The 54,933-nt window shown below is 70.3% G+C and carries 53 protein-coding genes and 1 pseudogene (2 of these 54 running past the window's edge); 30 read left to right on the top strand and 24 right to left on the bottom strand.

The window, feature by feature from the left end; all coding sequences use genetic code 11:
* On the top strand, window positions 1-192 hold the end of the coding sequence (locus KY572_RS00515) for a DODA-type extradiol aromatic ring-opening family dioxygenase (protein WP_224240148.1). It extends 741 nt beyond the left edge of the window; 192 of the gene's 933 nt are visible here — the last part of the coding sequence; the start codon falls outside the window, past its left edge; the stop codon is at window positions 190-192.
* Between the two features lie 44 nt (window positions 193-236).
* On the opposite strand, the gene KY572_RS00520 is transcribed toward KY572_RS00515, so the two are convergent.
* Complete coding sequence (locus KY572_RS00520) at window positions 237-434, bottom strand: hypothetical protein (RefSeq protein WP_224240149.1); 198 nt, start codon at window positions 432-434, stop codon at window positions 237-239.
* Window positions 435-544: 110 nt separating this feature from the next.
* Here KY572_RS00520 and KY572_RS00525 point away from each other — a divergent pair, with 110 nt between their 5' ends.
* Window positions 545-1,495, top strand: coding sequence for an ATP-grasp domain-containing protein (locus tag KY572_RS00525; RefSeq protein ID WP_224240150.1), 951 nt, complete (start codon window positions 545-547; stop codon window positions 1,493-1,495).
* Window positions 1,496-1,894: 399 nt separating this feature from the next.
* Here the strand turns inward: KY572_RS00525 and KY572_RS00530 are convergent, their stop codons facing one another.
* From KY572_RS00530 to KY572_RS00540, 3 genes are all read right to left on the bottom strand, one after another.
* Window positions 1,895-2,146, bottom strand: coding sequence for a hypothetical protein (locus KY572_RS00530; protein WP_407659856.1), 252 nt, complete (start codon window positions 2,144-2,146; stop codon window positions 1,895-1,897).
* A 149-nt stretch (window positions 2,147-2,295) separates the two neighbouring features.
* Window positions 2,296-2,958, bottom strand: a complete 663-nt coding sequence (locus KY572_RS00535) for an HNH endonuclease family protein (protein WP_224240151.1) — start codon at window positions 2,956-2,958, stop codon at window positions 2,296-2,298.
* A gap of 28 nt (window positions 2,959-2,986) precedes the next feature.
* A complete protein-coding gene (locus tag KY572_RS00540) occupies window positions 2,987-4,909 on the bottom strand; it encodes a potassium transporter Kup (RefSeq protein ID WP_224240152.1) in 1,923 nt (640 codons plus the stop codon).
* A gap of 304 nt (window positions 4,910-5,213) precedes the next feature.
* On the opposite strand from KY572_RS00540, the gene KY572_RS00545 reads away from it, so the two are divergent.
* Both KY572_RS00545 and KY572_RS00550 read left to right on the top strand, forming a co-directional pair.
* Entirely contained in the window at window positions 5,214-8,282 is a 3,069-nt protein-coding gene (locus tag KY572_RS00545) for a GAF domain-containing protein (RefSeq protein WP_224240153.1), read from the top strand.
* Window positions 8,283-8,445: 163 nt separating this feature from the next.
* Complete coding sequence (locus KY572_RS00550) at window positions 8,446-8,736, top strand: DUF378 domain-containing protein (protein WP_263451262.1); 291 nt, start codon at window positions 8,446-8,448, stop codon at window positions 8,734-8,736.
* 25 nt (window positions 8,737-8,761) lie between these two features.
* On the opposite strand, the gene KY572_RS00555 is transcribed toward KY572_RS00550, so the two are convergent.
* Window positions 8,762-9,205 carry a hypothetical protein gene (locus KY572_RS00555; RefSeq protein ID WP_224240154.1) on the bottom strand — a complete coding sequence of 148 codons (444 nt, stop codon included), beginning with the start codon at window positions 9,203-9,205 and terminating at the stop codon, window positions 8,762-8,764.
* A 330-nt stretch (window positions 9,206-9,535) separates the two neighbouring features.
* On the opposite strand from KY572_RS00555, the gene KY572_RS00560 reads away from it, so the two are divergent.
* The 3 genes from KY572_RS00560 (at window position 9,536) to KY572_RS00570 (ending at window position 12,688) form a co-directional block, all read left to right on the top strand.
* Window positions 9,536-10,540, top strand: a complete 1,005-nt coding sequence (locus tag KY572_RS00560; protein WP_224240155.1) for an acyl-CoA desaturase — start codon at window positions 9,536-9,538, stop codon at window positions 10,538-10,540.
* A 27-nt stretch (window positions 10,541-10,567) separates the two neighbouring features.
* Window positions 10,568-11,587 carry a hypothetical protein gene (locus KY572_RS00565; RefSeq protein WP_224240156.1) on the top strand — a complete coding sequence of 340 codons (1,020 nt, stop codon included), beginning with the start codon at window positions 10,568-10,570 and terminating at the stop codon, window positions 11,585-11,587.
* A 63-nt stretch (window positions 11,588-11,650) separates the two neighbouring features.
* Window positions 11,651-12,688: a hypothetical protein gene (locus tag KY572_RS00570; RefSeq protein WP_224240157.1), complete on the top strand. Its 1,038-nt coding sequence runs from the start codon at window positions 11,651-11,653 to the stop codon at window positions 12,686-12,688.
* A gap of 159 nt (window positions 12,689-12,847) precedes the next feature.
* On the opposite strand, the gene KY572_RS00575 is transcribed toward KY572_RS00570, so the two are convergent.
* Window positions 12,848-13,804 carry a hypothetical protein gene (locus KY572_RS00575; protein WP_224240158.1) on the bottom strand — a complete coding sequence of 319 codons (957 nt, stop codon included), beginning with the start codon at window positions 13,802-13,804 and terminating at the stop codon, window positions 12,848-12,850.
* Window positions 13,805-13,992: 188 nt separating this feature from the next.
* Between KY572_RS00575 and KY572_RS00580 the strand changes: the two genes are divergently transcribed.
* The 5 genes and pseudogenes from KY572_RS00580 to KY572_RS48010 all read left to right on the top strand — a co-directional run.
* A complete protein-coding gene (locus KY572_RS00580) occupies window positions 13,993-14,961 on the top strand; it encodes a mechanosensitive ion channel family protein (protein ID WP_224240159.1) in 969 nt (322 codons plus the stop codon).
* The gene (locus KY572_RS00585) at window positions 14,948-15,478 is read left to right on the top strand and encodes a DUF421 domain-containing protein (RefSeq protein ID WP_224240160.1); all 531 of its coding nucleotides are present in this window, start codon (window positions 14,948-14,950) and stop codon (window positions 15,476-15,478) included. The genes KY572_RS00580 and KY572_RS00585 overlap by 14 nt, the downstream gene beginning before the upstream one ends.
* A 63-nt stretch (window positions 15,479-15,541) precedes the next feature.
* Window positions 15,542-17,257 (top strand): DUF389 domain-containing protein, encoded by a 1,716-nt coding sequence (locus KY572_RS00590; RefSeq protein ID WP_224240161.1) that lies wholly within the window; start codon window positions 15,542-15,544, stop codon window positions 17,255-17,257.
* A gap of 131 nt (window positions 17,258-17,388) precedes the next feature.
* The gene (locus KY572_RS00595; RefSeq protein WP_224240162.1) at window positions 17,389-18,684 is read left to right on the top strand and encodes a DUF2254 domain-containing protein; all 1,296 of its coding nucleotides are present in this window, start codon (window positions 17,389-17,391) and stop codon (window positions 18,682-18,684) included.
* Between the two features lie 393 nt (window positions 18,685-19,077).
* Window positions 19,078-19,341 (top strand): annotated as a pseudogene (locus tag KY572_RS48010) (PAS domain S-box protein); the annotation flags it as partial.
* 412 nt (window positions 19,342-19,753) lie between these two features.
* Here the strand turns inward: KY572_RS48010 and KY572_RS00605 are convergent.
* Entirely contained in the window at window positions 19,754-20,152 is a 399-nt protein-coding gene (locus KY572_RS00605) for a four-helix bundle copper-binding protein (protein WP_224240163.1), read from the bottom strand.
* A 443-nt stretch (window positions 20,153-20,595) separates the two neighbouring features.
* Here KY572_RS00605 and KY572_RS00610 point away from each other — a divergent pair, with 443 nt between their 5' ends.
* Complete coding sequence (locus tag KY572_RS00610; protein ID WP_224240164.1) at window positions 20,596-22,017, top strand: DUF3943 domain-containing protein; 1,422 nt, start codon at window positions 20,596-20,598, stop codon at window positions 22,015-22,017.
* Window positions 22,018-22,235: 218 nt separating this feature from the next.
* On the opposite strand, the gene KY572_RS00615 is transcribed toward KY572_RS00610, so the two are convergent.
* Complete coding sequence (locus KY572_RS00615) at window positions 22,236-23,357, bottom strand: AI-2E family transporter (protein ID WP_224240165.1); 1,122 nt, start codon at window positions 23,355-23,357, stop codon at window positions 22,236-22,238.
* Window positions 23,358-23,524: 167 nt separating this feature from the next.
* On the opposite strand from KY572_RS00615, the gene KY572_RS00620 reads away from it, so the two are divergent.
* Window positions 23,525-23,701 carry a hypothetical protein gene (locus tag KY572_RS00620; protein WP_224240166.1) on the top strand — a complete coding sequence of 59 codons (177 nt, stop codon included), beginning with the start codon at window positions 23,525-23,527 and terminating at the stop codon, window positions 23,699-23,701.
* A gap of 15 nt (window positions 23,702-23,716) precedes the next feature.
* On the opposite strand, the gene KY572_RS00625 is transcribed toward KY572_RS00620, so the two are convergent.
* Window positions 23,717-24,637 carry an alpha/beta hydrolase gene (locus KY572_RS00625; protein ID WP_224240167.1) on the bottom strand — a complete coding sequence of 307 codons (921 nt, stop codon included), beginning with the start codon at window positions 24,635-24,637 and terminating at the stop codon, window positions 23,717-23,719.
* Between the two features lie 40 nt (window positions 24,638-24,677).
* A complete protein-coding gene (locus tag KY572_RS00630; protein WP_224240168.1) occupies window positions 24,678-25,277 on the bottom strand; it encodes a TetR/AcrR family transcriptional regulator in 600 nt (199 codons plus the stop codon).
* A gap of 165 nt (window positions 25,278-25,442) precedes the next feature.
* Here KY572_RS00630 and KY572_RS00635 point away from each other — a divergent pair, with 165 nt between their 5' ends.
* On the top strand, window positions 25,443-26,237 hold the full coding sequence (locus tag KY572_RS00635; RefSeq protein ID WP_224240169.1) for a response regulator: 795 nt from the start codon (window positions 25,443-25,445) through the stop codon (window positions 26,235-26,237).
* Window positions 26,234-27,652 carry a circadian clock protein KaiC gene (kaiC, locus tag KY572_RS00640; RefSeq protein WP_224240170.1) on the top strand — a complete coding sequence of 473 codons (1,419 nt, stop codon included), beginning with the start codon at window positions 26,234-26,236 and terminating at the stop codon, window positions 27,650-27,652. The genes KY572_RS00635 and kaiC overlap by 4 nt, the downstream gene beginning before the upstream one ends.
* A gap of 30 nt (window positions 27,653-27,682) precedes the next feature.
* Here kaiC and KY572_RS00645 read toward each other — a convergent pair whose 3' ends face one another.
* Genes KY572_RS00645 through KY572_RS00665 form a run of 5 tightly spaced genes read right to left on the bottom strand, consistent with a single transcriptional unit; the run spans window position 27,683 to window position 31,013 of the window.
* Window positions 27,683-28,120 carry a group II truncated hemoglobin gene (locus KY572_RS00645; protein WP_224240171.1) on the bottom strand — a complete coding sequence of 146 codons (438 nt, stop codon included), beginning with the start codon at window positions 28,118-28,120 and terminating at the stop codon, window positions 27,683-27,685.
* A 37-nt stretch (window positions 28,121-28,157) separates the two neighbouring features.
* Window positions 28,158-29,048: a 5'-3' exonuclease gene (locus KY572_RS00650; protein ID WP_224240172.1), complete on the bottom strand. Its 891-nt coding sequence runs from the start codon at window positions 29,046-29,048 to the stop codon at window positions 28,158-28,160.
* Window positions 29,049-29,107: 59 nt separating this feature from the next.
* Window positions 29,108-29,641, bottom strand: a complete 534-nt coding sequence (gene lspA / locus KY572_RS00655) for a signal peptidase II (protein ID WP_224240173.1) — start codon at window positions 29,639-29,641, stop codon at window positions 29,108-29,110.
* 22 nt (window positions 29,642-29,663) lie between these two features.
* The gene (locus KY572_RS00660; RefSeq protein WP_224240174.1) at window positions 29,664-30,392 is read right to left on the bottom strand and encodes a hypothetical protein; all 729 of its coding nucleotides are present in this window, start codon (window positions 30,390-30,392) and stop codon (window positions 29,664-29,666) included.
* A 51-nt stretch (window positions 30,393-30,443) separates the two neighbouring features.
* Entirely contained in the window at window positions 30,444-31,013 is a 570-nt protein-coding gene (locus tag KY572_RS00665; RefSeq protein WP_224240175.1) for a hypothetical protein, read from the bottom strand.
* 363 nt (window positions 31,014-31,376) lie between these two features.
* Here KY572_RS00665 and KY572_RS00670 point away from each other — a divergent pair, with 363 nt between their 5' ends.
* From KY572_RS00670 to KY572_RS00685, 4 genes are all read left to right on the top strand, one after another.
* Window positions 31,377-31,742 (top strand): DUF4398 domain-containing protein, encoded by a 366-nt coding sequence (locus tag KY572_RS00670; protein ID WP_224240176.1) that lies wholly within the window; start codon window positions 31,377-31,379, stop codon window positions 31,740-31,742.
* Window positions 31,743-31,761: 19 nt separating this feature from the next.
* On the top strand, window positions 31,762-32,916 hold the full coding sequence (locus KY572_RS00675) for an OmpA family protein (protein WP_317987783.1): 1,155 nt from the start codon (window positions 31,762-31,764) through the stop codon (window positions 32,914-32,916).
* Window positions 32,917-33,025: 109 nt separating this feature from the next.
* The gene (locus tag KY572_RS00680) at window positions 33,026-33,622 is read left to right on the top strand and encodes a GNAT family N-acetyltransferase (protein ID WP_317987784.1); all 597 of its coding nucleotides are present in this window, start codon (window positions 33,026-33,028) and stop codon (window positions 33,620-33,622) included.
* Window positions 33,623-33,995: 373 nt separating this feature from the next.
* Window positions 33,996-36,470 (top strand): PAS domain S-box protein, encoded by a 2,475-nt coding sequence (locus tag KY572_RS00685; RefSeq protein WP_224240178.1) that lies wholly within the window; start codon window positions 33,996-33,998, stop codon window positions 36,468-36,470.
* Between the two features lie 12 nt (window positions 36,471-36,482).
* On the opposite strand, the gene KY572_RS00690 is transcribed toward KY572_RS00685, so the two are convergent.
* The 4 genes from KY572_RS00690 to KY572_RS00705 all read right to left on the bottom strand — a co-directional run bounded on the left by KY572_RS00690 (window position 36,483) and on the right by KY572_RS00705 (window position 41,013).
* The gene (locus KY572_RS00690) at window positions 36,483-36,977 is read right to left on the bottom strand and encodes an NADAR family protein (RefSeq protein ID WP_224240179.1); all 495 of its coding nucleotides are present in this window, start codon (window positions 36,975-36,977) and stop codon (window positions 36,483-36,485) included.
* Between the two features lie 84 nt (window positions 36,978-37,061).
* Window positions 37,062-40,280, bottom strand: coding sequence for a type 2 lanthipeptide synthetase LanM family protein (locus KY572_RS00695; protein ID WP_224240180.1), 3,219 nt, complete (start codon window positions 40,278-40,280; stop codon window positions 37,062-37,064).
* A gap of 53 nt (window positions 40,281-40,333) precedes the next feature.
* Complete coding sequence (locus tag KY572_RS00700; protein ID WP_224240181.1) at window positions 40,334-40,585, bottom strand: mersacidin/lichenicidin family type 2 lantibiotic; 252 nt, start codon at window positions 40,583-40,585, stop codon at window positions 40,334-40,336.
* Between the two features lie 134 nt (window positions 40,586-40,719).
* Complete coding sequence (locus KY572_RS00705; protein ID WP_224240182.1) at window positions 40,720-41,013, bottom strand: mersacidin/lichenicidin family type 2 lantibiotic; 294 nt, start codon at window positions 41,011-41,013, stop codon at window positions 40,720-40,722.
* 1 nt (window position 41,014) lies between these two features.
* On the opposite strand from KY572_RS00705, the gene KY572_RS48015 reads away from it, so the two are divergent.
* The gene (locus tag KY572_RS48015; protein ID WP_224240735.1) at window positions 41,015-41,293 is read left to right on the top strand and encodes a mersacidin/lichenicidin family type 2 lantibiotic; all 279 of its coding nucleotides are present in this window, start codon (window positions 41,015-41,017) and stop codon (window positions 41,291-41,293) included.
* Window positions 41,294-41,374: 81 nt separating this feature from the next.
* Here the strand turns inward: KY572_RS48015 and KY572_RS00715 are convergent, their stop codons facing one another.
* Complete coding sequence (locus KY572_RS00715) at window positions 41,375-42,130, bottom strand: DUF1338 domain-containing protein (protein ID WP_224240183.1); 756 nt, start codon at window positions 42,128-42,130, stop codon at window positions 41,375-41,377.
* Window positions 42,131-42,177: 47 nt separating this feature from the next.
* On the bottom strand, window positions 42,178-42,642 hold the full coding sequence (locus KY572_RS00720) for a macro domain-containing protein (protein ID WP_224240184.1): 465 nt from the start codon (window positions 42,640-42,642) through the stop codon (window positions 42,178-42,180).
* 88 nt (window positions 42,643-42,730) lie between these two features.
* Here KY572_RS00720 and KY572_RS00725 point away from each other — a divergent pair, with 88 nt between their 5' ends.
* A complete protein-coding gene (locus KY572_RS00725; protein WP_224240185.1) occupies window positions 42,731-43,447 on the top strand; it encodes an SDR family NAD(P)-dependent oxidoreductase in 717 nt (238 codons plus the stop codon).
* A gap of 12 nt (window positions 43,448-43,459) precedes the next feature.
* On the opposite strand, the gene KY572_RS00730 is transcribed toward KY572_RS00725, so the two are convergent.
* Window positions 43,460-43,957 carry a hypothetical protein gene (locus KY572_RS00730; protein ID WP_224240186.1) on the bottom strand — a complete coding sequence of 166 codons (498 nt, stop codon included), beginning with the start codon at window positions 43,955-43,957 and terminating at the stop codon, window positions 43,460-43,462.
* A 59-nt stretch (window positions 43,958-44,016) separates the two neighbouring features.
* Between KY572_RS00730 and KY572_RS00735 the strand changes: the two genes are divergently transcribed.
* From KY572_RS00735 to KY572_RS00750, 4 genes are all read left to right on the top strand, one after another.
* The gene (locus tag KY572_RS00735; protein WP_224240187.1) at window positions 44,017-45,426 is read left to right on the top strand and encodes a serine hydrolase domain-containing protein; all 1,410 of its coding nucleotides are present in this window, start codon (window positions 44,017-44,019) and stop codon (window positions 45,424-45,426) included.
* A gap of 62 nt (window positions 45,427-45,488) precedes the next feature.
* The gene (locus KY572_RS00740) at window positions 45,489-46,508 is read left to right on the top strand and encodes an SPFH domain-containing protein (protein WP_224240188.1); all 1,020 of its coding nucleotides are present in this window, start codon (window positions 45,489-45,491) and stop codon (window positions 46,506-46,508) included.
* Entirely contained in the window at window positions 46,501-47,430 is a 930-nt protein-coding gene (locus KY572_RS00745) for an SPFH domain-containing protein (RefSeq protein ID WP_224240189.1), read from the top strand. The genes KY572_RS00740 and KY572_RS00745 overlap by 8 nt, the downstream gene beginning before the upstream one ends.
* A 396-nt stretch (window positions 47,431-47,826) precedes the next feature.
* Window positions 47,827-48,351: a hypothetical protein gene (locus KY572_RS00750; protein ID WP_224240190.1), complete on the top strand. Its 525-nt coding sequence runs from the start codon at window positions 47,827-47,829 to the stop codon at window positions 48,349-48,351.
* Between the two features lie 62 nt (window positions 48,352-48,413).
* On the opposite strand, the gene KY572_RS00755 is transcribed toward KY572_RS00750, so the two are convergent.
* On the bottom strand, window positions 48,414-49,301 hold the full coding sequence (locus KY572_RS00755; RefSeq protein WP_224240191.1) for an EamA family transporter: 888 nt from the start codon (window positions 49,299-49,301) through the stop codon (window positions 48,414-48,416).
* 124 nt (window positions 49,302-49,425) lie between these two features.
* Here KY572_RS00755 and KY572_RS00760 point away from each other — a divergent pair, with 124 nt between their 5' ends.
* The 3 genes from KY572_RS00760 to KY572_RS00770 all read left to right on the top strand — a co-directional run bounded on the left by KY572_RS00760 (window position 49,426) and on the right by KY572_RS00770 (window position 53,838).
* Window positions 49,426-50,379, top strand: coding sequence for an MBL fold metallo-hydrolase (locus tag KY572_RS00760; protein ID WP_224240192.1), 954 nt, complete (start codon window positions 49,426-49,428; stop codon window positions 50,377-50,379).
* A 219-nt stretch (window positions 50,380-50,598) separates the two neighbouring features.
* The gene (locus KY572_RS46920) at window positions 50,599-51,810 is read left to right on the top strand and encodes a collagen-like triple helix repeat-containing protein (RefSeq protein ID WP_263451264.1); all 1,212 of its coding nucleotides are present in this window, start codon (window positions 50,599-50,601) and stop codon (window positions 51,808-51,810) included.
* Between the two features lie 96 nt (window positions 51,811-51,906).
* On the top strand, window positions 51,907-53,838 hold the full coding sequence (locus tag KY572_RS00770; protein ID WP_224240193.1) for a serine protease: 1,932 nt from the start codon (window positions 51,907-51,909) through the stop codon (window positions 53,836-53,838).
* Window positions 53,839-53,900: 62 nt separating this feature from the next.
* Here KY572_RS00770 and KY572_RS00775 read toward each other — a convergent pair whose 3' ends face one another.
* Window positions 53,901-54,107 (bottom strand): glutathione S-transferase family protein, encoded by a 207-nt coding sequence (locus KY572_RS00775; RefSeq protein WP_224240194.1) that lies wholly within the window; start codon window positions 54,105-54,107, stop codon window positions 53,901-53,903.
* Window positions 54,108-54,500: 393 nt separating this feature from the next.
* Here KY572_RS00775 and KY572_RS00780 point away from each other — a divergent pair, with 393 nt between their 5' ends.
* Window positions 54,501-54,933 carry the start of a sensor histidine kinase gene (locus KY572_RS00780; protein WP_224240195.1) on the top strand. The gene runs 677 nt beyond the window's last position, so 433 of the gene's 1,110 nt are visible here — the first part of the coding sequence; the start codon lies at window positions 54,501-54,503; the stop codon falls past the right edge of the window.

A 54,933-nucleotide genomic window follows, 5' to 3' on the forward strand; every position in this document is an offset into this window, starting at 1 on the left:
GACGCCCCGGAGCGCGACCGGCGGCTCACGCAGTGGTCTCGCGCCCCCGCGGCGCGGCTGGCCCACCCGCGCGAGGAGCACCTGCTGCCCCTGATGGTCATCGCCGGCGCGGCGGGGGCCGATCGGGGCACCACGGCCTACAGCGGGAAGTTCATGGGCGTGCGGCTCTCCGCGTACCACTTCGGCGCATAGAAGCGCGCCGCATGTAGGACACTCTCCTCCACCAGGAGCCCGGCTCAGCGGCCGTGCTTGCCGCCCTCTTCGGCCAGCCCCATCGTGGTGACGGCCTTCTTGGGGCCATGCGTCCCGCTCTCCTCGCCCACCGCCATGCTGGTGATGGGCTTGGGCTTGGGCTTGCCGTGCGCGGGCTTCTCCTCGAGCTCGACGGGCAGCTCGTACCGGATGAAGGACGAGCCTCTTCGGTGAGCCGTCATGTTTCCTCCAGAAGGGGTGGGGGCTGGGTTGCCACCCACCCATCTATACGCGGAAGGTGAGTCCTGCTTGCCTGCGAGGGAAGTCTTCATCCTCGAGGGGGGGAGGGACCATGCGAATCGGCATCTTCGGAGACAGCGGCGATCCACAGTGCGCCGCGGTGGCTCGCGAGGCGGCGGCGCTCGGCGCGGACACGCTGTACGTGGACAGCCGCGCGCTCGACGAGGGCCTCCCCCTCTCCATGCTGGACGGGCAGACCTTCTACCTGGGCAAGCCGGTGGATGACGTGAGGGGCTTCTACGTGCGCTCCGTCCCCGCGCCCTACGTGCCGGCGATGCGCAAGGACGACACGCTGGTGCTCTACGAGGACTGGTTCACCACCTTCACCCAGACGCGCGAGCGGGCGTCCTACTTCCTGGCGTGGCTGCTGCAGCTGTCGCACCGGGGCGCCACGCTGGTCAACGGCCCGCACGCGGCCAGCGTGATGCAGTTCAAGCCCTACCAGCTCCACGCGCTGCGCAGCCTGGGGGCCAAGGTGCCGCGCACGCTCATCTCGAATGATCCGGCGGCCATCCGCGCCTTCCACGCGGAGGTGAAGGACGTCATCTACAAGCCGGTGCTGGGCGGCGCCATCACCCGGGCGCTGGACGCCGAGGCGCTGGAGCGGCTGGACGCGGTGACGGCCTCGCCGGTCATCTTCCAGGAGCGCGTGCCGGGGGACGACTTGCGGGTGATGCTGGTGGGCGATGAGCTCGTCTCGTGCGTGGCCATCGAGACGCCCAGCCAGCACCTCGACTTCCGGGACGACCCCGTCTACAGCAGCGGCGAGGCGCAGTACCGCGAGGTGGTGCTGCCCGAGCCCGTCCAGCGCTTCTGCCGCGCGGCGGCCAAGGCGTGCGGGCTGGTGTTCGCGGGCATCGACCTCAAGCAGCGCGGCAAGGACTTCGTGTTCCTGGAGCTGAACAGCTCGCCCATCTACATGGACGTGGAGCAGAAGCTGGGCCACCGCATCAGCCGGGCCATCGCGCGCCGGGTGGTAGAGGGCGCGCGCGCCGTCCGGTAGGCCAACATGCTTCAGGGAGGAAGCCCGGGGTGCAGCGAGTGGTGCAGCCGTGACTGGAGGCACAGCTCGAGCGCCGCAGGCACGGAGCCACGGAACTGGGAGCCACAGGTCGCGGGTCCCTCGCTGCGGGGCGGGTCCCCCCGTTGGGACGGGTCCGCCCGCCCCGGCGTCCCGCTCTCCCCTGTTACCTTCCCCGTCTACCGCTGGCGATACGTCTCAACCTGAGCGGTGCCCTGAGCAGGTCCGGAACCCCGTGTCCAGTGCACTCTCCTGCCGGGCGCACTTTGCCCTTACTGGTCTGCTTGTCATACCAGTTGGTACCGGTCCGCGGACAGGGCGCCTCCCTGGCCAGACCGCTCCCCTGACGCAGGCGCCTCCCTCTCGTGTGCAGGAACTCCTTCAGACCTGATCACGCGGTCGCCGATGACGAGCCGAGCGCGAAGAGATCCGAGCGTGAATCCACCCGGCCGCCCAGGAGCATTTCCGGCCGATGAGATGGCTCAGGTCGATCGCCCGGTGGACGATGCCCAGCGGATTGCCCTTTTCCTCCTTCGCCGTGTGCGCGTGCTCAAGGGCGCTCGCGACCGCCGCGCCGACGTACAGCGTGAAGAAGGGCGAGAACCAGCGGTCGAGTCCGATAGCGAGCCCCATCAGGTCACCCAGATCCTGCCCCTGCGGAGGGCCCGCTCTGCCCGATGGCCTTCGCGGCAGCGGCAGACCAAGAGCCAGTGGCTCGTCGAGCCAACACAGGAGCCGGTAGCGGCAACACCTTCAACCCTTCCCGCTGAGGCCTGTCCCCTTCAGAGCCACGTCTTGATGTCGGCGTACTTGTCGAGGAGGTCGAGCATCTCCGCCTTGATGAATGTCGCCGCCGAGGCTCCAGTCGCCACCTCGATGAACCTCGCGAAGACACTCGCGAAGGGAGAGCGGCAGATGGTGCGCTGCACCTCGAGCGCACGCCGCCAGTCGCCTTCCTCGCACGCCTCGTCATAGTGGCGCAGCATCGCCGGAATCCGGATCCATGCGTCGCGGCGGCCTTTCTCCAGGATGTCGCGGTGAAGGCCGAAGACAGCGATGCTCTGTTCGCCCTTCGGCGTCCGAGCCACGTACTCACCGGTCCTCAGCGAGAGCGCGAGATGAGTCCTCGGGTCCTCCACGGTGGGATCGATGAGCAGCGGAGCCCCTGCCTCATCACGCGGGAACTTCTCTCGCTTGTGGTTGCTGTTACAGCCGCTGCATGCGAGCAGGTAGTTGGTCCAGGAGAACGCCTTCTCGGGGTACTCGGACTTGGGCCAGAAGTGTTCGATGTCCGTGCCCGCGCTGTCCTCGCAGTACATGTTGCGACCAGCGATAACCGTCCAGCCCGCGTAGCGTCCATCTGGCCGACGCATGTCCAGCTCGATGCCCAGGTCTCCCGAGCGGAACCCTCGGATGTTCTCGATCTGGATCCTGCTCAGGTACATGCACGCCTCATCTTGAATAAGCCCGCAGCTACAGCTCCACCTGCGTGCCCAGCTCCACCACGCGGTTGGGCGGAATCCGGAAGAACGCCGTGGCGCTGCGCGCGTTGCGGCTCATCCACGCGAACAGCGACTCACGCCACATCGCCATCCCCGGCTTCTTCGACGGAATCAGCGTCTCGCGCCCCAGGAAGAACGAGGTGCTCATCAGCTGGAACTGCAGCCCCTGCTCCCGTCCCCGCTTGAGGATGTCCGGGATGCTCGGGTTCTCCATGAAGCCGTAGCGCGCGATCAGCCGCACGAAGCCCAGCTCCAGCGGCTGCACCTCCACCCGCTCCTCTGGCGCCACGTGCGGCACGTCCTCCGACAGGATGGTCAGCAGCACCACCTGCTCGTGCAGCACCTTGTTGTGCTTCAGGTTGTGCAAGAGCGCCGGCGGCGAGCCCTCCGGGTTGCCCGTCATGAACACCGCCGTGCCCGGCACCCGCACCGGCGCGTGCTCTCCCTTGAAGCTCTCCAGCAGGTCCTTCAGGTCCATGCTGGCCGCGCGCAGCTTGGCCGCCAGAATCTCGCGCCCCCGCTTCCACGTCGTCATCAGCGTGAAGATGCTCACCGCCAGCACCAGCGGGAACCAGCCGCCCTCGGGGATCTTCACCGCGTTGGCGCTGAAGAACGCCAGCTCCACCCCCAGGAACAGCGACAGCACCGGGATGGCCACCGCCCGCCGCACGTTCCAGCGCTCGCGCGCCACCACGTACGCCATCATCGTCGTCATCAGCATGGCGGTGGACACCGCGATGCCGTACGCCCCCGCCAGCGCGCTCGAGTTGCGGAAACCCAGCACCAGCAGCACCACGCCCAGCAGCAGCAGCAGGTTGAGCCCCGGCAGGTAGATCTGCCCCTTCTCCTCCGCCGAGGTGTGCACCACCTCCATGCGCGGGCAGTAGCCCAGCTGCATCGCCTGCCGCGTGTTCGAGAACGCCCCCGAGATGACCGCCTGCGAGGCGATGCTCGCCGCGCCCGCCGCCAGCACCACCATCGGGTAGAGCGCCCACGACGGCGCCAGCAGGAAGAACGGGTTGCGCGCCGCCTCCGGCGCCCTCAAGAGCAGCGCCCCCTGCCCCAGGTAGTTGAGCATCAGCGAGGGCAGCACCAGCGCGAACCACGCCAGGCGGATGGGCCCCCGGCCGAAGTGGCCCATGTCCGTGTAGAGCGACTCGCCGCCCGTCACCACCAGGAACACCCCGCCCAGCACCAGGAAGCCATGCAGCCCGTTGCGCATGAAGAAGGACACGCCCTCCACCGGCGACAGCGCCCAAAGCACCGACGGGTTGTGCACCAGCTCCTTCACCCCCAGCACCGCCAGCGCCACGAACCACACGCACATGAAGGGGCCGAACACGCTGCCGATGCCCCCCGTGCCGTGCCGCTGCACCAGGAACAACCCCAGCAGGATGAGCAGCACGATGGGCAGGATGTAGGGCTCGAAGATGGGCGTGGCCACGCTCAGGCCCTCCACCGCGCTGAGCACCGAGATGGCCGGGGTGATGATGCCGTCGCCGTACAGCAGCGACGCCCCGAAGATGCCCATGATCATCAGCAGCGGCCGGGTCCTCGACGCCGGGCGGCTGCCCCGCGCGCGCTGCCCCACCAGGGCCATCAGCGCCAGCACGCCGCCCTCGCCCCGGTTGTCCGCCCTTAGTACGAACACCAAGTACTTCACGGAGACAGTGATGATGAGCGCCCAGAAGATGAGCGACAGCACCCCCAGCACGTTCTCATGCGAGGGGTGGATGCCGTGCGGCCCCGTGAAGCACTCGCGCAGCGCGTACAGGGGGCTGGTACCGATGTCGCCGTAGACGACGCCCACCGCTCCCAGCGCCAGCAGCGCCGTGCGTTTGTAGGGACTTGGCCCCTCGGCCGAGGGGGCAGGGGCTTCCGTGGTCGCGTTCACGGGCCCCGCTTTAGCTGAACCCCCAGCGGGAGCAACCCGTACCGCATGCCGCTGTCACTCACTTTCCAGCCCCAGCGGAAGTCTGACTGGGAACGCGTGCTGACAGGTAAGCCCATGTAGGTATGTCAACCGGTGCACTACTGGAGCTCAATCACCTTTGCTCATTCCGTTGTTCACATGTGCGATCGCCTTTTTGGGGGCCCACTTCGGAATGGTTTCAGCCAGTTCCAGTCCGACACAGCAATACGCATCCAGTCCACTCGGGCTCGAGGAGCGGCTGGCATGGCTCGCCGAGGCTTCGCGGGTGCTCGCGGACGCCAGCCTCGAGGCCTTCGCGGTCCTCGAGCGCATCTGCGCGCTGGTGGTGCCCCTGCTGGGCCAGGCCTGCGGCGTGCGCCTGCTCTCCGAGGACGGCCAGTGGCTCAACCCCGTGGCCATGGCCCACGCGGACCCGTCCTCCCGGGACGCCTTCCTGGCGCACACCTCCGACGCCCAGCGCGCGGACGAGGGCCTGTCCGGCATCGTCATGAAGAAGGGCGAGTCGCTGCTGCTGTCGGCCCTGCCTCCCGAGGTGCTGCGCCGCGCCGTGGCCCCCTCGCTGCGCGCGGCCGCCGAGCGCTTCCCCTTCAGCGACGTGCTCGTGCTGCCGCTGCGTGCCCGCGGGCGCACGCTCGGCACCCTCACCGTGGCCCGCGGCCTGGGCGTGCGCCCCTTCGAGGACACCGAGCGGCTGCTGCTCCAGGAGGTGGCGGACCGGGCGGCCGTGGTGCTGGACGTGGCGCGCGCCTATGCGGCCGAGCGTCAGGCCCGCCATGACGCCGAGGTGGCGGCCAACCGCATCCTGCGCATGCAGCGCGCCACCGCGGCGCTCTCCGAGGCGGTGACGCCCGCGGACGTGGCCGGCGTGGCGATGCGCGAGGCCATGGATGCGCTGAGCGCCGACCAGGGCGTCTTCGCCGTGGCCAGCGAGGATCCGTCCTGGCTGGAGCTGCTCGGCAGCCGCAACCTGCCCCCCGGCGGCCAGGAGCGCCTGGCCCGCTTCCCGAGCAGCGCGCCGCTGTCGACGGCGGAGGCCTACCGCACCGGCGAGGCCCTGTGGATGGAGACGCACGAGGAGTTCGCGGCGCGCTACCCCGCCACCGCCCAGCGGCCGGACATCCCCACCAAGGCGCTGATCAGCCTGCCGCTGCTGTCTCGGGGGCGGGCGCTGGGCGCGCTCACGCTGGGCTTCCTGGCGCCACGGCCCGTCTCCGAGAGCGAGCGCGCCTTCTTGAAGGACCTGGTGGGGCAGACGGCCCAGGCGCTGGAGCGGGCGCGGCTCTACGCCGCCGAGCAGCAGGCGCGCGCCGACGCCCAGCGCGCCGCCGAGCGCACCACCCGCCTCCAGGCCGTCACCGCCGAGCTGTCCCAGGCGCTCACCGCCACGCGGGTGTCGGAAATCGTCGTGGACCATGGCGTGGCGGCCGTGGGGGCGCGCAGCGGCGGGCTGTGGCTCATCGAGCCGGGCGGCGCCTACGCGCGGCTGGTGCGCACCTTCGGCTATCCGCAGGAGGTGGTGGAGCGCTTCCAGCGCCTGCCGCTGGTGATGGGCGCGCCGCTCATGGACGCGCTGCGCGAGGGCCGTCCGGTGTGGATGGAGACGCCCGAGGCGCAGGGCGCTCCGGGCTTCCCCCAGACGGCGTCCATGGCGTGCCTGCCGCTGAAGGCCGAGGGGCGCACGCTGGGGGCGCTGGTGCTGGGCTTCACCGAGCCCCGCCGCTTCGACGCGGACGAGCGCGCCTTCCTGGAGCTGCTCGTCCACCCCGCCGCGGAGGCGCTGGCGCGAGCGCGGCTGCTGGAGCAGCAGCAGCAGGCCCAGGCCGCGGTGCGCGAGGCCCACCAGACACTCTCCGCCGTCATCCAGGCCTCCCCCGCCGCCATCCTCCTCATGGACCGGGATGGCTCGGTGCGGCTGTGGAACTCCGCCGCCGAGCGCATCTTCGGGTGGACGGCGGAGGAGGCCATCGGCCGCCCGCTGGTGGCGGTGCCCGAGAGCAAGCAGGCGGAGTTCCGCGAGAACCTGGAGCGCGTGGTCCGGGGCGAGCCGCTCATGGGAGTGGAGACGCGGCGCCAGCGCAAGGACGGCACGCTCATCGACGTGGCGCTGTGGGCCTCCGCGGTGCGCCAGGCCAGCGGCCAGGTGCAGTGCGTCTACGTCGTCACGGACATCACCGAGCGCAAGCGCGCGGAGGACTCCCAGCGCTTCCTGGCGCGCGCGGGCAGCGAGCTGGCCAGCAGCCTGGATGACGAGGTGACGCTCGAGCGCGTGGCCCGCCTGGCCGTGCCGTCCTGGGCGGACACCTGCAGCGTCCATCTGCTGGAGGAGGGACGGCAGCTGCGGTGCGTGGCCTCGGCGCCCTCGGGGGCCGCGTCCCAGCCTCCCCTCGCGGAGGCCGAGGCGGAGGCCATCCACCGCATCATCGCCTCGTGCCTGCCGGAGCTGCGCAAGGAGTCCACGCCGCGCGCCCAGGCCACGCTGCGCGTGCCGCTGGTGGTGCGCGGCCAGGCGCTGGGCGTGCTGTCGCTCGCCACCACGCAGCGGCTCTATGACACGCGGGACCTGACGCTCGCGCAGGAGCTGGCGCGGCAGGCGGCGTTCGCCATCGACAACGCCCGGCTCTACCACGAGGCCCAGCAGGCCGTGCGGCTGCGCGAGGAGTTCCTCTCCATCGCCAGCCACGAGCTGAAGACGCCCATCAGCGCGCTCCAGCTCCAGGTGCAGAGCCTGCTGTCCACGCTGGCCCGCTCGCCCTCGGGGCCCTCTCCGGAGCGGCTGCGGCGCAGCCTGGAGACGGTGGACCGGCAGGTGCGGCGGCAGACGCAGCTCATCAACGACTTGCTGGACGTGTCGCGCATCTCGGCCGGGCGGCTGCAGCTGCAGCCGGAGCGCATGGAGCTGTCGGCGCTGGCGCGCGAGGTGGCCGAGCGCTTCGAGCCGGAGCTGGCCCGCGCGGGCTCGCCGCTGCTGCTCCAGCTGTCCGCGGAGACGATGGGGCAGTGGGACAAGCTGCGCCTGGATCAGGTGCTGACGAACCTGCTGTCCAACGCGGTGAAGTACGGCCGGGGCAACCCCATCCAGCTGGTGACGGAGACGACGAGCGACAGGGTGCGGCTGTCGGTGAGGGACGGCGGCATCGGCATCGCGGCGGAGGACCTGGCGCGCCTGTTCAACCGCTTCGAGCGGGCGGTGTCCGAGCGCAACTACGGCGGCTTCGGCCTGGGGCTGTGGATCTCCCGGCAGATCGTCGAGGCGATGGGCGGGCGCATCCAGGTGACGAGCCAGCCAGGCGTGGGCTCGACCTTCACGGTGGAGCTGCCTCGCCAGCGGGACTGAGGGCGCGCCGAGGGCCGCCCGCGCGCGCGGCGCAGCGGCGAGGCGGGCAAGCCAAGCCGTGGAACACTTCACATCCTGATCGTGTCAGGAGGCCTCCCGGCCTCCACCGTGGAGCGTCTCCTGACGGCGCTGCCGGATGTATCGGCGAACAGGAGGCATGATCATGGAACGCATCAACACGGACCGGATGAGCGGCTTCATCAAGTTCCTGGCCGTGGTGGCCATCATCGGCGCGGTGAACTGGGGCCTCATCGGCTTCTTCAACTGGAACCTGGTCGACGCCATCCTCGGCGGAGGAGCGCGGGAGCAGACCTCGGCCCTCGCCCGCCTCATCTACGCCCTGGTGGGGCTGGCGGGACTGGCGCTGGCGGTGGTCTTCCCATGGACGAGCCGGGTGACGGTGGGCACCCCGACAGGGCTGGGCCTCCACCGGCGAGCGGACGTGCGGCCGTAGCGGCCCCACGCCCGGCTGGCGGACCTCAGCTCAGGGAGAGCAGCAGCAGGGTGACCTGCTCGGCGGGAGACAGCTCCTGGAAGACCTCCGGGAGCGATACCGAGGTGTCCCCCAGGAAGGCTCGGTCACAGCTCCGGCGGCCCACGTAGGAGCCCTCGGAGTCGTTCTTCAGCCGCCAGGTGCAGTCGTTGATGTAGACGGTGAGCTCGCTGGGGCTGTAGCTCACCGTCACCGGGCGTCCCGCGAAGCCGCCCTCGGCCTTGACGGTGTCGCCCTCGGTCTTGATCTTCAGCTTCACCGCCAGGCCGCCGATGGTGCCGTTGGCCTCGCCGTCCTTGAACTCGATGTCCGTCGCGGCGTCATAGGCCCGGCCGCGGACTCCTCGCGGCGAGTGGCTGAGCTGGAGGCTCGGGGCGACGACATCCTTCCCGGTGAGCTGCACGTTGTAGGACGCCCGGGGCAGGCGCACGGAGATGGACGGCTCCTTGGGGGCCGCCAGGGCGACCCCACTCGCGAACAGTCCCAGACCCAGTGTGAATCGGACGAAGCGTGGAGTTTTCATGGGGTGAAGATAGGCACCGCCGGGGAGCGGACTCCATTCCTCTTCGAGACGCTCCCACCGCCGCCCCCTCACGCGGCAACCATTTCTTGCCAGCGCCAGAGCGTCTCCGGCGTTGACCGCGGACTGTCAACGCCGTGGACACCCGGGCCGCCCTGGGCCCGCAAGTGCCTGAAATGACGAGGGGAGCTGGCTGGCAGGGCGCTTGCGATGGCTTTGGCCCGAGAGGAGCCGGAGGCCATGGACGATGCCACACGCGGTGCCGGGGGTGAGACGAGGCTGAGCTGGATCAAGGTGCTCCGCTGGACACTGCTCCATGTAGGAGCGCTCGTGGGGGGCACGCTGTTCTTCTCGTGGAGCGCGGTGGCCGTGGCCGCGGGGCTGCTCGCGGTGACGATGTGCCTGGGCGTGTCGGTGGGCTTCCACCGCGGCCTCATCCACCGCGCCTTCCAGACGTCCCGCGCGGTGGAGGCGGTGCTCGCGGTGCTGGGCTCGCTGGCGGGCCTCGGGGGCATCCTCGGCATGACGCGCATGCACCACCGGCGTGACTACCACCAGAACCAGCCGGACTGCCCGGCCTACTTCGGCTACGCGGGCGGCTTCCTCGAGGCGATGGGCTACGCTCTCTTCTTCGACTACGAGGCGCGCGATGCTTCCGTGTACCCGCCCGTGGAGCCGAGCGTGGCCGAGCGTCCGCTCTTCCTCTTCCTGGAGCGCGCGGGGCTGTGGCTGCAGGTGCCGCTGGCGCTCGCGCTGTACGCCGCCGGTGGCGCCGCCTTCGTGGCGTGGGGCATCTTCGTCCGGCTGGCGCTCACGCAGGATGGCTTCTGGGCCGTCCACTACGTGAGCCACGTCTCGGGCGAGCAGCCCTATGAGCTGGCCGGCGCCGCGGAGCAGGGCCGCAACACGGGGTGGCTCGCGCTGCTGAGCATGGGCGAGTCCTGGCACAACACGCACCACGCGTACCCGAGCTCGGCGCAGATGGGCGTGGGCTGGAGCCAGCCGGACCCGGGCTTCTGGGCCGTGCGAGGGATGGAGTGGCTCGGGCTCGTGTGGGACGTGAAGACGGTGTCGAATCCAACCCTGCGTCCGGGTGCGAGGCTCACGCCCCCCCCCGCGCTCGCGACAGGCACGCCCCGCTGCTGTGCAGCGACGTGCACAGGCCGCCACGGCGCGCTGAGCCATCCTCCCGCGGAGGTGTCCCACCGGCTGGCGGTTCTTTGCTCGGCATCCAGCATGCAGTGAAGATGGGCGTACGCTTCCGAGGCTCCCATGCGCCCCTTCCTCCTCCTCCTCTGCCTCTGCTCGACGGTGGCTGGCGCCTGGGAGCCGACGCGCTCGTTCGCCCAGGCCGCGCCGTCCAGCTCCTCCTCGCCCGACGAGCCCGAGTGGGCCCGCACACCTCCCCCCAGCACCGGCCCCGCCGAGTCCCCCGGCGAGCGCGCGGCGCGCTACAGCCGCTTCTCCGCGGGCCCCGGTGGCCCCGCCGTGGTGGTCACCGAGGTCATCCTGGGACTCGTCGGCGGCTCCGTCCTGGGCTCGGCGTATGACACCGAGGGGAAGACCAACAACTTCTATACAGGGGCCATGATTGGCGGGCTCACGCTGGGCACCGCGGGCATCCTCTACCAGTACTTCCTCCCGGTGGAGCGCAGCGAGGCGCTGTTCGCCACCCTCCTCTCGCTGTCGAGCATGGTGGGAGGCATCGGCTTCGCCAACAGCAACGACCTGAGCGACCGGGACCGGGCGATCCTCTCCCTGGCCTGCTCGCAGGTGGGGCTGTTCGCCACGCTGGCGCTCACCTCCGGCGGCCAGGGCTTCAGCGGCGCGGACATGGGGCTCATCAGCCTCACGGCCTTCTACTCCTCCCTCATCGCCGGCCTCATCGAGTTCATCAACGACGCGGAGAACAGCGGCCGGGGCTACAACTTCGCGCCCATGCTGATGGCGCCCACGATTGGCATGGTCGTGGGCGGGCTGCTCTCCATCCCGCTGGAGCTGAACGGCCTGGGCTTCGCGCTCATCTCCTCGGTGCCGCTCATGGCGAGCGGAATGGCCATCGCCCTGTCCGCGCCGCTGTCCGGCAACGCCACCACTGGCCGGGTGGTGCTCATCACCCTGACCAGCAGCCTGGGCCTCACCGCGCTCATCACCGCCCTCACCTCCAACGTGCCGCCGCCGCAACGCGCCTCGGCCAGCGGCCCACGGCTCACCCCTGTCCCCGTGGTGCTTGCCGCGGGCCGTCACAACACCGGGCTCGCTGTAGGCCCGGGTATGTCGATCCAATTCTGACCCGAAGTGCAAAGAGTGTTGTTGGATACACCCTCGCATCCGTCCCCTTCGAGGAACCATCGAATGAGGTCCATCGCCCTGCTGCTGAGTCTCGTCGCCACGATCGCGAGCGCCCAGCAGCCCGACGCGCCCGTCACCGAGCCGTCGCCGCCGCCTCCGCCTCCCCTCACTCCGGCTCCGACCGAGCCCGCTCCCCCACCGATGCCGGCCGGCCCCACGGCCACCGGCCCAGCCGAGTCTCCGGGTGAGCGCGCGGTGCGCTACAGCCGCTTCTCCGCGGGCTCGGGCGGGCCGCTGCTCGCCTTCACCGAGGTGATGAGCGGCATCGTCAGCGGCGCCATGCTCGGGCACAGCTATGACGAGGAGCAGGAGGACGACAACGAGAACAACGCGTACACGGGCGCGGTGATTGGCGGCCTCACGCTGGGCACCATCTCCACGCTGTACCAGTACTACGTCCCCGTGCATCGCAACGAGTCGTTCCTGGTGTCGGGCGCGGCGGCCTCGTCCTTCGTGGCGGGCCTGGCCATCGGCCGGGACGCGGACCTGTCCCTGCGCGACACGGCGTGGCTGACGCTGGGCGCCACGCAGCTGGGCATCATCACCGTGCTCGCGGTCACGCACGGCGGGGGCGACGTGAGCACCGGGGATGCGGCGCTCGTGGGCATGGTGTCCCTCTACGCGCTGACCCTCACCGGACTCACCCAGGGCATCATCGACACCTCGGGCAGCGGCGACATGAGCTACATGCCCACCTTCGTGGCTCCCGCGGTGGGCATGGCCCTGGGCGGCCTGCTCACCATCCCGCTGGAGATGGACCCCGGGCGCGTGGTGAAGCTCACGCTGGTGCCCCTCGGCGTGGGCACGACGATGCTCTGGCTGGGCTCCATCCTCGCCGACGGCACCACGGTGCCGCTGACGTCCCTGGCGGGCGTGGTCACCTCGTTCGCGCTCACCTACCTGCTGACCTCGGATCCGGGCGTTCCGACGGAGAAGGACAGCCTGCGCCGCGCCGACTTCCAGGCCGCGCCCGTGCCGGTGGTGCTGGCCACGAAGGACGGCTCCCTCGCCGGAGGCGCGGGCCTCTTCGTGCGCTTCTAGGCAGGTCCGAGGAAGCACGTGCACTCGGCAGGAAGGCCCCTGTGCCAGGACAACGGCCTGGCCAGGGAGGTGCCCTGGGCGCGGACCGGTACCGAACTGGTATGACAAGCAGACCAGTTCGGCCCGCCTCAACCCGTCCTCCCCACCAGGTGAGCCGCCTCAGGCGCGGCGCCACCGCGCGGAGAACAGGGTGAGGGCCACGAGCACGCTGCCCGCGCCCGCGATGGCCAGCAGCGGTCGTCGCAGCCCCGCCCCGAGCGCCTCCAGCGTGCCGCCCGCGAGCTCCCGGCTCGCCCGCCGCAGCGTCCCGTCGCGCGCCAGGGTGTCTCGCCAGGAGCGCACCTGCTCCGTCAGCGCTCCGCCCGCGCCTCGGACTGTCGCGGCGGCGGAGCGCTCGGCGAGCGTCTCCAGGGACTTGCCCAGCGCCTGACCCGAGGCCAGCGGGCTGGAGGCCAGCTCCTCGCGAATGCCCGCGGCCAGGCCCCGCACCAGCCCCCGGCCGGCGCGCTCCAGCAGGCCCACCAGCACCTCCTCGTCCTCCCGGAGCTTCGACTCGATTCCTTCCACGAGCCCCCGGCCCACCTGCGAGGCAATCCCCGCCCCCAGGGGAGCCAGCGTCTTCATGTCCTCCGCGAAGGAGGGCACGGCCTCATGGAGCTCCCGCACGGCCGCCCTCACCACGCCCTCGGCCATGGCCTGGGCCCGCTCTCCGGGCGTGCGAATCTCGTCCGTGCGGGAGTGCGCGTAGTCGATGATTTCGTCGAAGAGCAGATTGATGCGCTCGACGAGGGAGTGGAGGGGCAGCCCGCCGTCCTGCCACTCCCGCTCCAGCACCTCCAGCACCCCCTTCATCGCCGACGCCGCCAGCGAGTGGGCCGCGGCGCCGGGATCCACCTCCTCGCGCTCGGCCGCTTCGTGCGCCATGCGCCCCAGCACCGTGAGCGCGTCCCGGAGGAGCGCGCGCAGCTGCCCGTCGATCTCCGGCAGCTCCTGACGCACCCCGTCGGCCGCGCCGCGCACCACGCTGCTCGCCGCCTCACGCGCCGCCATGCGCTCGAGTGACAGGGCGAGGTTGCGAAGCACCTCCACCGGGCCCGTGCGACGCTCCTTCGCCATGGCTCTCCACGTCCTTCCTGTCGGCGCGTCTGCCGCGGATGAAGGGCACTCTTCAAGGAGGGTACGAACGTGTCGTTGCGGCAGCAAACGGGGAGATAGCCGAGACCAGGGACGCTCGCTCGGTCGCTCGCGGGGCATCAGGTGGCGCGTGCCTTGTGGCTCGCGAGGTGCCAGCACAGCTTCCCGATATGGAGTTCTTCGGTGTCCGCATCCTCGGACTCAACCCCGAGACGCTGCGCAAGGTCGTCTTGTCCCTGGCCGTCCTCGTGGTGGTGATGGGCGTGCGGGCGCTGCTGGGGGTGGTGGTCGGGCTGGGCACCGGCGTGTCGCGCCGCTCCATCTGGGCGCGCAAGTACATCCGGCTCGCCTTTGGCGGGCTCGGGACGCTGCTGCTGCTGTCCATCTGGTTCGACAACCCCACCCGCCTGGCCACCTTCCTGGGGCTGCTGGCCGGTGGGCTCGCCTTCGCATCACAGAACGCGGTGCTGTCCGTGGCTGGCTACTTCGTCATCGTCTTCGGCAAGACGTTCGATCTGGGTGACCGCATCCAGATTGGAGACGTCCGGGGGGACGTGCTGGACATCGGCCTGCTCAAGACAACGGTGATGGAGATGGGCGTGCCGCCGCTGCTGCACCCCGACCCGCACCACTGGGTGGGAGCCCGGCAGTATACGGGGCGCGTCGTCACCATCACCAACGCGGAAGTCTTCAAGCAGCCAACTTACAACTACACGCGCAACTTCAACTTCCTCTGGGAGGAACTGCGGCTGCCGCTGCGCTACGACACGGATCCGCGGAAGGCCGAGGCCATCGTGCTGGCCGCCGTGCGCGAGGCCACCGCCGGCATCATCGAGGAAGGCCACCGGCAGCTGGCCAACATGCGCGAGCGCTACCTCATCCACTCAGGCGAGCTGGAGCCGCGCGCCTATCTGCGGCTGACGGACAACTGGGTGGAGCTGAGCGTGCGCTTCCTCGTGAACACGTACGGCGTGCGAGAGGTGAAGGACGTCATCGCTCGGCGCATCCTCGAGCGCTTCCGCGAAGAGGACCTCGAGCTGGCCTCCACCACCGTGGAGCTGGTGCACCCGCCTCGCACCCGGCCGCATACCTCTACCCCGAGCACATCCCCGCGGGAGGATCCCCATGTTCTTCGATAGCTGGCAGGCGCTGGGCCGCGTAGTCCTCGTCGGGGTGTGCGCCTACGCGGCGCTGGTGCTCATGCTCCGCCTCTCGGGCAACCGGACCCTCTCCAAGCTCAACGCCTTCGATCTCGTGGTGACGGTGTCGCTGGGCTCGACGCTGGCCACGGTGCTGCTCTCCAAGGACGTGTCGCTGGCCGAGGGGCTGCTGGCCTTCGCCGTCCTGATCGGGCTCCAGTTCCTCGTCACCTGGACCTCGGTGCGCTGGCCCGGGTTCAGCCGCATGGTGAAGTCCGAGCCCGTGCTGCTGGTCCACCAGGGGCGCTTCCTGCCCTCGGCCATGCGCCGCGCGCGCATCGTCGAGGCGGAGGTGCTGTCGGTGCTGCGGGACCAGGGCGTGGCACGGCTCGAAGCCGTCGAGGCCGTCGTGCTCGAGACCGACGGCTCGCTGACCGTCCTCCAGCAGCGCGATGAGCGCCCCGAGACCCTCTCCAACGTCCAAGCGCCCGAGCCCGAGGAGACCTTCCTTCACTGAGCCAGACGACTGCTCCGCCCCACCCTTTTGGTTTGAGCTCAAACTATATAGAGTGGTGCAGGCATGTCTACCTCCCTCCCGGTTCCCAGCGACGAAGCGCGCGCCAGCTCCCTCACCCGGCTCCAGGATCGGCTCGGGGCACTGCTGGAGTGCGGCCCCACGGCCCGGGAGCCCCTGGTCGCGTCGATGATGCGCCGGGATGCGCGCGAGTCGACCTCCTACTGGTTCCAGCTCATCGTGGCGGTGGGGATCGCGACGCTGGGGCTGGTGCTCGGCAGCACCGCGGTGGTCATCGGGGCCATGCTCGTCGCCCCGCTCATGGGGCCCATCGTGCACCTGGGGATGGGGCTGGCGACGGGCTCACCGTACCTGGTGCTCCGCTCGGGGTTCCGCGTGGCCATGAGCGTCGCCTTCGCCACCTGCAGCTCGGCGGTGCTCACGCTGCTGCTGCCCTTCCATGAGCTGAACGCGGAGATCCTCGCGCGCACCTCGCCCACCGCGTTGGATTTGCTGACCGCGGGGTTCTGCGCGCTGGCGGGCGTCTACTCCGCGCTCCGCCCCGCCTCGGAAACGGCGACCACGGCCGCGGGCACCTCGATTGGCATCTCGCTCGTGCCGCCGCTGTGCGCCAGCGGCTACGGCCTGGGCACGAGCGCCTGGCCGGTGGCGGGGGGCGCGGCGATGCTCTTCCTCACCAACATGGTCGCCATCGTCCTGGTCGCCACGGTGGCGTTCATCGCGGTGGGCTTCAACCGCGTGGACGTCGCCCAGCTCGAGCGGGCGGAGTTCCTCCGGAGCGAGGGGAGCCAGGGCCGCATCACCTGGGCCATCTCCCGGCGCCTCGAGCAGCTCTTCGAGGCCCGCTGGGGACACTGGCTGCGGGTGCTCATGCCCTTCATGCTGCTGGCCATCGTCTACGTGCCCCTGCGCCAGGCCCTGGATGAGGTGGCGTGGCAGATCCGCGTCCGCAACGCCGTGCAGGGGACGGTGGAGGGCCTGCCGCAGCGCGTGGTGGAGAGCCGTGTCCGCGTCGGACGGCGCGAGGTGGACGTGCTCGTCATCCTCCTGGGGAAGAACGCGGATGCCGAGGCCGCGCGCGCTCGCCTCGATGGGCAGATCCGACAGATCTCCGGGGTGACGCCGCGGGTAGACGTCCTGGCCGTGGCGGATGCCTCCGCCCTGGCCGGCATCGAGTCCCTGCTCTACAAGCCCCCGCCGCTGCCGCCTCCCGCCCCGCCCTCTCCGGCGAAGACGCTCGACAGCTCACGCGCCTTCGTGCGGAAGGCCCTCGAGCGCGCCTGGCCCGCGCGCTCCGCCGGAGCCCCGCTCGCCATCGACATCGGCTCGAGCGGGGACACGCTGGGGCTGCGGGTGATCCACCTGGGCCAGGGGCTGGATGCCCCCGGGCGCGAGGCGCTCGAGCGCTCCCTCACTGAGGAGCTGGGACAGCCCGTCTCGCTCTCGAGCGTCGCGCTCCCCACGGCCGAGCTCACCCGCGAGGAGGGGGACGTGCGCTTCATCGCCGAGCTCGCGCCAGCGCTGCGAGCCTCCGCGGAGCTCGCGCGGGTGTCGGTCTGCGCGGAGCAGCCTCCCGCCGCGACGGGCCGGCGCCGCGCGGAGGAAGAGACGTTCGCGAGCGCCATTCATGGGCTCCTGGCCGAGCACCCGCGAGTCACCCTGCGCCCAGGCACGGAGTGGCGGGTGCGCTTCTCGCTGGCGCCGTGTCCTCCCGCCGACGAGAGTGCCCCCGTGAAGGCGGCCACGCCCGCCCCTCCCTGAGGCCCGCCTGGATCGCTCGCTGGCCGACAGGTGGCCCGCCCCCGAAGGGTCACCACCGTACATCCCGGAACACCCGCCCTGCCATACCGCCCAGGCAAGGGGCAGCATTCCACCCCTCCAGAGGCCCTCTCATGAAGCCATGGCTCAGCCGCCTCGTCGGGCGCTTCGAATCCAACTACTGGCTCATCCCCGCGCTGTGCGTCGCGGCGGCGATCGGGCTCTCCTTTGGCTCGCAGGCGCTGGACGCGCGCCTGTCACACGATGAGCCCGCCTGGTACCTCTTCCGAGGCGGGCCCGAGGGCGCGCGCTCGGTGCTCTCCGCGGTGGTGTCCTCGATGCTGACGCTGGCGGGCCTGGTGTTCTCCGTCACCATCCTCGTGCTCCAGCTGGCCAGCAATCAGTTCTCGCCGCGCGTGCTGCGCACCTTCCTCAAGGATCATCCGAGCCAGCTCGCCCTGGGCATCTTCGTGGGGACGTTCGTCTACGCGCTGCTGGGGCTGCGCATCGTCCGAGGCACCTCGGAGGGCATCGAGCGCCATGTGCCCTCGCTGTCGGTGTGGCTCGCCGTCGTCCTCTCCGTGCTCAGCGTGGGCGCCTTCATCTACTACATCCACCACGTCGCCCAATCCATCCGCGCCGTGGTCATCCTCACCCGCATCGGCGAGGAGACGCGCGGCACGCTCGAGCAGATGTATCCGGAGAGCCTCGGCGAGGACGCGGAGGAGGCTGGCGAGGAGCGGCCCACGGGGATGCCCTCCCTGCTCATCCCCTCGCCCCGCTCCCCCGGAGTGCTCGTCGCCGTGGACCCGGAGCGGCTGATGTCCTGTGCCCGGGAGGCCCGCGTCACCCTGGCGCTGGTGCCCATGATGGGAGACTTCGTCCCTCATGGAGGCACGCTCTTCGAGGTGTGGGGTGACGCCGCGCGCCTCGACGTGAGCAGGCTGCTCGGAGCGCTCTCCTTCGGTGCGGAGCGCACGCTCCAGCAGGACACCGCCTTTGGCTTCCGTCAGCTCGTGGACATCGCCGAGCGGGCCCTCTCGCCCGGCATCAATGATCCCACCACGGCGGTGCAGGCCATCGATCAGCTCCACGATCTGCTGCGGCGCATGGTGCGCCGGCGCTTCCCCTCGGCTGCTCGCAGGGATGAGACGGGCGCGCTCCGAGTGATCTGCCCACGCCCCGACTGGGACTCCTACGTACGGCTCGCCCTGGATGAGGTGCGCCGGTACGGCGAGGGCTCCATCCAGATCACCCGCCGCCTGCGCTTCCTGCTGGAGGATCTCCTGCGAGTGGCTCCCGCCTTGCGGCGCGGCGAGCTGGAGCGGCAGCTGGAGCTGCTGGAGGCCAGCGTCGAGCGCTCCTTCGCCACCTCGCGAGAAGCCGCGCTGGCCATGCGTGCCAGCCCCCAGGGGCATGGCCCCGCTTGATCCTCTCGCGCTTTCGGGAACGCCCATGTCCAGTCGCTCGCACCGCCCTGGCCTCCCCCTCGTCCAGCTCCTGGTCTGGAGCGCGGCGGTGTGCGCTCCGCTCGTCGGGCTGACGGTCCTGCTGGGGTGGGCGTGGGACTTGCCCTCCGTGAAGTCCATCACGCCCGGCCTGCCCCGGATGGCTCCCAACACCGCGCTCGGCTTGATGCTCGGCGGTGTCGCCCTGGGGCTGCTCCACCCGGCGGCGCCAGGCCGCCCGCGCCGGGGGGTGGGACTGGTGGCCGCCTGGGGGCTCGTCCTCATTGGCGCCGGCACCCTGTTCCAGTACTTCAGCGGTCAGGACCTGGGGTGGGACGAGCTGCTCTTCCGGTGGGCGGAGATCCGGTCGTCACCGTGGACGGCGCCGGCCGCATCACCTTCATCAATGCCCAAGCGGAGCGGGTGTTCGGCTACGGGCGCGAGGAGCTGCTCGGCCAGCAGGTGGAGCGGCTCATCCCAGAGCGCCTGCGGGAGGTCCACCGCCGCCACCGCGAGGAGTACGTGGCGGCCCCCAACGTCCGAAAGATGGCCCAGGGGCTCGCGCTGCGGGGCCTGCGCAAGGACGGCACCGAGCTGCCGCTGGACATCAGCCTCAGCCCCCTGCTCTCGCCGGAGGGGTTGTCCATCACCACCATCATCCGGGATGTGACGGAGCGCGAGCAGTACCTGGAGCGGCTCAAGGCGGCCCGCGCCGAGGCGGAGCGGGAGCGGGCCCTGCTCCAGACGGTGGTGGACAGCGCCCCCGTGGGCATCCTCTTCGTGGAGCCCCCGACCAACGAGGTGCGCAGGCAGATCCCCGTGCTCGCGTCGGCGGCCCCCGTGCGCGAGGCCAGCGGCGCCGTGCGGGGCGTCGTCGTCTCCGTCAAGGACATCTCATCCACGTGGAGAGCATACCGGGGCAGGGCTCCACCTTCGCCTTCACCCTGCCACTTGCCTCCCGAGAGCAGGAGGCCCAGGAGGCCCGGAAGGAAGGCGAGGGCTCGCCCCTGGAGCCCTCCTGAAACCGCGGCCCCTCATGGACCCGTGGGCGCTACGCCGACGCACTCATCCTGCGGCAGGACTCCGCGCACCGGCGGCACGCCTCGGCGCACGCCTTCATCGCCGCGTCATCCCCCATCTGCTCGCAGCTGGCGGCGCACTTGTCGCAGACCTCGGCGCAGACCCCGCAGGTGCGCGCGTGCAGCGGCGAGCCGCGCAGCATGAAGTCCGCGCTCGTCTTGCAGATCTGCACGCAGTCCTCCAGCAGCCGGATGTGATCGGCCGCCGCGTGCTTCCCGCCCTGCTGGAGACAGTACGTCACCGTCTGCAGGCACACCGCGGAGCAGGACATGCAGTTGCTGATGCACGCCTTCAGCTCATCGGTGAGCTGGGCGTTTCCGGTGGGAAGGAAGGGTTGCAGCGAGGACTTCTGCGTCTCCATCTGTGCCATGACTGGCCTCCTGTGACGTTGAGGCGTGCCGTCGCGAACCCACGACGCTTCCGCCACTGTTGAGGTGGGACGCCGTGGAACGAGCCACAAGGCCTGTCACGCCGCCCGCTCCTCCGGCAGTGCGCCAGAGCCCGTCTTGCTCCCCTGCCTGGAGAGAGCCGTTGAGGCGCCTCCGCGCGTGAGCAGCCTGGCTCCGCTGCTCCTCACGGCCCCTGGAGGGAGGAGTCGTGCCGCGTGTCGAGCTCCTTGCGCGGGATGCCAGCGGCGGTCAGCGCGGCGACGACGCGCTCCATCTTCCGGGCATGCTCCTCTCCCGCGGCTCCGCCCGGGGCTCAGGCTCCCTGGCGAGCACTCCGCAGGGAACCCGGCACATCCCCTGTACCCGGGTGCACTGGGCCCGCCAGCCGGAGTCTCCAGCTTCAACGCTGGCACGGGTCAGCCTGATGAACTCTCACTGCCTCTCGATCGTCGCGCCCTGCATGGCGCTCCTGCTGGCGGGCCCGGAGACGGCCTCGGCCGAGGAGCGCCCGCTGCCAGCCGACGCGCCGCGCGTCCTGGACGAGAAGCCCGATGCCGTGCGAGAGCCCCTCCTGCCCGCCGAGCCCCCCGTCCGCCGGGAGCCCTGGATCGCGCTCGGCGAGCTCACCGCCTTCAACGTGGGGGTGTGGGCGGTGGACCGCTACCTGCTCGACCGGGAGTGGGCCCGCATCAGCCCGGACTCCATGAAGAGCAACCTGGTCTCGGGCTTCATCTGGGACACCGACGAGTTCGGCACCAATCAGTTCGCCCACCCCTACCACGGCGGCCTCTATTACAACGCCGCCCGGGACAATGGCTTCGGGTATGTCGGCGCCAGCCTCTTCACCCTCCTGGGCAGCCTCCAGTGGGAGCTGCTGGCCGAGACGCAGCGGCCCTCCTTCAATGATCTCATCAACACGAGCCTGGGAGGCATCGCGGTGGGAGAGGTGCTGTACCAGCTCTCGGGGCTCGCGCTGGACGAGCGCGCCACCGGCCTCGAGCGGTTCAGGCGGGAGCTCTCCGCGGCGACGCTGAGCCCCGCGCGAGGCCTCAACCGGCTCGTGCGCGGAGCGGCGTGGCGGACCCGCTCCAACCCACCGGCCACCTCCTCGCCTCGCCCCATCGTCCTGGGACAGTTCGGCTACCTGAAGCTGGCGGACACGCAGGCCCTGACGGAGGGCACCAACCAGCTCTTCGCTCAGCTCCACCTGCGCTCCGGGGATGCGGTGCACGGAGAGCTCCGCCGCCCGTTCGACGCCTTCTCGGTGGTCGCGCAGTTCGTCACCGGAGAGCGCCGCCTCGTCAGCCATGCCCGCATCCAGGGGCTGCTGGCCTCCACCTCGCTGCTGCGCACCGAGGACGCGCGGCTCGTGCTGGGGGCGATGCAGCACTTCGACTACACGCACGTCCATGCCTACGAGGTCGGCGGCCAGTCGCTCGGCGGCAGCCTCCTCTACGCGCGCGTCCTCTCCCCGGCGACGACGCTGCGCGCGGGCCTCCACATGAAGGGGCTGGTGCTCGGCGGCATCTCCAGCGAGTACGCCCAGGAGCAGGGCCGCACCTACGACTACGGCCCGGGCGTGGACCTCCAGTTCGAGGCCCAGTACCTCCACGAAGACTGGGAGATCGCCACGGCCTCGCTGGGGACGGCGTGGATCCACACACTCAACGGCTCGAGCGGCAACCACCTGTTCCACGCGGGCTCGGTCCAGGTGGATCTCCCCGTCTACCGCTCGCTGGGGATGGGCATGGGCGTCGTCCTCTTCCGGCGGGACAGCCTCTTCCACGACTACCCGGACACCACCCAGCACATCTCGCAGATCCGGGTGTTCCTCTCGGTGCACTGACGTCCGTCCGCCAGCCAACCGGGCCGGCCTCCGGTTACTTCGCGCTCACGTCGAGCCCACACCCGCGTCCTGTCCGCCCTCTGTCGGGCGCGCCCCGTGCGTACTGGTCTGCTTGTCATACCAGTTGGGGACCGGTCCGCGCCCAGGGCGCCTCCCTGGTCAGGCAGGTGCCTTGGCGCAGGCGGCTCCCGCCAGGGTGCAAGGACTTCTTCGCCCCCTCAGTGGTGCGCGGGCGGGTGGCCCTCCTGGCCGTCAGCCGGCTCTTCCGGTGTTTCCGAGGGCTCCGTGTCGCGCGTCCGCAGCTTCCGCCCCTCGGCCAGGAAGGCCTGCGTCCCTGCCGTCACCGCGGCCAGCAGGGGCACGGCGACGAACGCTCCGGCGATGCTCGCCACCAGGGCCCCCACCGTCACCGCCAGGAGCACCACCGCCGGGTGGAGGGGCAGGACGCGGCCCATGATCATGGGCTGCAGGACGTTGCCCTCGAGCTGTTGCACCGCGAGCACGATGCCCAGGGTGATGAGCGCGGCCTGGGTGCCGACGGTGGCCCACGCCACCAACACCGCCACCGCGCCGGCCAGCACCGCCCCGATGACGGGCACGAAGGCGCCCAGGAAGGTGAGCAGCGCCAGCGGCAGGACCAGCGGGACACCGAGGATGAGAAGTCCGATGCCGACACCGGCCCCGTCCATGAGCGCCACCAGCGCCGTGCCACGCACCCACCCACTCAGTGTCCGCCAGGCCTGACCCGCGGCGGCGCCGGCCAGCGCACGTCGCCGCGGCGACAGCAGGCGGAGGATCGCGCGCGCCATCCCGTGCCCATCACGCACGAAGAAGAAGGTGAGGACGAGCACCAGCAGGCCCCCGGTCACCACCGTCGTGAGTGCCGTCAGCCCGCTGGCCGCGCCCGTGGCCAGGACCTGTGCGTTCTGCCGCCCCCACTGCGTGGCCCGCCGCGCCAGCTCGTCCAGCGAGGCCTCCTGGCCTGGCAGGATGCGAGTGAGGGACAGCGCCAGGTGCTGCGCCCGCTGCGCCAGCATGTCCGCGTGCGCCGAGAGCTCGGCGACCGTCCTCGGGATGATGAAGGCGAGCAGCCCACCGACGAACGCGAGCCCGAGCAGCATGGCGGCCAGCGCCGCCAGCGTGGACGGAATGCGGTGCCGCCCGAGCCAGTCCGCCACGGGCTGGAGCAGGCTGGTCAGCAGCAGCGCGACGAACAGCGACAGGAAGACGAGCGGCAGGCTCCGGACGACGTAACCCACGACATAAAGGAAGGCCGCGATGAGCAGACACTGCCCACAGAAGCGCGCCATTCCTGCCAACGTGGGTTGGGCCCAGTTCACGCTCTCCTCACGCCCCTCGATAGGACTGCGGGGCACTCCCATGTCCCCGCAGTGATACTGGGCACACCCTCTCCGCGATGCAGGCGGTGTCACTGCCAGGGCATCCCCCGCGAACCTCCCTGGGTTGAAGGGAGCGAATGCGGCTGCCTGCACGGGGAGCGAGCGGCATGGCCTCCAGACGCGCGAAGCTTCGGGGAATGGGCGCCGCCCACCCTCGGCCCGACCTGCTGAACCTCGCCGAGCGGATGGAGCAGCTCGACGCGGGCCCTCGAGGTCACGGCGCCGGAGAGGTGCTGCTGCCGACGCGCACGGGGCTGGAGCAGCCCCTGCTCGAGTTCCCCTGAACGCGGCCGCGGCCCTCACACGCGAGGCTGCGAGCGGACGAGTTCCAGCGTCGGCCCCGCCACCCGGGGCCAGGCGTTGCGCGGGCGGCTCTCCGCGATGAAGCCCACCGCCTCGGAGAGGACGGCCGGCGTATAGAGGATGCGGTAGTGCCCCAGCCCCTGGGTGCGCACCAGCGTCGCTCCCGGCCAGGCACGGGCGATGGCCTCGCCCGCCTCCACCCGCACCTCCTCGTCCCGCGCGTCATGGAAGATGCGCACCGGCACCCTCAGCGAGGGCGCGAAGTCCGGCACCACGTAGTCCTCCAGCGGCCCCACGCGCTCCTCGAGCCGCTCCACCATCGCCTCCACCGCGCGCGCGGGCAGCGCCAGCTCCCGCGAGAAGAAGGCCACCGCCTTGCGCGGATCCGTGGGGGGCGCCAGGAAGACGGCCCGCTCCACGGCCATCCCCTCCCGCATCGCCAGGGCGCTGGCCGCCGCCCCGAGCGAGTGCGCCACGATGGCGTGCGGCCCGCCGGTGGCCTGCGCCACGGCCCGGATGACGCGCGCCATCTCCGGCAGCGACGAGTAGCGCCCGGACGAGACACCATGCGCCGGCGCATCGAACGTCACCACCGAGAAGCCCGCCTCCACCAGCGGCGCGACGAACGCCGTGAGCTGTCCGCCATACCCGCTCCAGCCGTGCACCAGCAGCACGCGCGGGCCCTCGCCCCAGCTCCACACGGCCACCTGCTCGCCGCACAAGTCGACGAAGCGCTGCTGCCCCTGCTCGAGCACCGCGCGCGCCGTGCGCGAGGGCGAGGTGCGCCGGGGCGTGCGGAACAGTCCCTCCGCCCAGCGACCTGCCTGGCGTGGCGCCACCGTGCCCAGCACCCGGGCCGTGGCGCGCAGCGCCAGCCGCGTCAATTGTGTCCGAACGTTCGTGCTATTTTTCGCCATGACGAGTCTCCAGGGAGACGACGGGGAAGCAGGGGGAAGCTCAGGCAGAGGGGGCGCGGTACGCGCTCAGCAGGGACTCGAAGGCGCGGCGGGCGCGCTCCTCGGCCTTCGGGTCTCTCATCAGCCGGGCCGCGTGGTGGTAGGCGAGCATGATGCCGTGCAGCTCGGTGGCGAACTGCTCGGGGTCCACGTCCGGGCGGAAGTGGCCCTCGTTGATGGCGGTGCGCGCCGTCTGGGCCACGCAGTCCAGCCAGTCCTTCTCGCTCTGCACCAGCTTGTCGCGAGCGGGGCCCGGCGCATCGTCCAGCTCCGCCGCGGCGGCCACGAAGATGCAGCCGCCCTCCAGCGAGGCGCTGCGAGCCCAGTCCATCCACCGCTCGAAGATGGCGCGCACGCGCGGCTCACCCCGAGGCCGGGCCAGCGCCGGGCGGATGACCACCTGCGTGAAGAGCGCGGTGGCCGCCTCCAGCACCTCCACCTCCAGCGAGGACTTGGAGCGGAAGTGCGCGAAGAGGCCACTCTTGGAGAGCTGCAGCTCCTCCGCCAGCCCACCGATGGTCAGCCCCTGCAGGCCCACGCGGCTGGCCAGGCGCACCGCGCGCTCCAGAATCGCCTGCCGTGTGAGCTCGCCCTTTCGCATCGTGGACCAACAATAGAACGGCCGTGCTTTTTACGCAACCCATCCTCGCCAGCGCTGCTCACCTTGGAGTGGAATGCAGCGAACGGACGCACTCCTGTGTGCCTGCCGTCATGAGGGCGCCTCCGTGCTATTGCCCCATCCGGATACGCGGTATGGGGTCGCCCAGTGGCCACTGATCCGAAAAAGCCCGAGGCCGGAGCGGCCCCTCTCGCTTCCGCCCCCGCTGGCAAGAGCAGCCTCGAAGCCTCGCTCGGGCTGCAGATCCTCTATGTGGAGGATGATCCCGACATCCAGGAGGCGCTCCAGGAGGTGCTGGAGGCGGCCGGCTACCGGGTGACGGTGGCCTCGACGGCGACGGAGGGCCTGGCCTTCCTGCGCTCGCAGAAGTTCCACCTGGTGATCAGCGACTACAACCTGCCGGACCTCAACGGCGGGCGCATGCTCTCGCAGGCGGCCGAGGCGGGCATCCTCAAGTGCGAGTCGCTCATCCTCACCGGCGCCTCGCGGCTGGATGACGTCACCGCCTACCGGGTCATCCGCAAGCCGGTGGACGTGGACAAGCTGCTGGCGAAGCTGAGCGAGATCCTCGCCCCCGTGCGCGACGAGGAGCTCGCCAAGGCCAAGGCGCACCTCGAAGTCACCCTCGACCGACACAGCCAGGTGGACAACCCGAAGCGCATCGCCTTCACGCTCTACATCAGCGAGGCGTCCACCGCCTCGCTCCGAGCCCTCCGCAACCTCCAGAAGCTGCTGGACGGGTATGACGCCTCGCAGATCGACCTGCGCGTCGTGGACCTGTCCAAGGAGCGGCCGGCCTCGTTCGACGAAGACCGCATCACCTTCACGCCCACGCTCGTGAAGCGCAGCCCCGAGCCGCGCGTGTACCTGCTGGGAACCCTGGAGCACATCCAGTCCGTGGCTGACCTGCTCAGCGACGCGAAAGTCGAGCACAAGAAATGAGTCCAGTGGTGAAGGTGCCCACCGGGGTGCCTGGGTTGGATCGAATCACTCACGGAGGGCTGCCCAAGGGACGCACCACCCTCATCACCGGCAAGAGCGGCGCGGCCAAGAGCATCCTCGCGTTGCAGCTGGCGTGTCACTTCGCCCGCTCGGGCCTCAAGACGGTGGTGTTCGCCATCGAGGAGGTGCCCGAGGACCTGATCGACTCGGGAGACAACCTGGGCTTCGGCACGTCGGCGCTGGTGGCCAACGGCTCGCTGAGGTTCGCGGACCTCACGCGCCTGCCGGACGCGGCGACCATCGTCACGGGTGACTACGACATGGGGGGCATGATCCACCGGGTGGAGATGGCGGCCAGGGACTTCGGCGCGCAGGCGCTGGTGCTCGACTCGGCCACCGCGCTGTTCAGCCCTCGCCCGAGCGAGGAGCGGCTGCGCAGCCACTTCTTCCACCTCATCGATGCGTTCCGCAGGCACGGGCTGACGGCGGTGATGACGGCCGAGGCGCCGGATGACTACGGCCCCCGGACGACGCTGGGCGTGGAGGACTTCGTCTGCGACGCGGTGCTCGTGCTGCGCAACCTCATCGACAACGAGCGGCGGCGCCGGACGATCGAGGTCCACAAGTACCGGCGCAGCGCGCACCAGAAGGGCGAGTACCCCTGCACCATCGCCAACAAGGGGCTGATGGTGTTCCCCTTCGGCACGCAGTCCTCCTTCGAGACCTCGGAGCCGAGCCGGTTCTCCAGCGGCTTCGAGGGGCTGGACTCGATGATGAACGGGGGCTGGCTGCGCGACTCGATCACCATGGCCAGGGGCCCGGCCGGCAGCGGCAAGACGACCATGGCGGGCATGTACGCGCGCGCCGGAGCGCTGCGCGGCGAGCGGGTGGCCTACTACGGCTTCGAGGAGACGCGGCCCATGCTGCTGCGCAACTTCGCGAGCATGGGCCTGCCGATGGACGAGCTGGTGAAGCAGGGCAGGCTCCTGCTGGACTGCCGGTACCCGGAGGCGACCAGCCCGGAGGATCTGCTGGTGGAGCTGCGCCGGAGCCTGGAGGACTTCAGGCCCTCGCTCATCGTCCTGGACAGCATCTCCTCGGTGGCGCACTCCACCTCGCCCCGCGGCTTCCGCCAGTTCATGGTGGGGTTCGCCTCGCTGGTGCGCGAGCACAGCCGCAGCGCGCTGCTGACGCAGACCACCAACGACGTGAAGGAGGACGAGCGCACCGCGCCGTTCCTCTCGACGATCGCGGACGCCATCATCGCCCTGGACTACCAGCGGCACGGCAAGAGCCTGGTGCGGACCATCAACGTGACGAAGATGCGCGGCTCGGCGCACTCGGACGACGCCTTCCGCCTGCGCATCCAACCCGGAGGGCTGCGCATCGAGGAGCTGCAGGAGCCCCAGGCCTGAAGGCCCGGCTGAGCCGCGCGTGGAGCGGGCTCAGCCCTCGGTGTTGCGCATGAAGTCGGCGGTCTGGGCGAAGCGCTCCTCGAGGAAGCGCCGCAGGCCGCCGGTGACGCCCCGGGCGTCCATGGCCTTCCGCATGCAGCGCATCCACGCATCGCGCATGGCGATGTCCACGGGCACGTGGCCGTGGCGCATGCGCAGGCGGGGGTGGCCGTGGCGCTCGATGTAGTGCTGGGGCCCGCCGAGCCAGCCGACAAGGAACAGGCCGAAGCGCTCGCGCGTGCCTCGGCTCACCTTGCCGTCCTCCAGCACGTGCAGCCGGGCGAGCGCCGGCTCGGTCGCGTCCATGATGTCGTAGAAGGACTCCACGAGCGCGCGCACCGCCTCCTCGCCTCCGATGCGCTGGAAGGGCGTGTCCTCCAGCGAGGGGAGCCAGTCGTCCGAGGCGGGGGGCTTGAGCTGTGTGGACATAGCGGTGTTCAACCCGAGGTGGGCGGGCGGCATTCTCTCAGATTGCCTGGGCGCCGGCCCATCTCTTGGGGCGGGACTTGAGGGTCGTCACGCCCAGCCTGTCACAGAAGGCCTCGAAGGCGGCACGAGGGACACCGGCCCACTCGAGGTCCTTCAGGGACTCCGTGAGCGGCGCATCCGTCGCGACGGTGGCGAGCTTGCGGTAGAGGAGGGCCTCCTCGCGGTGCTCGCGCAGGGTGGCGGCCAGCTTGTCGGCGCCGCGCGGGCGCACGGTCCACTTGGAGGGGTCCTCGGGGATGGCCTCCAGGTGAGCGTAGGCGGTGAGCAGCGCGGAGGCGCCCTTCTCGCCGAAGCCGGGCAGGCCGGGGATGCCGTCCGCCGTGTCTCCCACGAGCGCGAGCAGGTCCGGGATGCTGGCGGGAGGAACACCGAGCTTGGCGCGAACGGCGTCTTCGTCCAGCTCCTTCTCCTGGCGACGGTCCACCTGGACCACCTTCTTGCCGCGCACGCACTGGCCCAGGTCCTTGTCCGGGGTGAGCAGACGGACCTGCTCCACCTTGCCGGCCCAGCGCGCCGCGGCGGTGGCGAGCGCGTCGTCGGCCTCATGGTCCTTCATGGACCAGACGGTGACGCCGAGGGCGCGCACGGCCTCCTCGACCAGGTCGAACTGCGCATGCAGCTCGGGGGGGACGCCCTCGTCGGACTTGTAGCCGGCGAACAGGTCGTTGCGGAACGAGCGGATGGGGTTGTCGAAGGCGACGGCCAGGTGGGTGACGGCCTCGGCCTTGTCGTGCAGCAGCGCGAGCACCGAGGACATGACGCCCACGGTGGCCTTCACGTCCTGCCCGTCCGGAGCGGAGTGGCCCGGACGAGGCGAGAAGTGGGCGCGGTACAGCTCATAGGTCCCGTCGACGAGGTGCAGGCGCATGGGCGAGGTCTACCACGCGCGCCGCCGCCTGCTCAGCGCTGACTCACGTCAGGACGGCCTCAGGCCGGGGAGCTTCCGGGACCCGCCGTTCCCGGGTGCTCTCCAGGGTCCTTCTCTCTACGCGCGGCCAGCAGCATCAGTCCCACGCCGACCATGATGGCCACATCCGCCACGTTGAAGACGCCCGTGCGCACCGGGCCGATGCCCAGGATGATGAAGTCCACGACGCGCCCGTCGTTCACCACGCGGTCGAACCAGTTGCTCGCTCCACCGCCCACGACGAGCGCCAGCGCCACGACGGAGAGACGCCCGACCCGGCGGCTCGTCAGCAGGTAGACCAGGGTCGCCAGGAGCACCAGCCCCACCACCACCGTGAACAGCCAGAAGCGCACCGGGCGGGGGAAGCTGCCGCCGAGGCTCAGGAACGCGCCGACATTCTCGGCGAAGACGAGCCGCAGGACTCCTCCCAGGAAGGACTGGGCGGGCTCATCGCGCAGTTGCGAGATGGCCAGCTGCTTGGTGGCCTGATCGCACCCCACCGTGCCCGCGAGGACCAGCGACACCAGCATCAGTCGATACCAACGTGGATTCATACCTCGAAGATGCCACAACAGCTCACCTGGGTACTCCTCCATCCCCGTCATTCAAGGGCAGGCTGGTAGGTTGGGGCACGGCCATGAGGCCTCCGTCCAGGTACTCCCACCGGACCCCGGCATCCGCTGGCAACATCGTCAGCCCGGGAATGACTCCAGGCTCCGCTTCCCGTGCCTCACCCACCCCCTCGGGGCGCTCGAGGATGACCACTCCTGGCATATCCACCGGCTCCGTCACGATCCTCACGATTCCACTGTCAGGCGTCTGCAATGCGCTCGGGCCAGGGACGACTCCCGGCTCCGTGATGACGATGACCGTCCCTCCCTCGGGCGTCTTCAGGCGCCAGACGCCATGGTCAGGCTCGGAGCCAATGACACGCCGGAGGATGCGTCCGTCCACGCTGATGGCATACTTCGCGCCCGAATCCATCGCCGGAGCCTGGCGGTGGCAGTAGGCGAGATCTTCCTCGACGTAGACAAAGATGATGTCGCCCTGGCGGGTGAACCGGTACGTGTGCGCTTCCGGCCTGGCCCAACACGGCCGCTCGGAGGCTCCCGCGGGAAAGAGATCCTGCTCGACGATCCTCAGGGCGCGAAGCACTTCGCCATCCAGCTGATACGTCTTCCCCTGCCCCCCCACCGTGACCAGGCCTTGCCCGGTGGAGACCGGGAAGATGATCGACGGGTCATTCTCCACGGGCGTTGGAGACAGCCCAGGGGCGCGGGCACAGCCCGAGAGGGCGATGAACACTGCAAGTATCCACTCTCTCACGGTCATGACGGGCTCGCGAGTGCTCCTGCGCTACCGAGCAAGGGCGATGATCTCCTGTTTCCACTTCCCTCCCAGCCGGGTCCACCTCACCATCGCGCGCGTTGCAGGGATGTACTGATAGAAGCCATCGCAGGTGGGCGCCCCAGGATCCTTCGAGTTCGAGAAGAACGCGACGATGGAAAGCAGAACCTGACCGTGATCCCTGGTCGTGATGACCCATGAGTGAACGCTGGCCATCGCTTCGATGAAGCGCATATCCCGCTCGGAGACTTGTGTCCCAAACGGGTGATTGTGGAGCGCGATGATGTACTTCAGGTCAGCTGACTCGTAACGCGTGTCGTTGACGAAGGCTGGAAGGACACAGCTCTTTCTGCCAGTCACCACATCGTCGGGCGCTGATCGATCCGTCAGCATGCTCAACTCGTACATGTGTGCCGGGGTGTAGTACAGCCAGGCGCAATACTCGGTCGCGGTCCGCCGGGCCAACTCTGGATTGGCGCCTTGAAGGTAGCCCACGACAGCGTTGGGCTTGGAGAGGATCATCGGGCAGGCTGCTTCCAGCGCGTCCGCGTACGAGGGAAACGGGCCGAAGTTCTTCATGGGGCCCGGAATCCGCGCTGCATCCTCCATGGGACCTGGCCGCCAGACTCCTTCAGGGGCTTGTGGCGCTGAGCATCCCAGCCAGAGACAGCTCGCGATCAGAAGAAGCTTACGGACCCACCCCTGAGCTGCCATGGAGAAAGCCTACTACTCACACCTGGAGTGGAACAATTTGAGGGCTGCTTCCGGCTACGCCCCCCCTGGCAACCTCGAGAAGTGCCTCTCCGCACTCTCCAGGTCTCGCCTGGAGAGCAGGCAGCCTCGCGCGAGGCGGATTGCCGGCCTGCCCTCGCGTACACACCTCTGTGCCCGAGGTGGTGGGCGCCCTGCGTGTCCCTCCACCGCAAGGTTCGGAGGTGGACGATGCGGAAGATGATCCTCGCCGCGGCCCTGGCGCTGGTGGCCACCGGGTGCGGCGCGAAGCGAATCACCGCGGATCCGCCCACGGAGCGGCTGGCTGAGTCCCAGACCACCATCCGCGCCGCGGAGCAGGTCGGCGCCGCGCGCGTCCCCGAGGCCGCGACGTACCTGGGCTTCGCCCAGCAGCAGGTGGCGGCGGCACAGCAGCTGATGTCCGAGGGCCGGTACGAAGCCGCCGACCTCCAGCTCCAGCAGGCGGCGGCGGACGCGCAGCTCGCGTTCGCCCTGGCTCGCGCGGTGCCCCTGGAGAACGAGGCGCGGCGGCTGTTGGAGCAGGTGGAGGCGCTGCGCAGCAGCAACCCTCGGTAGGCCAGACAGGAGACGCGCCATGCACCGGTGGAAGCAACGCGTGTGGAGCTGGGCGGGGATCGCCGCCCTGATGACAGGGTGTGTCGTGCATGCCCCGCCGCCCAGGGAGCTCATCGATGCCCGTGCCGCGTACGAGCACGCCTCGACGAACCCCACGGTGCAGCAGGAGAGCTCGCGGGACTTGAAGGAGGCCTGGCAGGCCCTGCTCGAGGCCGAGCGCGAGTACGACCGGGACAACAAGTCGGCCCGCGCGCGCTCGCTGGCGTACGTGGCGCTGCGCAAGGCGCAGATCGCCGAGGCGCACGCGAGCCTCGTGGTGGCCGAGCGGCAGCGGGCCGTGGCCGCCCAGGCGCTGGCCGAGACGCGCGAGGCCCAGCGGCGGCAGGCGATGGCGGAGCTGAACGCGGCGCAGCAGCAGCTCGCCGAGGCCCGGCGCATGAGGGACGAGGCGGCGCGGCTGGCTGAAGCGCGGCGGCTCCAGGCGGAGACAGCCCAGCTCCAGGCCGAGGCCCGCCGCCAGCAGGAGCAGATGGAGCAGCTGTCGCTGCAGGAGCAGCAGCGGCGCGAGGCGGAGGCCCAGGCCCAGCGGCTGGCCGAGGCGCAGGCCCAGGCCGAGGCGGAGCGCCTGGCGCGCGAGGAGGCCGAGCGTCGAGCCGCCGAGCAGCTCGAGGCGGAGCGGCAGGCCCGCGCGGAGGCGGAGCGCCGGGCCAGCGAGGCCCTCGCCGGGCTGGAGCGGGCCGGAGAGGTGGGCGTGCGAGAGGACGCGCGAGGCACGGTGCTGACGCTCTCGGGCAGCGTGCTCTTCGCCTCCGGGCAGGCGGACCTGCTGCCCTCCGCGCGCAACCGGCTCACCGAGGTGGCCCAGGCGCTGAAGCAGGCCGACAACCGGCTCACCATCGAGGGCCACACGGACGCGCAGGGGCCGGACCACTACAACGAGGAGCTCTCGCTGCGGCGGGCGGAGCAGGTGCGTGACTTCCTCATCTCCCAAGGCGTCTCGCCGGACCGCGTCACGGTGCGCGGCCTGGGTGAGTACCGCCCCGTGGCCAGCAACGCCACGGCCGAGGGCCGCGCGAACAACCGCCGCGTGGAGATCGTCCTCCAGCGCACGCCCACGGGCGAGGACGACCGCACGGGAGTCGGCGGCAGCGGCCAGAGGAACGAAGTCCGCTGAGCCCTACCCTCCCGGTAGGAGCCGTGAAGGTGGCACAGGCGGACGAGGGCGCCGCGACGGGAAGAACAGGCCACGTGCCGCTTCCCGCGCTACGCTCCACTCCCTGGCCATGTCGTCCGACCCTACTCCCGTCCTGTTGACCACAGACCGGCTACATCTGGCGATGCTGCCCCCGGATGCCGCCGGGCGCGTGCTCGCCTACCACCAGGTCAACGAGGAGCACCTCGGCCCCGTGTCCCCGGCGCGCCCACCCACCTTCTTCACGCTGATGTACTGGAGGACGCGGCTGGCGCAGGACCGGGAGGACTTCCGGCATGACCTGGGGCTGCGCCTCTTCGTGCTGCCGCGCGAGCAGCCGCTGGTCACCGCGCCGGTGATCGGCACGGTGAGCTTCACCAACATCCGCCGAGGCCCGCTGCAGGCGTGCGAGCTGGGCTACGGGCTGGACTTCCGCCACCAGGGCAAGGGGCTGATGACCGAGGCGCTGCGAACGGCCTGCATCTACGCCTTCAGCGCCATGGGGCTGCACCGCATCCAGGCCAACCACCTGCCGGAGAACCTGCGCAGCGCGGCGGTGCTGCGCCGGCTGGGCTTCGTGGTGGAGGGCTACGCGCGCGACTTCCTGCTCATCAACGGGCAGTGGAGGGACCATGTCCTCACCTCGCTCGTCGCGCCCAGGGAGCCCGCCGAGCCCGTGAAGCCCTGAGCAGGGGCCAGCCCGCTTGACGCCGTGCGTCTCCCCCCCACCGAGCCTACCTGGGAAAGCGGGTCCGGAGGCCCTGCCCGGGAAACCCCAGGGGGTGCCACTCACCCGGCAGGAGGTCCGCCAGGTCGGCGGGCACCCGCCGTCGCGGCACACCGGAATGTTTCTTCCCTGGAGTTTCACTCCGTGTGATCAAAGCGCCAGTGCACTGAAAAAAGGGTACTTGAGCTAAGTTTCGGGCCTACGTCGGGACTCCCCCATGCCTCTCCAACCATCCCAGGCGGATGCTCAGGCGCGAGATTCATCCTCTTCACGCCCGACCTCGTCTGGCCCGGTGATGACAGTCCAGGAGCAGCTGGAGGCCAGCCGACGTCTGTTGCACGCGCTCTCGCAGGTGCACGCCGACTTCATCACCCATGGAGACCACCGGCCCATCTTCGAGCAGCTGCTGGTGCTCATGGTCGAGCTGACGCGCAGCGAGCGCGGCGTCATCGCGGAGGTCCAGCGCAGTCCGGACGGCGCCCCGGCGCTCCAGCTCCACGCCGTCTGCGCCTGGCCCGACGCGCTGGCGGACCTGCGGACCCTGGCCGGCGGCGCGCTCGCCTCGGGTGAGCCCGTGATGCTCCCGGCCCCGGCGCTCCCAGGCGAAGCACTGGACGGGGCGCACCCGCCCGCCTTCCTCGGGATGCCCTTCAAGCTCCAGGGCGACGTGGTGGGGGTGGTGGGCCTGGGCCTGCGGCCCGGGGGCTACGACGCGTTCCACGTCTCGTTCCTGCAGCCCGTCCTCACCACCTGCGGCACCCTGATCCACGCCCGGCGAGAGGCCGAGCGGCGCCATCAGGGCGAGCTGGCGCTCACGGCCCAGCAGGCGCTGATGAAGAAGCTGGCCCTGGTGGCCGCGCGGACGGACAACGCGGTCATCATCACCGACTCCACGGGGCGCACCGAGTGGGTGAACGAGGGCTTCACCCGCATCACCGGCTACACGCTCGAGGAGACCGTGGGGCGCAAGCCGGGCGAGCTCCTGCAGGGACCGGACACGGACCGCAAGAGCATCGTGGCCATGAGCGAGGCCCTGCACCGGGGCGAGGGCATCACCGTCGAGCTGCTCAACTACGGCAAGTCCGGCCGGCCCTACTGGAACCTCATCGAGGTGCAGCCGGTGCACGACGCGGACGGCAAGATCGTCCAGTTCGTGGCCATCGAGAGCGATGTCACCGCGCGCAAGCAGCTCCAGCAGCAGGTGTCCGAGAGCGCCGAGCGGCTCCGGCTGGCGCTGGACAGCGCCGAGGACGGCCTGTGGGACTGGAATGTGCGCACCCACGAGCTCACCGTCAGCCCCCGGTGGCTGCTCATGCTGGGCTATGAGCCCACCCTCAAGACGAGCTTCGAGTTCTGGAGCCAGCACCTCTGCCACCCGGAGGATCTCCCCGAGGCCCACCGACGGCTGACCGAGCACATGGAGGGGCGCACCCCCATGTACGAGTTCGAGCACCGCCTGCGCCACAAGGATGGGAGCTGGGTCTGGGTGCTGGGCCGGGCCAAGGTGGTGGAGCGGGACGAGCAGGGCCGCGCCGTGCGCGTCGTGGGCATCAACTCGGACATCACCTCGCGCCGGCGCGCCCAGGAGCACCTGCAGGCCTTCATCCAGGCCATCCCGGACATGATCCTCCGGGTGCGCGCGGATGGCCTGTGCCTGGGCTTCAAGCCGTCCGCGCTCGAGCCGACGTTCATGTCCCCCGACGCGTTCCTCGGCAGGAACATCTACGAGACGTCCCTGCCGGAGCAGCTGCTGACGCACCTGCGGGCCGCGCTCCAGCGCGTCACCCACGACAGCTCGCTGGAGATCTTCGAGTTCCCCATGGAGATGCCCTTCGGCATCCACCAGTACGAGGCGCGCGTGGTGCCCAGCGGCCCGGACGAGGGCACCTGCATCGTGCGCAACATCACCGCGCGCAAGCTCGTGGAGGAGCAGCGACGCCGCCAGCAGGAGCAGCTGGAGGAGCGGGTGCGCCACGCGACGCGCGAGCTGGAGTCGCGCCAGGCCCAGCTCATCCAGTCCGAGAAGCTGGCCTCGCTCGGGCAGATGGCGGCCAGCATCGCCCACGAGATCAACAACCCGGTGGGCTACGTCTCCAGCAACGTCTCCACGCTGGGCGGCTACATCTCGGTGCTGCGCCGGCTGCTCGAGCTGCACATGCGGATGGAGGAGGCGCTGCCCCCGGAGGCCCGCGAGGCGGTGGCCGAGCTGCTGGAGCAGATCCGCACCGTGCGCGAGCAGGAGCACCTGGACGAGCTGCTGCAGGACATGGACGACCTGCTGTCGGACACGAAGGAGGGCACCGCGCGCATCCGCGAGTTCATCCAGGACCTCAAGACGTTCGTGCGCGAGGAGTCCGGCACCACGCAGCAGGCGGACCTCAACAAGCTGCTGCAGGTGACGCTGCGCATGCTCCGCCACGAGCTGAAGCACAAGGTGCAGGTGCGCCTGGACTTCGGGCCCATGCCGCTGGTGCGCTGCTACCCCACGCAGCTCAACCAGGTGTTCATGAACCTGCTGCTCAACGCGGCGCAGGCCATCGAGCCGCGCGGCGACATCCACATCACCACCCGCCGCGAGGGCAGCGAGGCGGTGGTGTGGATCCGGGACACGGGCCGGGGGATGAGCCAGGAGACGCTGGAGCGGCTGTTCACGCCCTTCTTCACCACCAAGCCCGCGGGCCAGGGCACAGGCCTGGGCCTGTCCATCTGCTACGCCATCATCAGCCGCCACAAGGGCCGCATCCAGGTGGACAGCGAGCTGGGCAAGGGCACCACCTTCCTGGTGCGCCTGCCCCTCAGCGAGGAGTGAGCTCCCCGCGCCTCACTTGTGGCTGGCGAGCAAGTCCTCCCGCAGACGCGTGAGCACCTTGCCCAGCAGGTTCTGCCCTCGCCACTGCGAGGGGTTCTGGATGCGGGGATCCTCCTGGGACAGGCCCACGCCCCAGATTCGATCCGTGGGGCTGGCCTCCACCAGCTCCGTGCCCGCCGTGGCCAGCAGCAGCTCCAGCAGCTCGGGGTTCTGGGTGAACTTGGCGTGGTTGCCCTCGTACACGATGCGCTCGCGCTCACGCTGCCACACGCGCTCGTCGAAGCGGCCCACCTTGCGGCCCAGCGCCTTCTGCGTCTTGGGCGAGCTGGAGGACAGGATGCGCGAGGCCACCTCCATGTCTCCGAACAGCTCCGCCTTGCCGTACATCATGTACTGCTCGGCGCAGGTGAAGCGCTTGCCCTTCACCACGAACTTCGCGGGGTGCCACTGCGAGAAGGGAGACTCCTGCTGCCAGAAGAAGGTGAACCGACGCTGCTCGACAGTCATGGTCCTGCTCCCAGGTTGGTGTAAAAAGCACACCAACGACGGGGACTGTATCCGGACCTGACGGAGGAATGCACCCTGCCCCTCTCAGCGGGGCGCGTCCAGGGAGAGGATGCCAGGCACCTGCTCGGGCGCGGAGAGCCGGAGCAGGCCGTAGCCGATGCCGGCGAGGCCCATGAGCAGTCCGGGGCTCTCGCTGCCTCGGGGCAGCCCGCAGCGCCAGCCTCCCTCGCGGCCCTGGCGGAGGACGACGGCCGCGCGCTGGAGCGCCGCCTGCGTCCAGCCAGGCTCGCCCAGCACCGAGCCCGCCAGGTGCAGCACCTCCAGGTTGCCCACGTCCCCGTGGCACAGGCAGTGGTTGCCGCCGAAGCCTCCGCGCAGCGTCGTCGCGAGCGCCGTCGCCAGCTCCTCGCGCACCCGCGGCCCGTCCAGGTGCCGGAGCGACAGCAACCGCCCGAGCGCGATGCCCGCCGCGCCGTGGCACCACATGGCCATGGAGTGGGTGTCCGTGGTGCCGGGGACGCGCAGGTCCTTCCAGTTCCCCCGCTCCGGGACGAAGAGCGAGCGCTCGTAGGTGAGCCCCTGGAGCGCCAGCTCCCGGTAGCGTGCGTCTCCCGTCGCCTCGGCCAGCTCCAGCAGCGCCCAGCAGATGCCCGCCGCGCCATGGGAGAAGCCGGACAGCGGCACCACGCCCACCTCGCCCTTCCAGCCGACCGCACCCTCCGAGACGGGCACCGCCGTGGCCACGAGCCGCTCCCCACACCGCCGCGCCATCTCCAGCAGACGGGCGTCTGCCGTCCGCCGGTGCAGGCCGATCAACGTCACCGCGAGCCCGGCCGCGCCGCTCAGCAGATCCAGCCGCGCGTCGCTGTCCACGAGCGCCTCCAGCGCGGGCAGCCCGGCCAGCAGCTCCTCCATCAACACGGGCTCGCTCCAGAGCGCGGCCAGGTGGCCGAGCACGTACACGGCGGCGCCGCGTCCGACGAACACCCCCACTCCCGTGCCGCCGCCTCGGCCCGGCTTGCGCCAGTCCTCCCGTATCGGCTCCAGGGTGGCACGCGCGAGCGCCTCGAAGTCGGCGCGCCCCGTCCTCCGCGCCAGGTAGCCGAAGAAGAGGGCCAGCCCTCCCAGCCCCTCGTAGAGGTCCATGCCGATGGGAGACAGGCTCCAGCGCCACTGCTGCAGGTCCTCCAGGTTCAGGCCGATCCAGCACGCATCCGTGCTCCCACGGATGGCCTTGGCCGCGAGGTCCTCGCCGATGGCGACGGCCGCGGCCAGACACTCCTCGGGTGTAGCGGCGGGAAGGAGCGCCTCGTCGTCCGAGGCGGGAGCCACCCGGGCGGAGGTCCGGCCCTTGTCGAGCGACACCATCGCCTTGCGGATGAACGACACCTGCAGGGCGCAGTCGCGCTGCTCCATCCGCTCGAGCCGCTGGAGCACGTCTCCCAGGCTGTCCTGCGCGAAGTAGTCCGGGATGCACTCGCCGGTGCTGCTCCACAGGTGGCGCTGGCCCGGGCGCGCCGTGAAGAAGGGGATGTCTCCCAGGCGCAGGTCCGCGTGCTCGAACGGGAGGAGCCTGCGCAGGGCGGGCAGCTGCGTCACCTCGGCCCACAGGTGATCGAGCACCTTGTCCCGCTCCAGTCCATCGCGGAGGAAGTCCGGATGGTGGCTCTCCTGGAGAAGCATCGCGTAGCGCTGGGTGGCGCGGGCGATGTACCGGACCTCCACGTCCGCGAAGGCGCGCAGCCGGGGCGCCAGGGCCTCGCGCTCGCGCGACAGCAGGGCGTACGTCTCCTCGAAGCCCTGGACGAGCTCCTCGGTGAACTCGGAGGCGTCCGCCGGCGCGTCTCCCAGCATCGGGCGGTTGTTCGAGCCCGCCATCACTCCCTGGCGGCGGACCACCCGCATGGTGTCGCTGCCGGACGCCTCCACCATGGGCACGCGTTGCGGCGTGAGCTGTCCGGCCTCGCCTCCGAGCCCGCTCATGTCGAGCCCGGCCCTGCCCTCGCGCCCGAAGAGGAACAGCGGCAGCATGCCCACGGAGACGATGGACTGATTCAGCAGCCCCCACGCGCGCGAGCGCGCCCGCTCTCCCGCCTCCAAGGGAGCGCGGTGGTGGAAGAGCGCCTCCAGGTCCACCAGCACCGGGAACTCGCCCGAGGCGATCAGGTTCTCCAGGTGGAAGTCCACGGCGGACAGCAGGTGGAGCAGCGCCAGGAAGCTGCCCTGTCTCCAATAGAAGCGCTGGAGCGCCTGGCGCGAGTCACAGCCGGTGGGGCGCACGAACTCGACCCAGCCATAGGTGCCTCGGTCCAGCACGGTGAGCACGCGGTGCGGATGGCGCAGCCCTCGCGGGTTGAGCCAGTCGAGCAGCTGCTGGAAGCGCACGTCCACCGCCAGGGACTTCGGCTTGTAGACGAGCCGCAGCCCCGAGCTGAACCGCAGCAGGAAGACGCCGCGGCCCTGCCGGTGCACATCCGAGATGCCGCCCTGCAGGGCCTCGAGCGTGCCGAGCGCGCCGCCCCCGAGGAACGTCCGCTCCAGCAGCTCGCGATCCGCTGCGAGGTGCCCCAGCAGCTCCAGGCTGGTCTCCCGCCAGCGCTCCAGGGTGGTGACCATCAGCCGGGCCAGCACGGGGTACTCCTCCAGGAGCGCGGCGCGGACGCGCGGCTGCTGGAGCCGGACCGTGGCGAAATCGTGGAACCGCTCCTGCGGGGTGCTCCCCGAGAGCTGGTCCATCATCCGAGCCACATTGAGCTCCAGGATGAGGACACGAGAGGCCAGCTCGTGCAGCCGCACGGCCAGCGCCTCCAGCAGAGTGGCTTCGACACCGGGGCTCGCGAGCGGCACCTCCGAAGGGTGGCGCGCCCTCAGCTCCACCAGGCCCGCTCGCAGCCGCGCCGCCCCGAGCCGAAGGAACGGGTGGAGGATGCCGGAGAACGGCAGCCCCGGCTTGCCAGGGCCCGAGGGCGCGGCGAACACCGCGGGCAGCGGCTCCTCCGAGGCGCCGTCAGAGAGCACCTCCTGGAGGAGCTCCTCCCAGGACTGGTCGGCGGAGCCGTGGGGGTCGGTCTCCGCCTGGGCCAGCACGTGAAGGAAACCCTCCCGGTCGAGCCCGACGCTCCTCAGGCGCTCCTCGAGCGTCCCCTCGTCGACGGACATCACCTGACGCCAGGCGCTCGCGCGGTGCTCGGCCCGCCGGAGCGAGTCCTCGCTTCCTGGAGGTGAGGCCAAGGCCTCCACCGGGGTCCGCTCGTGGAGGAACGTCGCCTTCTTCCAGGGGAATGCGGGTGAGCGCGCGTGCATGCGTGCCTCGTCGATGAGGGGAGAGGTGCTTCAGGAGCGAAGGGAGGAGCCGCTCACATCTCCAGCGGGCGGATGGGACACATGACGATGCCGCACGTGGGCTCGACAGGTCCGGTGCAGCCCGTGTTGCCGCCCATCACGTCCTTGACGCTCCTGCCGCCGATGATGTCGTGCAGCTCCTCCTCGTTGAGCTCGGTCATCGACCGGCCCGACGGGCTGTCGGGGAGCGCGGCCCGCTCCTCGGGAGAGAGGCGGGCACGGAACTCCGGGTCCTTCCAGGCTCGGATGATCAGATCGGTCTTCATCGGTGGCTCCTGTATGAGCCCGCGGTGTGTATGGGGGCGGGCATCCAGAAGGAGTCGCCCACCAGCGATTGTGATGTCGGCCGGACGTGGGCGGCTCTCACGCCCTGGAGAGCGCCCACGCGAACGAGCCAGGCTCAGAACCGCACGACGTCGAACGCCTCGAGGACGACCAGGTCTCGCTGGTTGATGACGAAGTCGCGAGTGGTGGTGGGGAACGTCCTGGTGCCCGTGTACTTCGAGCAGATGCACCCCTCATCGAACTCGTAGAAGGCGGCGCCACCGCCGACGGCCTCCTCCAGCGCGCTCTCCTCCAGCTCGGTGAACGCCGGGCCGGCCGGGCACTCGGGCAGCGCGGCGCGCTCCTCCGAGGTGAGGCTGGCGCGGAACTGCGGGTCCTTCCAGGCGCGGATGATGGTCTCTCGCTTCATGATGCGGCTCCTTGCAGGTGCCCGGGGGTGGGCACCCGGATGGAGTGGCCGCGGGAGAGATGTGACGAGGAAGCTGCCGGTGGCCCGCCAGGACCATCACAACGAGCAATGGCGGCACTCCCTCCGGACCCGGCCCTCGGCCGAGGGGCGCGCGGCGCTGCCTGAGTGCCCCGCCGGCAGGCCGCTCGACGAGTTGGACGAAGCCAGCCTCGCCGACGTCGTGGGCGGCTTCCCCGGGCCGGACCAGCACAGGTGCCGGACTCGTTGCGAACTGGTATGACAAGCATACCAGTCGGCGGCGCTCTGGTCCGACCCGGGCACCTCCCCGGGAGGCAGTGGGGCTCGGGGCGGTGTGAGCCTCTTACTGGATATCGCGCTTCGTCATGTCGAAGAGGGCGCGGGCCTGCGGGCCGAGGAAGCCGTCGAAGCCGGGGGCGCGCTGGGCGATCTCGAAGTAGGCGTAGGGCCACGGGCGCGTGCCGCCACCGTGCAACGTGACGGGGAGCGGCGCCGCGTGCGTGGCCGTCTGCCGCAGGTGTGTCCCCGGTGCGCCCTCGATGTCCGCCTTCATGGGCACGCCGGCCTCGCGCATCCGCCGCTGCCACACCTCCACGTCGTCCACCGCGCCCGTGAAGTGGTTCACCTTGCGGCCGAACGCGAGCAGCCACGCTCCGTACTGAGACTCCTTCTCCAGCTCCAGCAGCGCGGACTCCTGGGGCGGCGGCGGCGCGGAGAACCAGCTGGCCAGCGCCTCGATGGACTCGGGGGGCGGTGGATCCTCGGGCAGCGTGGCCAGCAGCTGCCGGGCCCTGGGCGAGAGCTCCTGGGCCTTCAGCTCGGAGATGAAGACGCGCGGCAGCCCGTCCGGATGGGACATGTAGATGGCGGCCAGGTGCGTGTCCGGGAAGGTGTACTCGCCCGCGCGCCGCCAGCCCAGGCGCTCGAAGACGCGCTCGAACATCGCGATGCCGCTCCCGGGCCGGGCCAGCGTGCGCAGCGCGACGTGGTCATTGCGGAAGGAGCCACCGGACAGCTGCACGAACGTCCGCGCATAGGGCACTTCGGCGGCATAACGGTCCCACAGCAGGTCCAGCAGGCGGGTGGCGGGAGAGCTCATGCCCGCGAGTCATAGTCGGCCTGCGTGCCGGAGACGAGTCGCTCGTCTCACCGGCGGCGGAAGCGCACCACCGTCACGTCGAGCTCCCCCGCTCCGGCCTCCAAGGCAACGCGCATCACCTCGAGCGCCCGCGCCTCGTCGAAGCTGCCACTGCCCGCACCGATGATGGGGAACGCCAGCGAGCGGAACCCGTACTCCCGCGCCTTCGCGAGCGCGTTGGCCACCGAGTCCCGGATGGACCGCTCGGAGGCTCGCCAGAGCATGTTGATGCCCGCCACGTGGATGATGCCCTGATACGGCAGGCGGCCCGCGGAGGTCACGACGGCCGAGCCCAGGGGCATGGGGCCCACGCGGGCCAGCTCACGGAAGGGCTGGAGGCCCGCGCGCCGCTTGATGGCTCCGGACACGCCCTGCGGCAGCAGCAGCCACCAGGGGATGATGTTCCGGTTCCACGCGTTGACGATGGCGTCCACGCGCTGGTCCAGCAGGTCTCCCTCGACGACGCGCACCATCCCTTTCCTCCCAGCTCATCGCTCACTTCCTTATATCCGCTCAACGGGCGCTGGCGCGCGGCTCCACCTCGCGTTACCCCTGCGCGCCATGACGACGACCAAGGTGGCAGCCGTGTTCGGGGTGGGGCCGGGCCTGGGCGCTTCGGTGGCGCGACGCTTCGCGAAGGAAGGCTATGCGGTGGCGCTGCTCGCGCGAGGCGAGGCCGGGCTGCGCGAGGTGCACGGGGACATCACTCGGGACGGCGGCCGGGCGGCGGTGTTCCCCGCGGACGCGGGAGAGGCCAGCTCCATCTCGGCCGCGTTCGCCCGGCTGCGAGCGGAGCTGGGGCCGCCAGAGGTGCTCGTCTACAACGCGGGCGCCTTCCAGATGGGAGGCATCCTGGAGCTCGACCCGGAGGCCTTCGAGTCCGCCTGGCGGGCGAACTGTCTCGGCGGCTTCCTGTGTGCCCGCGAGGTGCTCCCCGCGATGCTCGAGCGCGGTCGCGGCACCCTGCTCTTCACCGGGGCCACCGCCTCTCTGCGAGGGGGTGCCCGCTTCGCGGGGCTGGCCGTGGGCAAGTTCGGGCTGCGAGCGCTCGCGCAGTCCATGGCGCGCGAGTTCGGGCCGCGCGGCATCCACGTGGCCCACGTCGTCATCGACGGGCAGATCGACACCCCGCGCGTGCGCGGAATGATGCCAGGCCGAGACACCTCGACGATGCTCTCGCCGGACGCCATCGCGGAGACCTACTGGCAGCTCCACCAGCAGCACCCCTCCGCGTGGACCCAGGAGCTGGACGTGCGCCCCGCTCCGGAGAAGTTCTAGGTCCCCATCCGCTCACGGCCTGGCCGGGGCGCTCTCTCCGATGCGCACGAGCTCTGGCGGCGCGGGCGGCAGTTCCTCGAGCCGAGGCCCGATGAAGTACTCGGCCGACGGGTGCCACCATGACGTGGACGGAGGCAGGCCGCGCTTGCACCTGGCCCTGTCGGTATGGGTGTCCATGAGGCGCATCGGCCCCTGAGGCGGGACGACGAGCAGCCAGCAGAAGGTCGCCACATCCGGTACGTGCCGGAAGACGAGCGTCTCATCCGGAGCCACCATCAGGGTGCCCCGAGAATCGGAGCCCTCGAGGGGGAGTGGCACCGGGCCGTCTGGTGACATCCCGATGGGGACGATGCGCAGGGACTGGTCGGTCACGTTCCGGACGGAAGCACTCCTCGCCAGATTGCCGGCGACCCGGGAGAAGTTCCAGACCATCACGGCCCCCAGCAGGAGGAGGCCCACGGTGACGGCAGCCCAGCGGCGCCTGTCGGACAGGGGAGGAGCGGTGTCCATGGAGGTTCGGCTATCTTCTCACCTTCCCGGATCCCCGCGATTCCCTCAGGAGCTCTTGCGTGCATCTCCCCTCTCACCTCGTCGCGAAGTTCGCGGTCCTCCTGCTGCTGGGGCTCGCCGTCTCCCGCCCCGCCGCCGCCCAGGGCCCCGTCCGAGCGCGGATCGACACGTTCGTGCGCGAGGAGATGGCGCGCCAGAAGGTGCCCGGCGTCGCCATTGGCATCGTCAAGCAGGGCAAGGTGTTCCTGGCCAAGGGCTATGGCTTCGCCAACCTCGAGCACAAGGTCCCCGTCCTCCCGGAGACCATCTTCCAGTCCGGCTCCATCGGCAAGCAGTTCACCGCCGCGGCCGTGATGCTCCAGGTGGAGGCCGGCAAGCTGGCGCTGTCCGATCCCCTGACGAAGTTCTTTCCCGATGCTCCCGCCTCCTGGCAGGGCATCACCGTGCGCCACCTGCTCACGCACACCTCGGGCATCCCGGATCTCGAAGGCACGCTCGACTACCGCAAGGACTACACCGATGAGGAGCTGGCGCGCTTCTGCTACGCGCTGCCGCTCGACTTCCCTCCCGGCTCGCGCTGGAGCTACAGCAACAGCGGCTACGTGCTGCTGGGCATCATCGTCAACCGAACCGCGGGCGTCTTCTACGGGCAGGTCCTCGCCCAGCAGGTCTTCAAGCCCGCGGGCATGACGACGGCGAGGATGATCAGCGAGGCGGACATCGTCCCGCACCGCGCGGCCGGCTACCGCCTGGACAAGGGCGAGGTGAAGAACCAGGAGTGGGTCTCGCCGTCGCTCAACTCCACGGGGGACGGCTCGCTCTACTTCTCCCTGCGGGACATGATCGCCTGGGATGCCGCCGTCCAGGCCCGCGCCGTGCTCACCCCGGCGAGCTGGCAGGAGATCCTCACCCCGGTGCGGCTCAACAGCGGGGCCACCTATCCATACGGCTTCGGGTGGATGCTCGACGAGCGCGGCGGCAAGCCGCTGCACCAGCACGGAGGCGCCTGGCAGGGCTTCACGACCCACTACGCCCGCTTCCTCGGGGACTCGCTCTCCATCATCGTGCTGACCAACTCCAGCGACGCGAACCCCGGCCGCTTCACCGACGGCATCGCCGCGCTCCTCAACCCCGCGCTGGGCCTTCTGGCCCTCAAGCCGATCCCGGACGCGGAGCCCCAGGTCACCACGAAGCTCGCGACGTTTCTCGAGCAGGCCCGGGCCGGGACGCTCACCGCCGCCAACTTCGCCTACATGCGTGGAGGGTTCACCCCGGAGCGTGCGAAGGCATATCAGGAGCATCTGCAAACCCTGGGGCCCGCCGGACCGCTGGTGCTGCTCGAGCGCGCCACGATGGGGGATGACCGGGTCTACAAGTACAAGGTGCCGTTCGGCGCCAAGAGCTTCCTCTTGACCATCGGGCTCACACCGGACGATCGGGTGACGATCTTCCGGCTGCGCGAGCAGTGAGCCCATCCCATAAGGGTGGACACGAACTGCCTGCCCGGCGGGCGTTCCATTAGAGTCACCCCATGGACCCTTTCGACACCTTCCTCCTCGAAGTCCTCGGCGGCGTGCCGCTAGGCGTGCTCGCCTACCTGCTCCTGCGCTGCGTGGTGGGCGGCCTGTTCACCGTGGACCAGAACGAGCGCGCCGTGAAGGTGCGCCTGGGCCGCGCCGAGCGTCTGGCGGAGGGGCTCACCAACCGCACCGGGCCGCTGTCCGAGGGCCTCGCGCGCACGGACGAGGACCGCTACGTCTACCCGCAGCTGCTCGTCATCCGCCCCGGTGGCCCCTACTTCAAGTGGCCCTGGGAGCAGGTGCGCAAGGTGTCGGTGGCCACGCAGACGCTCAACATGGCCTATGACCCGGACAACCCGGAGGCCAACCAGAACGGCACCGTCATCGAGGCCGTCACCAAGGATCAGCTCAACACCGGGCTGACCGGCCAGCTGCGCTACCGCGTCTCCGAGAACAACCTCTACGCCTTCCTCTTCGGCGTGAAGCAGCCCATCTCGCACGTCATGGGCTTCTTCGTCTCCGTGCTGCGCCAGCGCATCGCCAACTTCGAGGCGCCCCCCGCCCCGCCGGACCCCTCCGTCTCCCGCATCGAGGCGAGCATCGTGTCGGGCGTCTCCATCAATGACCTGCGCAAGAACCTGAGGGACCTCAACGAGCACATGGACCACGAGTGCAAGGGCAGCGAGTCCCGCTACGGCGTAGTGCTCGAGGCCTCGCTCATCACCGGCATCGATCCACCGGAGGAGGTGGAGAGCGCCCTGGCCGCCATCAACACGGCGCACAACCACGTCTCCAGCGACATCAGCCTGGCCCAGGCCTCCGCGGACCAGAAGATCGTCCAGAGCCGGCGCGCGGTGGAGATCGAGACGCTCCGGGCCCAGGCCGAGGTGGAGCCGCTCCTGGCCCTGTCCAACCAGTTGTCACTGCTCAAGCGCAGCGGCCCGGGCGTGCTCCAGGCCTACCTGCGCAACATCCGCCTGGGGCTGTACCAGAAGGCGCAGTCGGTGTTCATGGGGGTGAAGCATGATTAGCACCCTGATCGGCGCGGCCATCGGCTTCATCGGGATGGCCGTGGCGCTGCCCATCTTCTTCGGGCTGCTGCGGCTGTTCGGCTTCTACACCATCGTGCAGGAGCGCTCGTGCCACGTGTACGTGCTCTTCGGCTCGGTGGTGCTCACGCTGGACGAGCCCGGGCTCCACCTGCTGTGGCCCAAGCTCGGCTGGAAGGGGCTCTTCATCCGCCTGCTGGGCACCTGCCACGTGGTGGATCTGCGGCTGGATCAGCAGTACCTGCGCAGCCAGGCGGTGAACTCCGAGGAGGGCGCGCCCATGGGCATCGGCATCTGGTACGAGATGTACGTCTCGGACCCCAAGCGCTTCCTCTTCGAGAACGCGGACCCGCGCGGCAGCCTGGCGGCCAACGTGAGCAACGCGGTGGTGCGCTGCCTGTCCAACATGAAGCTGGCCGCCATGCTGGAGACGCGGCACGAGATGAGCCGCGCGGTGCGCGCCGAGGTGAGCCCCAAGAGCCACGAGTGGGGCTACAAGCTGGGCAGCGTGTACGTGCGCAAGGTGCACTTCCGCGACGCGCAGATGATTCGCCAGATCGAGGAGAAGGTCGTCAACCGGCTGCGCCAGGTGACCAGCGCCATCCGCCAGGACGGCGCCAACCAGGTCAGCATCATCACCAGCACCGCCGAGCGACAAAGCGCGGTGGAGTTCGCCCGCGCCGCGGCGCTGCGGCCGCAGATCGTCGGCGCGGCGCTCCAGAAGATTGGCGAGGACCCCGAGGTGCTGCAGGGGACGTTCGAGCTGCTGGAGACCCAGCGGCTGCTGGAGAGCGGGGCGCTGCTCACGCTGGTGCCGGACGGGGCCCGCGTCGAGCTGCTGAACCAGCTGCCCGCGCAGACTCCGGAGCCCGAGCGCCGCCGCAAGGGCGATCGGGAGCGGTGAGGGCTCGCCATGCCCGCGACGGCTGACGCTCGGGTTGTGGCGCATGAACCACTCACCCGAGCGAGTCCACCCATGAAACAGTTCGTCATCCTCGCTGCTCTTCCTCGAGGCCCGAGACTTCCCCCAGGCGGTGGAGGTGGCGCGGGCGCACCCGGCCCTCCGCTACGGCTCCAGCATCGAGGTCCGCCCGTGGGCGCCGCCGCCGACTCCGCCTCCGGCCCCTCAGCCCTGACCGCGCGTCGCGGCGCGGCAAAGGTGCTGGCGCAAGGACTGCGGCTCCGGTGCAGGGTTCCGACTACACCGGAATGACATCTGTTACTGGTTAACCTGTGCTGACGGGCTCCAGGTCGGCGCTAGGATGCCGAGCGTCTCACCCCCCTCTCCCAGGAGACGAACATGATGAAGCGTTGGCTGAGTGCAGCGGTCCTCGCGGTGGCATTCGCTGTGAGCGCCTGTGGCGGCACGATCGAGGCGGACGAGTCCGAGCTGTCGTCGACGCCCGAGAACGTGGTGGCGCAGCCAGGAGAGGTGGAGCAGATGCTCCCGCAGTGTGACGAAGAGGGCCAGTGCCCCGCGGGGTTCTACTGTGTGGGCGGCCCGTTCGGCCTGTGCCGCCGCGGCGTCGTCGAGGCGCTGCTCCCGCAGTGTGACGAGGAGGGCCGGTGTCCGACGGGGTTCTACTGCGTGGGCGGCCCGTTCGGCCTGTGCCGCCGTGGCAACGTGGAGGCGCTGCTCCCGCAGTGTGACACCGAGGGCCGTTGCCCGACCGGCTACTACTGCGTGGGCGGTCCGGGCGGCGTCTGCCGCCGCGGCATCATCGACGTGATGGTCACGCCGTGTGACGCCGCGGGCCAGTGCCCGACGGGCTACTACTGCCTGGGTGGCCCGGGCGGCTCCTGCCGCAAGGGCGTCATCCACTAGCAGCCATCACAAGCTGGGCTCCGGCTGGAGCTGGCTCGGGGAAACACCCGGGCCAGCCTCCCTCAAGCCTCCACGGGCGGAGGCACCCGGCGCGCGGTGAGCGCGGTCCCGGCGGACGCGGCGCTCACCAACACCAGCGCCAGCCACTGCGTCACGGTGAGCTGCTCCCGCAGGAACACCAGGCCCGAGAGGGCCGCGGCCGCGGGCTCCAGGCTCATCAGGATGCCGAAGGTGCGGCTCGGCAGCACCCGCAGCGCCATCATCTCCAGGGTGAAGGGCACCGCACTGGAGAGGAGCGCGACGGCCAGCCCTCCCGCGAACAACGGAAGCGTCAGGCGCGACGCCAGTCCCTCCGCGAACGAGAAGGGCAGGACCGTCAGGGACGCGAACAGCATCCCCGTCGCGACGCTCTGCCCTCCCGGCAGCACCCGGGACACGCGCCCGCCGAGCACGATGTACGCCGCCCAGCATCCCCCCGCGACGAGCGCCAGCACCACACCCAACAGGTCGAGCGCGCTGGCCTCCCCCTGCCACGGAGCGATGAGGGAGATGCCCGCCGCCGCGAGCACCGCCCACAGGAAGTCCAGGGCGCGCCGCGAACCGGACACCGCGAGCGCCAGGGGCCCCACGAACTCCAGCGTGACGGCCAGCCCCAGGGGGATGCGCTGGAGCGCCATGTAGAAGGTCAGGTTCATCGCGCCGAGCACCACCCCATACGGGATGACGGCGCGCCACTGCGCGCCCGTGAACCGCCCGAGCGATGGCCGGAACACCGCGAGCAGCAGGAGCGCGGACAGCCCGATGCGCATGCCCGCCGTGCCCGCCGCGCCGAGCGCCGGGAACAAGTCCTTGGCGAAGGCGGCGCCCCCTTGCACGCTCACGACCGCCAGGACCACGGCGGGGATGGGGGGCAGGGTCCAGGGAGGACGGACCGAGGGTGCTTCACTCATGGCTTCTGCTATATGGTGCCGCCGGACGTACGGCCACCCAAGACGGCGACGCTCGCGTGGCGGCCACGGCTCCTGGCCAACCCGGCGGAGCGCGTCGAGCCTCCGTCAGCCCAGGACACACCCCGTGGAAAGACCTCGCTTGCAGCGGCACCCCGACGGCATCACGGCCATCGACACGGAGTACATGCGCCCCGGCATGGCGGCGGCTCACGTCATCGCGCACGAAGGCCGCGCCGCATTCGTCGACACGGGCACGACGCACTCGGTGCCGTATCTGCTCGCCGCGCTCGACGAGCTCGGCCTCGCGCGCGAGGCGGTCGACTACGTGCTCCTGACCCACGTGCACCTCGATCACGCCGGCGGCGCGGGGCGGCTCATGCAGGCGCTGCCCAACGCTCGCGCCGTCCTCCATCCGCGCGGCGCCCCGCATATGGTCGATCCGACGAAGCTCATCGCCGGCTCCATCGCGGTGTACGGCGAGGACGTGTACCGCGAGCTCTATGGCGAGCTGGTGCCGATTCCCGCCGAGCGCGTCATGACGACCCACGACGGGCAGCGCCTGAGCCTTGCGGGCCGCGAGCTCGAGCTCCTGCACACGCCGGGGCATGCGCTGCATCACCACACGATCGTCGATCTGTCGCACCGGAACCTCTTCACCGGTGACACGTTCGGGCTGTCCTATCGCGAGCTCGACACGGAGAGCGGCGCGTTCATCGTCCCCACGACGACGCCGACGCAGTTCGACCCGGAGCAGCTCATCGCCTCGGTGGATCGGCTGCTCGGCTACGCGCCGCGGGCGCTGTACCTCACGCACTACAGCCGCGTCACCGACGTGCCCCGGCTCGGGGAGCTGCTGAAGCTGCAGATCCGCGAGTTCGTAGCCATCGCGCTCCGTCACCGCGACGCCGCGGACCGCCATGAGGCCATCTCCGCCGACATGCGCGCGCTGTGGCTCGGGCTGCTGCGCCGTCACGGCTGCATGCTGTCCGAGGAGCAGCTCGACGAGGTGCTCGGCGGGGACCTCCAGCTCAACACGCAGGGGCTGATCGCCTGGCTCGACCGCCAGCGCAAGAGCTGAGGCCGGTGTCCACGCGGCGACGGGCTCGAGGCGAGCCAGCGCGCCCTCGGCATCCCCTCGATGCGACGGTTCGGCATGACACGTGTCTCCTCGGTGCTGCTGAAGACGAGGGACCGCCTCCACCCGGTGGATCGGTGGGAGGAGCCCTCACTCCCACCCTGGCGTGGGAGTGTGTCGTAGAGCCGAGTCACCATGAGTGAAGCTTTGTCGAGAGGGAACATGGACACACAGTCGAGGGCGGTTCAGTGGACCCGGTGGGCGCTTCTGGGAGCCCTGGCCTGGTCGTCGGCGGGTTGCTCCGCCGTGCTGGGGGCGCTGGCCGCGAAGGACGCGCAGGAGGCACGCGACCGCCAGGCCGCGGCCCAGGCGTCCGCCGAGGCGCAGCAGCTGAGCGCCAAGGACGTCGAGGCCATCGAGCTGGCCACCACGGACGGGAGCACGACGTACTGCCAGGGAGGAAAGCCACCCGCGTTGCGGCTGGTCCTCACGGGCAAGGGGAACCGACACGAGGGCGCCCAGGACGGCAAGGGCCTGCAGTACTTCAAGATGGTTCAGTGGAGCGCCAGCCTCGGCACCATCTCCGAGGGGGGCGAGTGGAGCTTCGTGGCCGACACGGCGAAGGCCGCGCAGCAGCCGGTGGTGATCACCGCCACGGCCGTGGACAAGCCCACGGTGACGGCGCAGCTCACGCTCACTCCGGACTTCAAGTGCGAGCGCGTCGCCAACTTCCAGGGAGAGGAGGGCCAGCAGGGCAAGCAGGGGCAGCAGGGTGCCTTCGCGCAGATCAGCTCCTCCACCCAGCGCAACGGCGGCAACGGGGGGATGGGCGGCCCCGGAGGTCCTGGGGGGCCCGGCAAGGATGCGCTGCCCGTCGAGGTGGCGCTGACGTACGTGAAGCACCCGGAGCAGGGCCAGCTGGTGCTCGTGCGGGTGAAGCAGGTGGGCGGCTCCAGGAAGGCCTACTACGTGCTGGATCCGGCGGGGCCTCCGCTGACGGTGGACGTGTCGGGAGGACGGGGGGGACAGGGAGGCTTTGGAGGGTCGGGCAACATGGGCTACCAGGGCTACAGCGAGAGCACCTCGGGCGAGTGCTGCAACGGCAACGGAGGGGATGGCGGTGACGGAGGCAGCGGGGGGCCTGGCGGCACTGGAGGCAAGGGCGGCGCCGTCACGGTGAAGTTCGACGGCAAGCAGGCTGCGCTCAAGGAGCGTGTCCGCATCGTGAATGGGCCGGGGGCCGCGGGGCCGGGAGGTTATGGAGGTGGCGCGGGCCACCCCGGCTCTGGAGGCAATGGCGCGCAGGGAGCACGTGGACAGGATGGCCGCTTCGGCAACAGCGGGCCCAGCGGATCCGAGGGCCATCCTGGCGTCGCCGGGCCGCCGCCACAGTTCGTGAAGGCCTCCCAGCTCTTCGCCAAGGACGAGCTCTAGAAGAGCGGGAAGTCTGGATTTCACTGCTCGTCAGAGTCTACAAGTATACCAGTACATGTAGCTCTGGCTGTGTTTCCCCATCCCCCAGGAGTCGTGATGAACCGAATCCGACTGGCCTGCCTGCTCGCGGTGCTCCCGCTGGCGGCCCAGGCCTCCCCCAATCCCTCCTCGAATGTCTGCGAGGCCTCCCAGCCCTCCGCTTCGTCCCAGCGCCTCACGAAGGTAGGCGAGGATGTCTACCAGCGCTTCGAGTCCGCTCACCCCTACGCCTCGCGCGACGTGAGCGCCCGCGGCCTCGTCCGGACGGACGTGCTCCACCACCCCGGCGCCGCGTACATCGCCCCGCACTTCGAGCGCCTGGAGTTGGAGGAGGGAGACTTCGTCGTCGTCCGCGCTCCGGACAACTCGCGCTCGTGGCGCTACGACAACTCGCACCCGGGCGCCCGGGATGGCTTCTGGGCCATCCACATCGCCGGTGACACGGCCATCGTCGAGCTGCACAGCCAGGACCACTCCGGCCGCCGCGGCATCCTCAACAAGCACGGCTACACCATCGACCGGTTCGCCCGTGGCTACACGAACACGGAGATGGGCATCGAGCCGAGGGCGCTCTGCGGCGCGGACGACTCGCAGTGGGCGCCCTGCTACGCCAGCAGCGATCCGGCCATCTACGGTCGCGCCCGTCCCGTGGCGCGCCTGCTCATCAACGGCAGCGGTGCGTGCACGGGCTGGCTGGTGGGCAGCCAGGGTCACCTGATGACCAACAACCACTGCATCGACACGGCCGCGACCGCGCAGAACACCAGCTACGAGTTCATGGCCGAGGGCTCGAGCTGTTCGACGAGCTGCGCGAGCTGGTTCGGCTGTCCCGGCACCATCATCGCCACCTCCGCGACGCTGGTGAAGACGGACGCCCCGCGCGACTACACCCTGGTCCAGCTGCCGACCAACCCCATCAACACCTATGGCTACCTGCAGCTGCGCGGCACGGGCGCGGTGGTCAACGAGCGCATCTTCATCCCCCAGCACCCGGCGGGCTACGGCAAGAAGATCGCCGTGCGGTCCACGCACGCGAATGATCAGTCCGGCTTCGCGGAGATCTACAGCCTCAACGAGGCGGCGTGCCAGTCGGGTGGGCCCAGCGACGTGGGCTACTTCGCGGACACGCAGGGAGGCTCGTCCGGCTCTCCGGTGCTGGGGCACAGCGACAACCTGGTCGTCGCGCTGCACCACTGCGCCAACTGCGCCAACCGCGGCGTGCCCATCCAGTCGGTGATCAGCCACCTGGGCAGCAGCCTGCCCACGTGCGCCCTGCCCGGCGCGAACTGCCCGGACTCCAACGGCGATGGCTCTCCGCCGCCGCCGCCTCCTCCGCCCCCGCCCAACTCCTATAGCTACAACGCGACCAACACCAACAGCGCTCAGCAGAGCACCGTGAACAAGGTGGTCGCCCTCACCGCGGGCCAGAAGATTACGGTGGGCACGTGCGGCCTGACGGGCGCCACGGTCTCGGGTGACTCGTACCTGCGGCTGTTCGGGCCGAGCGCCACCCAGGTGGCCGCCAACGACGACGCGTGCGGCGGCAGCGGCTCCAGCCTCACCTTCACCGCGGCCACGGCCGGCAACTACGAGATCCGCGCCGGCTGCTACAACAACACCAGCTGCGGCGGCACAGTGGTGTGGGACATCGTCGACGGCCAGCCCCCTCCCACGGGCAACACGTACACCTACAGCGCGACCAACACCAACAGCGCCCAGCAGAGCACCGTGAACCAGAGCGTCACGCTGGCCGCCGGACAGAAGATCACCCTGGGCACCTGCGGGCTGGCGGGGGCGACCTTCACCGGTGACACCTACCTGCGCCTCTACAGCCCGGCGAACGCGCAGGTGGCCTCCAACGATGACGCCTGCAGCGGCCGGGGCTCGAGCCTGAGCTTCACCGCCACCACGGCGGGCACGTATCAGATTCGTGCCGGCTGCTACTCGAACACGAGCTGCACGGGCACGGTGGCCTGGACCATCCAGTAGTCACGTGAGCCCTCGCCCCTCTCCCGAGGGGCGGGGGTGCGGGGCACCGCCAATCCCCGCGCTCAGCTCCTCCGCACCTGCGTGGAGGAGCCCGTGAAGACCGCCAGTTGAGCCTCGAAAGCACGCTTGAAGGCGGGCCGGGCTTCGCCGCGAGCGACATAGGCGGAAAGGTTCGGATATCCCTCCAGGATTCCCGTTCCGTCCAGCCTGCGCAGCACCATCACCATCAGCACATCACCAGCGCTGGTGAGATGAAGGAGCCCGCGCATCGGGCACCCCATCCTTTCGGGCAAATCCAGACCTATGAGGAAGGCGAGCTCGTCCTGCTCGAGTCAGGAGCGCTCGTGTTCCATATCGCCGAGCGCCACGGGGGCCTGCTGCCGGACGCTCCCCATGTAAGGGCGCGCGCGATCGCATGGATGTTTGCCGCGCTGTGGTGTTGGAGCTCGCCACGAGGCCCGCGTCCGACGCGTCGTAACAGTTCACCCTCCCCCATCACGAGGGAGGCGGCGAACTGTTACGACGGAACCGGCACGAGACCATGCAGACGCGGGCCTTGTGACGAGCGTCCATGACGAACATGGGGCGTGGGTGAGCGTCCAGGAAGGCTGATTCTTGTGTGTTACTCTTCCCGCAGCGCGTGCTGCGAAAGGGGCAGATCCATGCCGACCAAGGACAAGAAACCGCAGCCTGAGCGTGCCAGCACCGATGAAAGCCTGCGCGCGGAGCGCGAGAAGTCTGACCGTGAGTACGCCACCGTGCAAACCGCGATTGAAGACCAGGCGGATGCCGCCACCCGACAGGCACGGGCAGGGACGGATGAATTCTTACGAGCGACCCGCGAAAAGGCGGATGTGCGGCTGTCGCGAAGTGAGACGCCCGCGGAAACTCGTGAGAGCGTTGCCAGGGAGCGGGTACACGAGGATGCAGCCTTGCGGGGCGAGCGTACGACGGCTGACGCTGAACGACGAGACGAGCGCGCCGAGCGCAGACGCGCCCTGGATGCCCTCCTTCACCTGGAACGCGAGGAAACGGACCTGCGGTTGCTGATGGAGCGCACGCGCGCCGATGAGGGGTTATCGACGCGGGATCAGT

The sequence above is a fragment of the Hyalangium gracile genome (assembly GCF_020103725.1).
Taxonomy (GTDB): domain Bacteria; phylum Myxococcota; class Myxococcia; order Myxococcales; family Myxococcaceae; genus Hyalangium; species Hyalangium gracile.

Excerpts from the sequence above, each read along its gene's own strand:
- KY572_RS00520 (WP_224240149.1), bottom strand. The coding sequence starts at position 434 with ATGACGGCTCACCGAAGAGGCTCGTCCTTCATCCGGTACGAGCTGCCC.
- KY572_RS00525 (WP_224240150.1), top strand. The coding sequence starts at position 545 with ATGCGAATCGGCATCTTCGGAGACAGCGGCGATCCACAGTGCGCCGCG.
- KY572_RS00530 (WP_407659856.1), bottom strand. The coding sequence starts at position 2,146 with ATGGGGCTCGCTATCGGACTCGACCGCTGGTTCTCGCCCTTCTTCACG.
- KY572_RS00535 (WP_224240151.1), bottom strand. The coding sequence starts at position 2,958 with ATGTACCTGAGCAGGATCCAGATCGAGAACATCCGAGGGTTCCGCTCG.
- KY572_RS00550 (WP_263451262.1), top strand. The coding sequence starts at position 8,446 with ATGGAACGCATCAACACGGACCGGATGAGCGGCTTCATCAAGTTCCTG.
- KY572_RS00560 (WP_224240155.1), top strand. The coding sequence starts at position 9,536 with ATGGACGATGCCACACGCGGTGCCGGGGGTGAGACGAGGCTGAGCTGG.
- KY572_RS00565 (WP_224240156.1), top strand. The coding sequence starts at position 10,568 with ATGCGCCCCTTCCTCCTCCTCCTCTGCCTCTGCTCGACGGTGGCTGGC.
- KY572_RS00570 (WP_224240157.1), top strand. The coding sequence starts at position 11,651 with ATGAGGTCCATCGCCCTGCTGCTGAGTCTCGTCGCCACGATCGCGAGC.
- KY572_RS00575 (WP_224240158.1), bottom strand. The coding sequence starts at position 13,804 with ATGGCGAAGGAGCGTCGCACGGGCCCGGTGGAGGTGCTTCGCAACCTC.
- KY572_RS00580 (WP_224240159.1), top strand. The coding sequence starts at position 13,993 with ATGGAGTTCTTCGGTGTCCGCATCCTCGGACTCAACCCCGAGACGCTG.
- KY572_RS00585 (WP_224240160.1), top strand. The coding sequence starts at position 14,948 with ATGTTCTTCGATAGCTGGCAGGCGCTGGGCCGCGTAGTCCTCGTCGGG.
- KY572_RS00590 (WP_224240161.1), top strand. The coding sequence starts at position 15,542 with ATGTCTACCTCCCTCCCGGTTCCCAGCGACGAAGCGCGCGCCAGCTCC.
- KY572_RS00595 (WP_224240162.1), top strand. The coding sequence starts at position 17,389 with ATGAAGCCATGGCTCAGCCGCCTCGTCGGGCGCTTCGAATCCAACTAC.
- KY572_RS00605 (WP_224240163.1), bottom strand. The coding sequence starts at position 20,152 with ATGGCACAGATGGAGACGCAGAAGTCCTCGCTGCAACCCTTCCTTCCC.
- KY572_RS00610 (WP_224240164.1), top strand. The coding sequence starts at position 20,596 with ATGAACTCTCACTGCCTCTCGATCGTCGCGCCCTGCATGGCGCTCCTG.
- KY572_RS00620 (WP_224240166.1), top strand. The coding sequence starts at position 23,525 with ATGGCCTCCAGACGCGCGAAGCTTCGGGGAATGGGCGCCGCCCACCCT.
- KY572_RS00625 (WP_224240167.1), bottom strand. The coding sequence starts at position 24,637 with ATGGCGAAAAATAGCACGAACGTTCGGACACAATTGACGCGGCTGGCG.
- KY572_RS00630 (WP_224240168.1), bottom strand. The coding sequence starts at position 25,277 with ATGCGAAAGGGCGAGCTCACACGGCAGGCGATTCTGGAGCGCGCGGTG.
- kaiC (WP_224240170.1), top strand. The coding sequence starts at position 26,234 with ATGAGTCCAGTGGTGAAGGTGCCCACCGGGGTGCCTGGGTTGGATCGA.
- KY572_RS00645 (WP_224240171.1), bottom strand. The coding sequence starts at position 28,120 with ATGTCCACACAGCTCAAGCCCCCCGCCTCGGACGACTGGCTCCCCTCG.
- KY572_RS00650 (WP_224240172.1), bottom strand. The coding sequence starts at position 29,048 with ATGCGCCTGCACCTCGTCGACGGGACCTATGAGCTGTACCGCGCCCAC.
- lspA (WP_224240173.1), bottom strand. The coding sequence starts at position 29,641 with ATGAATCCACGTTGGTATCGACTGATGCTGGTGTCGCTGGTCCTCGCG.
- KY572_RS00665 (WP_224240175.1), bottom strand. The coding sequence starts at position 31,013 with ATGAAGAACTTCGGCCCGTTTCCCTCGTACGCGGACGCGCTGGAAGCA.
- KY572_RS00670 (WP_224240176.1), top strand. The coding sequence starts at position 31,377 with ATGCGGAAGATGATCCTCGCCGCGGCCCTGGCGCTGGTGGCCACCGGG.
- KY572_RS00675 (WP_317987783.1), top strand. The coding sequence starts at position 31,762 with ATGCACCGGTGGAAGCAACGCGTGTGGAGCTGGGCGGGGATCGCCGCC.
- KY572_RS00680 (WP_317987784.1), top strand. The coding sequence starts at position 33,026 with ATGTCGTCCGACCCTACTCCCGTCCTGTTGACCACAGACCGGCTACAT.
- KY572_RS00690 (WP_224240179.1), bottom strand. The coding sequence starts at position 36,977 with ATGACTGTCGAGCAGCGTCGGTTCACCTTCTTCTGGCAGCAGGAGTCT.
- KY572_RS00695 (WP_224240180.1), bottom strand. The coding sequence starts at position 40,280 with ATGCACGCGCGCTCACCCGCATTCCCCTGGAAGAAGGCGACGTTCCTC.
- KY572_RS00700 (WP_224240181.1), bottom strand. The coding sequence starts at position 40,585 with ATGAAGACCGATCTGATCATCCGAGCCTGGAAGGACCCGGAGTTCCGT.
- KY572_RS00705 (WP_224240182.1), bottom strand. The coding sequence starts at position 41,013 with ATGAAGCGAGAGACCATCATCCGCGCCTGGAAGGACCCGCAGTTCCGC.
- KY572_RS48015 (WP_224240735.1), top strand. The coding sequence starts at position 41,015 with ATGCGGCTCCTTGCAGGTGCCCGGGGGTGGGCACCCGGATGGAGTGGC.
- KY572_RS00715 (WP_224240183.1), bottom strand. The coding sequence starts at position 42,130 with ATGAGCTCTCCCGCCACCCGCCTGCTGGACCTGCTGTGGGACCGTTAT.
- KY572_RS00720 (WP_224240184.1), bottom strand. The coding sequence starts at position 42,642 with ATGGTGCGCGTCGTCGAGGGAGACCTGCTGGACCAGCGCGTGGACGCC.
- KY572_RS00725 (WP_224240185.1), top strand. The coding sequence starts at position 42,731 with ATGACGACGACCAAGGTGGCAGCCGTGTTCGGGGTGGGGCCGGGCCTG.
- KY572_RS00730 (WP_224240186.1), bottom strand. The coding sequence starts at position 43,957 with ATGGACACCGCTCCTCCCCTGTCCGACAGGCGCCGCTGGGCTGCCGTC.
- KY572_RS00740 (WP_224240188.1), top strand. The coding sequence starts at position 45,489 with ATGGACCCTTTCGACACCTTCCTCCTCGAAGTCCTCGGCGGCGTGCCG.
- KY572_RS00745 (WP_224240189.1), top strand. The coding sequence starts at position 46,501 with ATGATTAGCACCCTGATCGGCGCGGCCATCGGCTTCATCGGGATGGCC.
- KY572_RS00750 (WP_224240190.1), top strand. The coding sequence starts at position 47,827 with ATGATGAAGCGTTGGCTGAGTGCAGCGGTCCTCGCGGTGGCATTCGCT.
- KY572_RS00755 (WP_224240191.1), bottom strand. The coding sequence starts at position 49,301 with ATGAGTGAAGCACCCTCGGTCCGTCCTCCCTGGACCCTGCCCCCCATC.
- KY572_RS46920 (WP_263451264.1), top strand. The coding sequence starts at position 50,599 with ATGGACACACAGTCGAGGGCGGTTCAGTGGACCCGGTGGGCGCTTCTG.
- KY572_RS00770 (WP_224240193.1), top strand. The coding sequence starts at position 51,907 with ATGAACCGAATCCGACTGGCCTGCCTGCTCGCGGTGCTCCCGCTGGCG.
- KY572_RS00775 (WP_224240194.1), bottom strand. The coding sequence starts at position 54,107 with ATGCGCGGGCTCCTTCATCTCACCAGCGCTGGTGATGTGCTGATGGTG.